Raw genomic sequence first — 55,921 nt, forward strand, 5'->3', positions numbered from 1 at the left:
AGGGTCTGAATCGCTGTACTGCTCAGGGCTGAACCATAAATTCTGATTTCATCCAGATATCCGTGGAAAGGCCCGTCCCCGTCCTTATTTCCTATACGGAAAAATTCATTGCCGGTATTCAGCACAAGATCGTGGGTGGTTGTAAGCTCTCCATTAATGTGGTGCCGTACGGTATTACCATCATAGCTGGTACAGATATGCTGCCAGTCACCCGAAACGGCAACGCCTGCATCCAGTTCTTCGGGAATATCCTGAGAACCTGCATAGAGGAAGGTGAACCAGTTTTCACTTTCAACCCAGGGCACATTGTTCTGCATAAGTCCATAGGCTCTGGGAATACCCGCTTCATGTCCCCATGAAAAGGCCACACGGGGTGCGGCATGTGAACCTGTGACACTGGACTTTGCCCAAAGGCAAAGGGTGCGGGGTTCTGCGCCGGAAGGAAAATTCATAGCACTACCCTCAAAGTGCGACATATTGCCGTCAAGATAAATGGCATGGCCGTGCCCCGCTGCAACCCGCAGGGGCGTTCCGCTTGATCCGCTGGAATCATTGCCATTGCCTGAACAGTCTCTGCCCGGATTCAGCGCATCTTCAAAGCAGTAATGGGCCAGAGGCTGAATATCTTCTGGCTGAACGAATGCCCCTGCACTGCGCACAAGACGCAGAGGATTGGCAGCACTTTTTGCATCATTTGAAAGCAGGCCCGTATTAAAAAATACCGTCCACGCCAATGGAGTACTTGATGCGACAGGAGAAGCCGTCCAGTAATCAGATTCATCTGAATGCCCCCTGGTATTGGGAAAATGGTTCACATCAATTTGTGGCCCGCTGCTGCTATTAAAATAAACCAGAGAAAGCAGTTCATTTCTGGTGGGCATGCGCCAGTCCGTGAAACCGCACAGACCTTGACTATTCACAGTCTGGACATAGGACAGGGTATCGCAGGAAGACCCTGTGCATGCGCCTCCATTCTGCGTCCCTGCTTCCCCTCCGTTGGAGGTATTGTCCGGGTTGTACCAGCTATAGGTATGTTCCCGGCTCCTCAGACCCTCTTTTGCTTTCACCTCCCAGATCAGCCCCGTGTGGTTATCCTGAACACAGGCCCACTGGGTTCCCTCTGCCTCGGAACCGGTATCTGACCAGCCCCTGTTCTGAATGGCAAGGGGCTGACCATTCTGCCCCAGACGGGTAAAATCAAAACCTGCGGCACCGGAACCTTTCTTGCTCAGCCTTCCGGCCCGTGCTGCTGCATCCCGGCCAAAATCCGCATCCTGCCCCGGATGGTCTGCCACCGGGCTTTCAAGGTTCATGCTGCTGCTGTCTGACCACCTGAGCACGCCCGTGTCATTTAAAAGACCGGTTCCGGCGCTGGCAAGGCCCGAATAAAAAACCAAAATAAAAAATAAAAACAAGTACTTCCGCTGAGAAAACAGTTGCATGCAATCCTCCAGCCTGGTTTCTGAGGCACCGATAAAAATTTATATTCATTTTGTGACAATTATTTTTTTATAAAAAAGTCCCCACGGAATGTCAATAAAAAGGAAGGATATATAGCTGATAACTATAAAAATCCCTTTTCAATTCACCTGCTGGACCGGATCTGTCGTGACATGACTCCCTCAACCCGGCCTAAGGCCGGCAGACTTCGTTCCTGCAACAGATTTACCGTATAGGCTGTACGCCGGAAAGGACCCGGCTATTCCGATGGAAGGTGGTGAAAACGCAAAAAGGCAGACCTTTATATAAAGATCCGCCTTTTTCCATTCTCCCCTTTAAAACCGCTACAGCCCGCTGTCCCTCACCAGCCGCAGGCACTTTTCATTACTTTTATCACCGATCCGACTGCTGCCATAGTGAAAAAATACAAACTCAGCCAATCTCTGATTAGAGGCATCTTCCGATGATGTCCAGAACCAGGTACTGGGTGTATTGGGAAAGGCAGCCTCCAGAATGGCGGGTCTTCTGTAAACCCCCTGGCAGGGGTCACCTGTGGTATTCCAGTGTTCAGGATGCCCCGAACTGCAGAAAACCAGCGTCAGCATCTCCTCTGATGTGGGAATGCGCCAGTCTTCTTTTCCCGCATAACCGCCTTCCATATTAAAGGCACGAACCGTATCCCTGCTCCTGGACCAGGCATAGGCATCTGCCACTCCCCGGCAGTTTTTCCCGTCCCATTCCTGCCCGAGGCTGCAACGCATCCACTGCAGGCCCGTTTCAATATCCGTCAGTGTACCATTTCCGTTATCATAATAGCGATCTGCAAAGGCTTTTTCCATATAGAGAAGGGCCGCATTCTTCATACCGGCCTCGGTGAGGCGCTTTTCCATATGCAGCATCAGATGCTGCTCCGTGTTGGCTCCGACAAAAACATCATCACGACTGGCATAATATTCCATATCCGAATCAATGGGTCTGTAACCTTCCAGGGTATAGAACCCCGTTTCCAGACGAATAGTAAAGGAGCGACTTTGAATTTCAGGGGTGTTCCCCTTGCGCTCGCCATTGATAAAAACGTGGACATCACCGGGCTGGGATGCAATATGCAAAACACCGTACTCCTTCTCTCCGGTACAGGCCGCCATGAGCAAGACACACCCTGTAAAGAAGAGCCTGCGAAAAAAAGACAAGCCAGCCATACCCTTCCTTTCCCCTTTTCCAAAACCCGTCACAGCCTGCCCTCCTCCACCGGTGGTGGAGAATCTTTCGGATGCTCCCAGACAACCACAATTTTCACATCCGGTGCAAGACTCCGTTTGACCGGGCAAAGCCCCATGGCTCTTTCAAGCTTTTTCACCAATACAGCCTCCAGTGATCGGGGGGGGCTGATTCTTACACATAAGCGGCTGATACGGGATGGAGATTCCGCCATTTCCTTTTCCACGTCAAGGCTAAAAGCACAGGGATCACAACCGGAACGCTCCAGAACCGCCTCCATCACCGCCATCAGACAGGAACCCAGGGCTGCGGCCACAAGATCCGTAGGAGAAAAACCGGCATCTTTTCCTGCCGATGCCGAAGACCGTACACACAGGGCCTCTGCCATACCCTCTTTTTCCAGAAGGAATTCCCCCTTCCCGAGTCCCCTGATATGAATCTCAGCCATGGTGTCCTTCTTAACGAATACAACCGAAACGGACTAAAAAGAATAACTGCTATTTTAAGTTTGATGACAATGATCAGGCAATTATCAATCTACCCCGAGCCAGAAATGAACTTTTTATCATACCAACAGAGTCTGGACAGCACAGGCTCCGTGGCCACAGAAAAAACAGACAAAAAAACTTACCTGTTTTTTTTATAAATTTCCAGCCATTCCCTTTTAAAACTTTCAAATCTGTTTTCTTCAATGGCCCTGCGGATATCGCTCATCATATCCTGATAAAAGGTAATATTATGTATGGTTGCAAGGGTTTCCGCCAGAGGATCACCGGAAAAAAACAGATAGCGCAGCACCATGCGGGAAAAGGTTCTGCAAGTATAACAGGAACATTTTGTATCCAGAGGATAGCGGTCTTTCCTGAAATTTTTATTCTTGATCCGGAGTTTGCCCGTGCGGGTGAAAAGGGTTCCCTGCCGGGCATAACGGGTAGGAATCACACAGTCAAACATATCCATCCCCAGATGCACGGCCTCAAGAATATCCTCGGGAAGCCCTACGCCCATGAGATACCTTGGCAGATCTTCGGGAAGACAGGGCGCTGTGACACCCACAACCCTGCGCATGAGATCAAAACCCTCCCCCACACTGACACCGCCGATGGCAAAACCGTCAAAGGGGATGGAAGTGATCTCTTTGGCACTTTTCCTGCGCAGATCATCAAAGACCCCTCCCTGTACAATGCCGAAAAGGAACTGGTGATCCTGCAGTTTCACATCCCTGCACCGTGAGGCCCAGGCCGTGGTAAGCCCCACGGATTTTCCCACATACTTTCGGTCTGCGGTATGGGAAACACATTCATCAAAGGCCATGACAATATCAGCTCCCAGATCCCGCTGTATTTCCATGGATTTTTCAGGACTCAGCATCACCCTTTCCCCGTCTTCCTCATAGGAAAAGGTAACCCCCTCATCATCAATCACCCGGTCCGGCAGGGAAAACACCTGAAACCCGCCGGAGTCCGTGAGTATGGTCCTCTCCCATCCCATGAAGCGATGCAGGCCGCCCATGTAACGCACCGATGCCAGCCTGTCTCCGAGGGAAAGGTGGTAGGTGTTGGCCAGAAGCACCTCAGCACCGGTTTCCGCCACATCCCTTGCCGGGGTGGAATGCACGTAACCCGCCGTTCCCACGGGCATGAAAGCCGGTGTCTGTACGGTCCCGTGATGGGTTGTGAATGCACCCCTCCGGGCACCGCTTCTGTCCTTTGCAAGCAGCCTGAACTGTATATCCCTTTGCGCCATGCGCTTTTCCTTTCAAATGAACCCATAAATATTTTTTTTGGCAGGAGAGCCTTCCGTTTACAACAAAGGGGCTTTCCGTTACCCTGACTGCGGCTCTGTAACCCTGAACCAGGAGACTTCCATGAAATTTCTACTCATATTTTTTTTATTTTTCATATCTTACAGCAAGGCCTCCGCCGGAGAAGAAGTGATTGCGGCCATGGAAAACCGCTACAAAGACCGGTGTTTTTCCGCCAGTTTTCAACAGATTTCCATCCTCGCCGCCATGGACATATCCGAAAGGGCAGACGGCAGAGCTGTCTTTTCCCATCCCGGCCGTATGCGGTGGGAATACGAAACCCCGGAACCAAGACTCATTGTCACGGACGGGACCACCCTCTGGATATACTCTCCCCTGGAACAGGAAGTGCTGGTCGGTGCATCGGAACCCTACTTCGGCAGGGGCAAGGGTGGGCGTTTTCTTTCGGACATGGCATCTCTCAGGGAAGATTTTACCCATACCAGGGTTTCAGAACCCGAAGCCGACCCTGTCCGACTCAGGCTCATCCCCCATCAGCCCGAGCCGGGTCTCACGGAGCTTTTCGTTGAAGCGGAAAGTGAAACCGGCCGCATTATCAGCATTGAAACCCTCAATGCCTACGGGGATGTGACACGCATCCGCCTTTTCGGAGAAGAAAGCCACGACCTGTGCGAAGAAGACCTCTTCCATTTCACCCCGCCGCCCCAGACCCGTGAGTTTGAGCTGGGGGAATAATCAAACCCCCTTAAAAATACAGATTACCCTTGAAAAACTTTTTCTTTTACAGGAAATATCATGACAAAAAAAGGGGAACCTTTACAACAAGGTTCCCTGCCCCGAAGGGTTCAGCGCATCATCAAAATCAGCTCCGGCTTTAACAAACCCTTCTTTTCAATCCGGCCCGGACACACAGCGTCTGGTGCCCTAAAAAAGACCCCATACACGACAGATACAACAGGACAGACAATGAAAGATACCATAAGAAAGCTGGCCAAAGAAAAAAACGCCATCATACTGGCCCACAATTACGTTCCCGCAGAAATTCAGGATGTGGCCCACCTGTGCGGAGACTCCCTGGAACTGAGCATCAGAGCTGCGGAAACCGATGCCGATATCATTGTTTTCTGCGGCGTGCGCTTCATGGCGGAAACCGCAGCCATTCTCTCCCCTGAAAAAACCGTCCTGCTTCCCGTGGAAGATGCGGGCTGCCCCATGGCGGACATGGTGACACCGGAAGCCCTGAAAAAACGTAAAGCCCAGCTTCCCGGCATCCCCGTGGTCACCTACGTGAACTCCACGGCTGCGGTCAAGGCCCTCTCCGATATCTGCTGCACCTCAGCCAACGTGATCCGGGTGGTGGAAAGCCTTGACAGTGAAGAAATTCTCATGACCCCGGACCGCAACCTCGCCCTGTATGCGGCCAGCCACAGCTCAAAAAAAATTCACCTGTGGGAAGGCTTCTGCCCCTTCCATAACACCCTTGACCGCAAAACCGTTTCTGAGGCAAAAAAAGCCCACCCCGATGCCTTTTTCATCGCCCATCCCGAATGCCCGCCAGAGGTTCTTGCCATGGCCGATGCCGTTACCAGCACCTCGGGCATGATCCGCATGGCAAAGGAATCTGAGCACAAAAAATTTATCATTGGCACGGAAACAGGGCTTCTCCACCCCCTTCGACAGGCCTGCCCGGACAAGATTTTCCATCCGGCAAGTCCTGAGATGTACTGCCCGGACATGAAAAAAATCACCCTTGAAATTCTGAAAAATACCCTTGAAAAGGAATCCGGAAGGGTGACGGTCCCCGAAGACATCCGCATCCCCGCCCTGAAGGCCGTCAGAAAAATGATGGCCATAAAAGGCTAGTGAATCCGGGTCTTCACCATCAGCCGGCCTGCGTCATCCATGGCCTGCACATGGCGATACTCCCCATGGGGAATACCTATGAGGATACAGGGCCATGTCAGGGCCTGGGTGACCCGGCTGCCCGGTGAAGGCCTGATCAGACGCAGCCTGACAATGGCCGTATCCCCACTGAACTCCAGATCCGTGGATGCCAGCCGGATACCATAGCCCCCTGTTTTTTGCATACCCATCCCCAGCAGCAGCACACCGCCACGGTTAAAATCCACGTCTTCCAGACGCTGACGGACGGTCTCGCAGAGAAGGCTGCCATCCGCTTCCAGCCGGGAAAAATCTGAAGCACCTCCTATCCACAGGCCAAAGGGAGCATCGCTGCGGAAACCGCAGTCCGAGCCATGGTATAGTATCTCTGCCACAGGCGTCCCCCCCATGCTCTTTTTACCGGAAATACACCCATAAAGAACAAGGCTTACCAGAAAAGCTCCTGCCAGAATCCGCCACAATTTCTGTCCCATGATGCTTTCACCCTTTCCGTGCATACCCCGGATCCATCGCTAATGTTGGCCGGACAGCCCGACAGCCTGTTCTTTTGATTGAGGAGATTTTTTATTCAGCATGAGCTTCCTGACTTTTGCAGGCTTTTAAAATTTTTAGCAAATGCAAATGGCCAAGGTGCTTTTTACAGCTTTCTTCCCTCACCCCTGCCCCCCTCCCAGGGGAAGAGGGAAAACCTGCTGAATAATTACAAGATTTTTCTAAAACACTTCAACCACAAAATCAAGATGTTCAAGGCCGGGTGCCCCCGGAAAGACCCAGACAGGCCTGCCCTCTCCGGATGGATATGCACCCTTCAGCCCCTCTCCCTGAATACGGACACGGTAAAGACCCGGTTCAACATCCTCCATACGCCAGAGCCAGGCTCCCCCGTCCCTGTCCTCTTCATTCAGAGGGTAATACCTCTTTTTTCCTGCCCCTTCCTGCTCAAGGACAACAAAAACATGATCCCGGGATAATCCATAAAGATCCGCAGGGGGCATGTTCACATGCACAGGATAAAGGGAATCGCCGGAATCGCCCGGAATGGCAATAAAAAAACGCCCTCCTGTTTCAGGAAAATCCCCATGTTCCCTGTCCAGAGAAACCGCAAAGGTCCGGGTATTCAACCCATGGGCCGCCTCCCGGATCCCAAGCCAGGGAAGGGAAGATACGGGCATACCTGCCCCCCCATTGCCTTTACCCAGAAAAAAAAGGGCCTGATCCCCGCCCATGCCCATATAAAGGGCCTCAGGTGCTACAGCAAGCGCTACCAGAGATTCCAAGGCCTTTGCCGCATCCACAAGGCCCCAGCCTGTGCCCGCATCCTTTCCCAAGGGCCCCAGATCCCTGGTCATGCCTCCCTTTTCAAGAATCCCCATGGCCTGTTCCGGTGAAAGGAAAGGATCCAGACTGCGCATCAGGGCCAGCACACCGCTGACAAAGGGTGCTGCCATGGAGGTTCCGCGGACATCGGCATAGGATGCCTGGGGCCTGACAAGACTCCATGCCGATGTGGTATGAACGGGACCAAAGGGTGCTGCAAGGGAAATCCAGTCTCCGTAATTGCTGTCGGGATGGCGCATCAGGCCCTGATCCACGCCAGCCACGGCAAAAACCCCCCTGTGGGCCGCAGGATAATTTTTTCTGTCCCTTCCCTCATTGCCCGCGGCAGCCACCACAAAGACCCCTGCTTCCAGGGCCGCTTCCACAGCACTCCTTTCTTCCCTTGAATGAAATGTTCCGCCAAGGCTGAGGTTGATCACATCGGCCCTTCTTTGGGGCAGCCGCCCCGAAGCATTTTCAAGGCCTGCGGCATAGCGTATGGCCTGGGCAATATCCCAGGTACTGGCAGAATCATTTTTTATCACCCTGAGGGGCATCAGCGTAGCTTCACCCGCCACACCGGCAATCCCCAGACCATTGTCCATGGTGGCCAGGGCAATGCCCGCCACCTGTGTTCCATGGAAGGGACTTTCATCGGAAGGTGTTCCTGCCTGCTTGTTCACAAAGTCATGCCCATCGGGACCGATGCGCCCTTTAAGGTCCGGGTGATCTGCCATCACACCTGAATCCAGCACGGCAATGACGGTTCCCGCCCCCCTTGTCTGCTCCCAGGCATCAGGTGCCGCAATGGCCTCCAGGGGCCAGAAACGACGGGGATCCTCTGCATATGCCGCATCATTGACCGGTATCCGGAAAATCCTGCGCCTGTAATTGGGTTCCGCCCAGAGAACGTCCCTGCGCAGATGAAGGGCTTCCACCGCTGCGAGGGTCTCCTCCACCGAAGCCTCCATCGGGTCCGAATGGCCATTCAGGCCCATGGTATTCCGTAGCGGAGATACACGCAGCAGTGCCCTGTCTTTGCTTCTTTCCAGCTCCTGCAAGCCTTCTGCAGCCATGGAGGAACGGAAAGCAGCCTCCTTTTCCCTGAACCGGACAATGACCTCACCGGGGATGATATCCCCGGAAGAAGGGTAAAGGGAGACGGTATCTACGGCTCTCCGTTCCCGTACCGGATACACCCTGCCGGAAAGAAAAAGGACCGGACCTTCAGCCAGATGAATTTCCTCCCTGCGGGTCCGGTAATTTCCGGATGAATCTGAAACCCGCAGTTCAAGAGCGTTGCTGCCCGGAGAAGGTAAGGCCAGCCAGCGGGCTTTTCCTTCACCTGCGGCCTTTCCGTTCACCTCCCAGGCATAATCAAGAAGTTTTCCCTCTTCTGAAAAGAAATCAGGGGCAAAAACAAAAACCCTTGCCGGTGCCGTTGGTATGCCCGCATCATTTTTAAAGGAATCCGGTATTTCAAGGGAAAAGCTTATTGCAGGGATATAAGATTTTTTTTCCTTGCCCCCATCGCATGAAAAAGAAAGGCAGGCCGTCAGAAAACAGAAAACAAGAGGAATAAAAAGGGCGGGGCGTCGCATACAAAACCTCCCGGAAACGGGCGGGGTAAAATGCGGGAGCAGAATGCAGGGAGCAGGCACCAGCCCGCCCCCTCCTGCCATCATACCAAATCTTCAGGTATATCTGCGTTGGTGTGCACCTTCTGCACATCATCGTTGTCTTCCAGCATCTCCATGAGCTTGACCATCTGCTGCGCATCCTTGCCCTCAAGGCGGGTCATGGTCTGGGGAATCATGCTCACCTCTGCCATGGTAAAGGCAAAGCCAGCCGTTTCCAGGGCATCCCGCACACCATCAAAGTCTTGGGGATCGGTGATGATTTCAAAGCACTCTTCTTCCTCACGCACATCCTCGGCACCGGCTTCAAGGGCTGCTTCCATAAGCGCCTCCTCATCCGCACCTGCCTTTTCCACCACCATGAGACCCTTTTTATCAAACATCCAGGCCACACAGCCATTGGCACCAAGGTTGCCGCCGCATTTGCTGAAGGCATGGCGCACCTCACCCACGGTGCGGTTTTTATTGTCCGTCATGACCTCCACAATGACTGCGGCACCACTGGGCCCATAGCCCTCATAGATGATTTCCTCATAATTGGCCCCATCCAGATCTCCGCAGCCCTTCTTGATGGCCCTTTCCATATTGTCCTTGGGCATGTTTTCCGCACGGGCTGCGATCATTGCGGTGCGAAGCCTGGGATTGCTGGAAGGATCCCCGCCACCCATGCGCGCAGCCACCATGATCTCCTTGGCCAGCTTGGTGAAAATCTTACCCCTGCGTATATCTTCCTTGCCCTTTTTATGACGAATGTTCGCCCACTTGCTGTGCCCTGCCATCCATTTCCTCCACCTGGGCTGCCCTTGCCAGCCACTTTATTTCAATTCACGTCCGATCCGTCTACATCCGGCTTTCCGAAAAAACCCATACCCAGCACATAAATTTCCCGGCTCTGTTTCCGGCAGCTTTTGGGCTTGAAGATACGCTGTTTTTCAAAAAGCCTCTTAACCTCAGCCAGAAAGGAATCAAACCCCCGGCCCTGAAAAATCTTACAGACAAAATAACCGCCCGGTTTCAGAACATCTGCTGCCAGAAACAGGGCTGCCTCACAAAGGGCCGCCGACCGCAGGGCATCCACATCGCCCATGCCTGTCGTTGCCGGTGCCATATCACTGAGGACACCGTCCACCCCCGGTGTCAGCCACTCCCGGACCTCAGCGGAAAGATCATAAATATCCCCCACCACGGCCCGGGCATGGGGGGGAAAAGCCAGATCCACAGGTTTCAGGTCCACACCCAGAACGCCGCCCGAAGGCCCTGCCATCTCCGTGGCATACTGCAGCCACGAACCCGGCGCACATCCCAGGTCCAGAATTCTGTGACCCTCTTGCATGGGACCATATTTATCCTGAATTTCCTTGAGCTTATACACAGACCTTGCCACATAGTTTTCCTTGCGGGCCAGCCTCGTATAATGATCCTCCCAGGGGTTTGCCAGATTTTTAGCAGGCATTCTGCCCTTTGCTTTTTTTGCTGCCATGGGACTCCATTTCAGACAACCTTTTAAGCCAAAACCTTCAATGAATACATTTTTTTTACTTTTCCCGTCAATACAACCTTACAAAAAAACAAAGAGAAACCTTTAATGATTCAGCATATTTTCCTGAAAAATTGTTCATCAATTTCAGAACCATGGTTCCAGCAAAAAACAATCGGGCTGTTTGTGAGTGACATTGCAATCGTTTCGGATCAGAGCTTTGCAGACCTGGGCAAAAGAAGCGGCAAACTGTCTGAGCCGCCACAAAGGCAGCGTACCAAGGCCTGCCATGGTAATAAAAAGCTTATCCTGCCTGTGGCGGGGAGTTTTTGCCGCTTCCGCACAGGGCAAGAAGCTTCCGAATAAGATTGCGTCACGAACAAATGGCCCGGTTGTCTATGCACCTGATTGAAGGTGTTCAATTTGTCAAAGGAAAATTGTGCTGAACAGCTACGGAAACTTTTTTTCAAAACAGCCTTTCCATGGCCTCTTCCACCGTTTTCACCCCTTCCAGAACCATGCCCTCGGGTGCCTGCAAACGCCGGGCGGAGGAAACCGGAACCAGACAGCGGGAAAAACCCATTTTCAAAGCTTCCCCCATGCGGGTCTCCAGATGGCTCACGGCCCTCACCTCACCGGTCAGCCCCACCTCCCCCAGCACCACGGTTTTCCCATCCACGGCTCTGTCCAGAAAACTGGATGCCAGTGCCGCCACCACCCCCATATCCACAGCAGGCTCATCCACCTTGACCCCTCCGGCCACATTCATGAAAATATCATGACCTGCAAGGTTCAGCCCCACCTTTTTCTCCAGCACTGCGGCCAGCAGGGCCACCCGGTTGCTGTCAAGGCCTGCTATGGTCCGGCGGGGGGAACCGCCCCCCGTACCCGTCACCAGAGCCTGCAGCTCCACCAGAATGGGCCTTGAACCTTCCATGCTGGTGGTAACCACGGAGCCGGCAGCTGCTTCCGGCCTTTCCGCAAGAAAAACCGCAGAAGGATTGCCCACTTCCCGCAGGCCCACATCCTGCATTTCAAAAACCCCGATTTCATTGGTGGATCCGAAACGGTTTTTTACTGCCCTGAGGATGCGGAACACATGATTGCGGTCTCCTTCAAAATACAGCACCGTATCCACCATATGCTCCAGCAGCCGGGGACCGGCAATGGCACCGTCTTTGGTAACATGCCCCACCAGCAGGGTGGGGATACCGCTTTTTTTGGCAAAAAGCATCAGCCTGAGGGTGGCTTCCCTGACCTGGGAAACACTGCCCGGTGCCGAAGACAGTTCCGGGCTGAACATGGTCTGGATGGAATCAATGACCAGCACATCGGGTTTTCCTGCTTCCGCCAGATGCAGTACCCTTTCCACATCTGTTTCCGCAGCCACAAGGATACCCGGCTTCACGGCCCCCAGACGCTGGGAGCGCAGACGGATCTGCCGGATGGACTCCTCACCGGAAACATAAAGCACCTCCCTTTCCTTTTCCGCAAGCCCCGCAAGGGTCTGCAGCATGAGGGTGGACTTTCCTATACCCGGATCGCCGCCAATAAGCACAAGGCTTCCGGAAACAAGCCCGCCTCCCAGCACCCGGTCCAGCTCGGCAATACCGGTTTCCGTCCTTTTTTCCGCATCCAGCGGAATACTGTCCATGGGATAGACCTTAGGCTCACTGCCTTTGCGCACCGCTGCCGGAGCTTCCCGCTCTTCCATAAAACTGTCCCAGACATCGCATTCGGGGCAGCGTCCCATCCACCTCGGTGCCCTGTGTCCGCAGGACTGGCAGACAAAAATACTCTTCTGTTGCTTCTTCACCATTTGACCCCCGGAGCCAATCAGGATAGTGTTCTCTGCGGATTCGGCCTGATCCGGTCCGCCTGAAACTGTAAATGTATGTGCTCAGCACAATTTTTTAAGTGCCATATCTGTCAAACAGAAACACAGGCTACAGATACCCAGACATTTACCCGTGACGCAATCCGGCACTCAAGCTAAAAAACTCAAGCCCTTTACGGGAGCAAAAATGCCTATGGATCTTGAGTGCCGGATTCGGGAGCTTCTTGTCCTGTGCGGAAGCGGAAAAAACTCACCGCCACAGGCAGGACAAGCTTTTTTATTACCATAGCCGACTCAAGCGCGCTGCCTTTGTGGCGGCTCAGACAGTTTGCCGCTTCTTATTAGCACTCCGGCACTCAAGCCTGAAAAAGCTATATTATTTGCATCATAGGCTTTGGGTTTATGGCTTGAGTGCCGGAATCCGAAACGATTGCAACGTCACTGGCAAATAGCCCGGGTGCCTTGCAATGGAGCTGAATCCATGAAATTACAACGTTAAAGTTTCGTAATAAAATGTGCTTAAAAATATCTGGAAATAAGGATAAGCCCATGCTTGACTACCATGTCCATACCCCCCTGTGCAAGCACGCCACGGGCAGGCCTGCTGCCATGGTTCAGGCCGCCTTTGATGCAGGACTCAAGGAAATCGCCTTTCTCGATCACCTGACCCTGCCCCCCCTGCCCACGGATCACAGCATGGCTGCCAAAGATGTCCCCTTTTACCTGAACTGCATCCGGGAACTGGCTGTGGCATGGGAGGGAAAAATCCGGGTACTGGCCGGGCTTGAAATTGATTTTCACCCGGAAAGCCTTGAAGCAATCCGCCACATCATCCAAAGCTATGATCTGGATATGGTGGCCGGTTCCGTGCATTTTGTTCAGGGCCACAACATTGCCAGCCGGAGCCGGAGAAACACATGGTCCCATCTGCCCCCCCTGCCCCTCTTCCATGCCTATATAGACGCCATGGAAACCCTGGTGGCGGCAGACTTCTGCGACATTCTCTGTCATCTGGATCTCATGGATAAATTCGCTCCGGACCTGAGCCCTGAGGAAAGAAAACAAACAGACAGGCGGATGGAAAAACTGCTGGATGCCGTATCCCAAAAAAAACTTGTGGTGGAAATCAACGGATCTGGTCTGGATCAGCCCATGGGAAGGCCCTATCCTTCGGATTTTCTTCTGAAGGCCTGTAAAAAAAGAAATATCCCCGTCACCCTGGCCTCGGATGCCCACAGGCCGGAATCCGTGGGAAAATATACGGAAACACTTTTAGGCCATATCCGTGCTGCGGGATACGACAGCATCGCAGGATTTGACAGGCGCAGACAAAGGATACTGCCCCTTGCATCCCTTCTGCAGAAAGCGGATTACCCCCCAAAGGAGACACCATGCGCATAGGACACATTCTTTTTCTTGTGATGGCCCTGACCCTGCCCGTCCAGGGGCTTTACGCAGAAAAAACGCCTCCCCTTCCTGCTCCGCAGGATACTGAATTTATCCCGGTTCTGGACAGCCTCCTCAAAGAAGGCCTGGATGCTGCCCGGCTTGAGCGGCTCTTCTCCCATCCGGACATGCGCTTTAACCCCAATATACCTGCCCTTTTTTTCACGGTTCAGGACAGCCAGCTGGATTATGGGCAGTTTTCGCGGCCGGAACCGGTACAGCGGGCAAAAAAATATATGATAGAACATGAAACAACCCTTAAAAGGGCAGAAAAGGAATCCGGCGTTCCTCCGGAAATTCTCACAGCCCTGCTGCTGGTGGAAACCAGACTCGGCACCTTCATGGGAAGAAATGCGGCCATCGCAAACCTTGCCAGCATCGCAGCCATGGCCGATCCGGATGTGCAGGAAAAAATCCGTAAGCATGTGGGGGACAAAAGCCGTTACCCGGACAAAGAAGCCTTCAGGAGAAGGGCAGAGAACCGGGCGGCATGGGCCCGGAAGGAGCTGGCTCCCCTGCTGCGCTACGCAGAGGCCAAGGGCGTGCATCCCGCTGAGATCAAAGGCTCCTATGCGGGAGCCGTAGGCATATGCCAGTTTATGCCCTCCAATATCGAAGCCTACGCCGCCGACGGAGACGGGGACGGAATCATCCGGCTGAGTACCCATGAAGACGCCATATTCAGTGCCGCCCGCTATCTGAAGGAGCATGGGTGGAAACGGGGAATGAACATTCAGGAACAGGAAAGAATACTCCTCACCTATAACCGCAGCAGACCCTATGCCCGGGCCATTCTGGATGTGGCTGACAAACTCCGGGAATAAAGAAAGGATGAAAAAATTGGAAACCGTTCTTGTCTGGGCAGGCCTTGGCTTTCTCTTTCTCCTGCTCACCAATCTGGCTTTTTTTGATGTTCTCCGCAGGGATTTCGGCTCAAGGGGGAAAAAAATATTCTGGGGATTTGTGGCCCTCATTCCCTTTATCGGCTGTCTTATCTACGCCATCATTGGTATACATCTGGGCAGACGCATCCCCAGAGAACCCGAGGCATGAGAAGGGAAAAAACATGAACCGCGTACCGGTTATTCTTACGGCCTTCGGCACCCGTGAAAACACCCGCAGGGTGCGGGACTTCCTGGAAGCGCATTTCAGAAAAAACTTCCCTGACTGCGATTTCCACTGGGCCTTTGCCGCCAGAAGTGTGCAGAAAAATAAAAATCCGGACACCCCACCTTCGCCGGAAGAGATACTGCAGCGCCTTGCGGATCAGGGGCAGCAGAAGGCCGTTCTGCAATCTTTGCATGTGGTATGCGCCGCAGAGTTTCACAAACTGATTCCCCTGTGCAGAAAGGCTCCCCTTGACACCCGCCTGAGCCTGCCCCTGCTTGCATCCATGGAAGACTGCAGGGCTGCGGCCCTTGCCATGGACGGGCCTGCAGGGCTTGATCATGACACCGCCGCCGTTCTGGCCCTGCACGGCTCTTCTCACCCCGGCGGTGCGCTCTTCCATCTCATGGGTAAAACGTTCAGGGAAGTATGGGGCAATCAGGCCTTTTACGGCATGATTGAAGGGGAACCCGGAGCCATGGGAACAGCGGCGGCCATAAAAAAGGCCGGTTTTTCCAAAGCCGTGGTATTTCCCTTTACTCTGGTTACGGGAAGACATTTCAGTGAAGATCTTGCAGGAAAAACCAATTCCTGGCGCAGTACTTTCAGGGAAGCCGGCATCCCAGCGGAGTTCCACCCCGAGGGTATCGGCATGAACCCCGCCATTGGGGATATTTTCTGTGCCCACCTGCGCAATGCCCTGTAAAATTTCGTACACACCCAACTCAGATATATTCAATTCTGATTACCACCCTTACGCTGCCACAGTCTGTCGGCCTGGTTATTGTCAGGCCCATGGTGCGAGAGCTTTAATACGGACAGGCTTGAAGGCCTGCGCCTGTGTATGGTTTTTACGATCCTTTTTATGTAGGGGTACCCTTTACAGGTGCTAAGCGAACATGCGTAAAACTTCTGAGTAACTTGAATTTAGTTCTTTTAATTCAAAAGCTTAAAAAATGGCCAATTATCCATCACTGATCGAAATTAGTTTGAATCCTGCACAAGTTACTCTATGACAAGACGCCCTAGCAGGGCGTGAGCTGCTTCTGAGTAACTTCAAAAGTTACTCATGACAAGACGCCGTAACACGGCGTGGGTTGCTTCTGAGTAACTTCAAAAGTTACTTTATGACAAAACACCGTAACAGGGCGTGAATTGCCGCTCATATAGCTTGACCAAGGTTCGCGTGGCTTAAAGACAGTAACAACCAGAAACACAATTGACAAAAAGAAGCATATGAGGGATTATTTCAGTCTATTCTACAGGTGAATTCATATAATCAGGATCAACAAGCCTGAGCAAATTCAGCAGACACGGGGTCTTGACAGCATATTTTTCCAATGTTCAAAGGACTGAATTCCAGCTTCACAATTTACTAAAATGTTCAAAACGCACTAGATAAAATAACATCTCGTTTTTAATTCTCATCAAAAGAGCATGGGGCTTATCCATGCCGAGTGGGAGATGAGACATTAGTAATTTTTAAAAGAAACATAAAATCACCATACCTATAAAAAACAGCATATTTACGCCTTTTCTGCCTACAGCATACACGAAAATCCGCCTTTGATTTAAGTATCCAAACAAAGAAAAAAGGAGTCAAAAATGAAAAAAAAACGAATATCCCTTGCCATCGGAATCTTTTTGTTTTTTTCTGCATCTTCGATATTGCTCTCAGGATGCAATGCGACCGAAGGGCTATCCGATGATAACTCAAAAGAGGCAAGAATTGAAAAGGGCTTGATGGCACTGGACAGGGGAAACTATGCAGAAGCCGAAAAGGTTTTTGAAAATCTTGTTCAGTCTCACCCGACAGACCAACAGATACGCTCCTATCACGCCAGCGCCATTGCAGGCGGTGCAGGTATGGATGTTTTTAACTTTATGGAAACCCTTGACTATCTTGACAAAAAAGGCACAGACAACAACGACACCATTGAGCTCATCGGACGGACCCTGACAAGATCATCAGGCCAGCCGAAAATTACAAAAAACGAAATCGGCAGAAAAATCCTTTCCTTTGAAAAAGCGATGAACACTCTACTTGAGCTCACCGGAAATAATTACCTGACCTGGATTAATGCAGGTACAAACATAAAAGCAATGCAGTCTAAAACTTACGCTTCCAATACGCAAAAAAATCCGGCCAGTCCCACCCTATTGCTTGCAGATGCCTTCATCAAACTCAATGATGACCAGAAAATACAGATCGGACTCATCGCCTTGAACCATGCGGTTCTTGTTATCGGAGACATCATAATGGAAGACCTGACCCTTGACAGCCTTATTCTTACTGAAAAAGAAATCCGGGATCTCTATGCCCACCAGAGTTATCAGGTCAACTTTTCCCATATAGTAGACTTTCTGAAAGAGGATAAAATCCTTGAAAAACTGTCCTTTGACATTGCCATTGCAAACCAGACAGTGGAAGCTATTTTACGCATGATGAATATTGGGGAACAGCAGAACCACCAAATCAAAGATGCCTTTAATACATTTATGGAAGCTTTGGATAACGGACGGGGGGGAGGAACAAAGGGGGATGGCTTTATTGAGCGCGGAGAGCTGGAATACTACCTGAGCAATCTATAAAAGGAGAGAATACGAATGTATACTTACAGAAAAAACGGCTTTTTTTTTATCTCCTTGATACTCCTTTTATTCTTTTTTTCCGCCTCAGCCTTTGCAGCCCCCTACAGCCGGTTCTATACGGGGGTCCGTCCCCTCGGCATGGGTGGCGCTTTCACTGCCGTTGCCGATGATCAGAATACGATTTTCTATAACCCTGCAGGGCTTTCAAGAATAAACGGCCTTACCATTGGGCTGCTCAATCCCGCTGTGGGTATCGGAGAAAATGGCCTGGACATGATACAGGACATAGATGACACCAACATGGATGACACGGGCGAGGTGACAGAACTCCTTAGAAAATATACGGGAAAACATATTCACCTCCATGGCTCATTAACTCCTCACATCGGATTTCGTATTAAAAATTTTGGTGCCATGGTCAGTGCCTTTGCCATAGCCAATATGGACTCACAGGTCAGAAACCCTGTATATCCGGAATTTCACATGGATGCCCATGTGGATATTGGAGGTATTGGCGGTGTGGGGGTCATGGTGCCCGGGGGGAATAATCTCCGTGCCGGCCTTTCATACAAAGCCATCAGCAGAGAAAGTCTCCGGGAAGTTTATACACCGGCTCAGATTGCAGCAGATAATTTTGATGACATACTGGAAGACGACAGAAAAAGCGGTTCAGGAAGCTCCTTTGATCTGGGGCTGATTTATACCCTTCCATGGGAAAAATATTTTCAGACAGACATCGCCCTTGTGGCACAAAATCTGCCGTCCATTGAATTCGATGAGGGTGAAAAGCTTGAAACCGAATGGATTGCCGGTGTCGCCATCCAGAAAAAGCTTGGTCCCTTTGCACTGCTTGCGGCCCTGGACTACAGAGATTTTACCAAAAACATCAAAACCGATAATGACATAGGAAAACGTCTTCATATGGGGGCAGAAATAAAATTCAAAGAACTTGTTTCCCTCAGGGGAGGTTTCAATCAGGGCTATCCCACCCTTGGTGCCGGTCTTGATTTATGGATCCTTAAATTTGACGCTGTCATGTATTCCGAAGAAGTCGGGGCCTATGCAGGCCAGAGAGAAGATAAAAGGTACATGGGCCAGCTGACCATAGGGTGGTGATGGGATTTCCAATAAACACAATCTGCTGAAACAAATCTTGCATCTGCCAGAGCTTCCCTTCGTGGGGATCCAGCACAAAGCAGGACCGCAAAAATCATTAACAGGGGCAGGCCTTACGTCTGCCCCTGTGAATGCCCACACCATGGGCCTGACAACAAGCGGACCAAATAATAAATAATAATAAAGACATCAGGCCAGCTATCAAAAAACGATTGATAAAAAAATCAGACTTCCAGAATTTCCATAATGCGGTTTAACAGTTTTTCCTCGTGAGGGTCCACCACAAGGTCAGAAAGGGCCAGACACTGGGCCATTTCCACCACGCTGAACCGGTCTGCGTAATCTCCCAGAAGAATGGGCAGGGCTTCCATGGCAGCGGCAGGATCCAGCTCCAGAATCCGGGACTGTTCCCGCACAAGCTGACGTATACGGGCATCCGGAAGATTGCCGGTCTTGGGGTGATTCCGGATCAGCTCCAGCAGCACGGTAATCTCTTCCTGATGCACGACGCCATCGGCACCGGCCACGGCCACCAGCACACGCACCACTGCTTCGGCAAAGCCTCCCTTTGTAATCTTTTCCCGCCAGAAAACATCCTCTGCGGAACGCCATGCCGCCTCATGGGGCTTGCCCTCCGTCACGGAGGAGGGGAGATTCAGCTGGGATTCTGAAACCATCCGCACAAAGGGATTGCTGTAAACCATGGTAAAAAGCTGTTCTTCTGCCGCATCCTTCATGCGGGTTCCCATCTCCATGAAAGAGGCCATGAGATCCATGCTTCCTTTTTCCATCTGACGGAAGATATTATCCGGAGGGGCAGGACTCCTGTGACTCCGGACCATGCGGGCAGCCAGCTTGACGGGCAGCATGGAAGGGTTGATATCCGCCAGCACCATGCGCAAAAACCGCTGGGGATGATGCATGCGCATGAAAGCCGCAGACTGGGGCGTCACCATGCTTCGTATCCATGGCTGAAAAAAACTCCGGTAACAAAGATCATTGATCTTGGATATCTCGGCCACAGGATAAAAATCCAGCTCGTCCTCCACGCCATCATCCAGCTTTTCAATATCTTCAAAGGCCCTTGCCTCAAAACGTACTTTATAGGCCTTGTCCGAATACCGGGGATCCCCCTTTTCAATGATCATCTCATAAAGACCGGGAGCCAGATAATCCACCATGTCTATGCTGCCGATAATCTCTGCATGCTCTTTCTTCGCCACCCTGTCCGACACAAAAAGGCCGATATGCCCCACATTCTCGTGCACCATATAAATGATCACCTGCTGCTGCCTTTTCACCTCTTCCAGCGTTCCCCAGACCTTCAGAATCCAGTTTAAGGCCTGCTGGGGCGGGGTGACATTATCTCCGTCCGAGGAAAAAAGAACGATCGGGTCCTCAAGCTCCCTCAGATCTATGCGCTTGCCCTCCTGAAAACTTACCTCTCCCATCTCAAGCTTGTTTTCAATGAAAAGGTGCTGGATCATAAAGCGGATTTCTTCTGCGGTCATGAGATAATAACTGCTCCACCAGCGGGAAAAATCCCGGAACCGGTCCGCTTCCGTATCCACATTGGCGTAAAGATTGTAAGGACTCCTGCAATAGGCTTCCGCAGGATCCAGTGCCTCATGACCCGAAGCCAGATTGGCACCATCAAAGAATCCAGCACCCAGATCACTGGCCAGTTCCACACCCCAGACGCCGCCTGTGAGACCGGCCTTGTAGCGTACCACATGCCGGCCCCGGACTCCGGCCCAGTAGGAAATGGGAGAACCGTTCAGCACCAGAGGACCGGCAAGGCTGGGCCTGTCCGCACTCATCAGGGCAACGGCCCAGCCAGCCTGACTGTTGCCGATAATGCTGGGTCTGCCGCTGTCCGGATGCAGCCTTGCCACCTCCTCAATGAACCGGATCTCCGCATCCTTCACATCCTCAAGGGTCTGTCCGGGTACAGGCTCCGGAAAAAACAGGATGTAATAAACGGGATGCCCCTTTTCCAGGGCAATGCCGATTTCAGAAGCCCGCTTGGAACCACCGATACCCGGCGCATTGCCGGAACGGGGATCAATCACCACCACGGGCCTCCGGTCATGGCCAAAGGTGCTGACCTCTTTCTTTTTCCTCTCTCCCCTGCGCCGCCTGTCCTTCATACGGACCAGGGCATAATTCACAGGTCTTTCAAAGGTTCTGCCATCCAGAACAATTTCATAGGGAAAATAGAGCACAGGAGGCTGGCCATCGGCAAGGTACTGGAAAAAATCATTACCGTGGCTGCGCAGAACATCCCAGTAAAGGATCTGGCGCTGGGATGTGTCCACAAGGTAGTCCACCCAGTCCAGGCCGCTGCCCCCAAGGGGAAGCATGTCCGCAATTCTTGAAAGATCCGATGTCATGGCATCCTCAGGTTCAGGTAAAAGGTTATACGGAACAAGGCAAAAAAGCCTGTGACGTTCATCCTGAAATAAAAAAATACCGCCTAAATCCTTTCCCCGCTCCAGCGCAGCTTGGCCTTGAGCACATCAAAGTAACGCTGACCCGGCAGGGTGATCAGGCGAAGGGGCGTTTTTGCACGCACAACGGAAAGACTGTCACCATGCTGCAGGTCATGGCCCGACTGGCCGTCACAGGTCAGCATGATATCCCCTGAAGACCGGGGGTCCAGACGAATGGTGATCCGCACATCTTCGGGCAGAATCAGGGGCCGGTTGGTCAGGGTAAAGGGACAGATGGGCGTCATGAGGATGGCCTCCAGAAAAGGATGCACCACAGGCCCTCCTGCGGCCATGGAATAGGCCGTTGATCCCGTGGGCGTGGCAACAATAAGACCATCGCCGGTATAGGTGGTGAGATAGCGGCCGTCAATTTCCGTTCTTACCCTTGCCAGCCGCGCCATGGCACTTTTTGCAATGACCACGTCATTGAGCACCCTTTCCTCCAGAAGAGTTTCATCCCCCCGGTGCAGGCTCACCTTGAGGCACATTCTCTCCTCTGCGGTATAAAAACCCTGCAGCACCGCATCGGCAATTTCATAGAGCCGGTCCTCGGGAACCTCCGCAAGAAAGCCCACTTCACCAAACTTCACGCCCAGCAGGGGAACTCCGAGACTGCCAATCCAACGGGCTGCGGAGAGAAAGGTGCCATCCCCTCCCAGAACAAAAACCACCTCCACATCCTCTGGTGCCCTGCAGCATGAAACAGGCCCGGATCCGGATGCCAGGGCACGCACAACCTCAAGCCCCCGGTTGACCAACCATACACTGAAAGCATCGGCCGTTCGCTGGGCCTGCTCATCATCTTTGACCATCAAACCAACGGTACGCACCATCCACAATCCTTCTTTCTGTAAGCTTTTGCAGCATAACGGGTTCCGGGAGCTGCGTAAAGGGAATTCCCCCGGGATCTGACAACAAAACGCCTTTCTTCTTGACGCCCCAGCTCCACTTAACTATTTATATCCCTTATTCGTTTTTTTATTATTCACCCCAATTCCAAGTTCGAGGTAAAAACATGAAATCTTTTTTCAGATTTTCCCTTATCATGGCCCTGATTCTCCTGACCACCTCCTTTCTTGTTTCCTGCGGTAAAAAATCCGAGGACGAGGTCATCAAAATCGGTTATGCCGGCGCCCTTTCCGGGGATCTTGCCTCCTATGGCATCCCCAGCAGAAGGGCTGCGGAAATGGTAATCAACCAAAAAAATGCCGAGGGCGGACTCCTTGGAAAACAGATTGTCCTTCTGGCCGAAGATGATGTCTGCCGCCCTGAGGTTGCCACAAACACGGCAACCAAACTTGCCACAGAAGGCGTTGTTGCCGTTATCGGACACATCTGCTCCGGTGCCACCATCTCTGCCTTAGGCATCTACAACAGCACCAATACGGTGTGTATCTCCCCCTCCGCCACCAGCCCTTCCATCACCCAGAGCGGTGACTATCCCGTCTTCTTCAGAACCATTGCCCCGGATGATGCCCAGGCCAAACTTCAGGTGGATTTTGCCCTGGAACAACTGAACCTCAAAAGAATCGCCATCCTCCACGACCGCGGGGATTATGGCCGCGGTCTTGCCGAGTTTGCAAGACAATACATCAACGAAGCCGAAGAGGCCGAAGTGGTTCTCTATGAAGGAGTTACCGTAGGTGCCGTGGATTATACGGCTGTGGTGCAGAACATCCGCAGATCCCAGGCCGATGCCGTCATCTTCGGTGGTTATCATCCTGAAGCTTCCAAAATCCTGATGCAGATGCGCAACAACGACATGGATACCATTTTCATTTCCGCAGACGGCATCAAGGCGGATACCTTCATCCGCATTGCCGGTGAATACGCAGAAGGTGTTTATGCCACAGGCCCCGTGGATGTTTCTACCAACCCCCTTGCCGTGGCAGCCCACAAGCAGCATGTGGAACTCTACGGGGATGAACCGGGCAACTTCTTCCTCAATGCCTATGCCGCCACCATGGCCCTGATCAATGCCATTGAAAAGGCCGGGTCCACGGACTCCGCAGCCATCATGAATGCCCTGCGTACGGAATACATTGATACCCCCCTTGGCAGCATCAGCTTCGACAAAAAAGGGGATGCCATTGGCGTGGGCTTCTCCATGTATCAGGTGCAGGATGGTGTTTTTGTAGAACTGCCATAGATTTCCTTAAAACATCCATTCTTTGAGGCCGGCTGCTTCGGCAGTCGGCCCTGTTTTACGGATCGGATCAGCTAAAAAAAAGCCCGTCCTGCCCTAAGCCCGAAACTTAAGCAATTTTTTTAATTTTTTCTCCCCCCTTCCTCCGGACGCAGGGGAAGGGGGGATGGAAAAAAGCTTGAAAACCCTTCCTGCCCATATGATATTTTATAATGATTTTAAAAAGCTGCCAAAGTCAGGGGACACTGCTGAGCTGTCAGGAAATTATTTGCATACGGACTTGCTCCTGAGTAAAAAATGTTATAATACAGCCCTCTGTCAAAAGGTCTGACCATACAGACAAAAAACGCTGCTCCATACATTAAAAAAAACCGGAAGCCCATACCATGGAACAATTTCTTGAATATTTTCTCAGCGGACTCACCCGGGGCAGCATCTATGCCCTGATTGCTCTGGGATACACGATGGTTTACGGTATCATCGGGCTGATCAACTTTGCCCATGGTGAAATCTACATGATCGGTGCCTTTACCGCCCTGATTGTGGCAACGGCCCTCACTTTTCTGGGGTTTCCCCCCCTGGCCATCCTGCTTCTGGCCGCCCTTGCCGCCGTGATCTGGGCATCGGCCTATGGTTTCACCATTGAAAAAGTGGCATACAAACCCCTGCGGGGTGCCCAGCGGCTCTCACCCCTCATCAGTGCCATCGGCATGTCCATCTTCCTGCAGAACTATGTGATGCTGGCCCAGACTTCGGACTTCCTGCGTTTTCCAGCCCTGATCCCGGACTTCAAATGGCTGGCTCCCTGGTCCCATATCATGAGCACCTCCCGCTTCACCATTCTGGTCACAGCGGCTGCCGCCATGATTTTCCTTACCCTGCTCATCAAATACACACGGACAGGAAAGGCCATGCGGGCAACTTCCCAGGACAGGGAAATGGCCCTTCTTGTGGGCGTGAACGTGGATCGTGTCATTTCCAGCACCTTTATCATCGGCTCAGCCCTTGCTGCCATAGGCGGACTTCTCATTGCATCCCATGTGGGTCAGATCAATTATTATGTGGGGTTCATTGCGGGACTTAAGGCCTTTACCGCAGCGGTGCTCGGCGGCATCGGCTCCATTCCCGGCGCCGTACTCGGCGGCCTGATTCTGGGATGGACGGAAAGCTTTGCCACGGGCTATGTTTCATCCGAATACGAGGACGTCTTTGCCTTCGGCCTTCTGGTTCTCATTCTGATTCTCCGGCCTTCGGGGATTCTTGGCAAAAACACTGCCCAGAAGGTATGACCCCCTTCGTATGACAGAACAATACCACAGACAGGGGTAAGCTGAGTTTTTTTTTACCGCTGCCCGGCATTCAGACAGAAGCGGACGGATACCACCGGACACCATTTTTCCGTCTGCTTTAATTGCAAAGATAAAAAAATCCAAGATCCTGAACCTTAAGGGGTTGTCATGTTCAGTCTTCAGGAAATAAAAAAATCGGGTATCGCAGCCATATGGTTCATGTTCCTCACCTTTCCCATCATGGTTATCCGTGTCAATCCGCTGGAAAGGACCATACAATGGCGCTGGGAAAATATGCTCTATGTGGGCATCGGCGTCTTTGCCTTCTCCTTTCTGTGGAGGGAAATGCTCCGCAGAAAGGAAATGGGCTTAAAGAAAAAAATGCAGGAAGACGGCAGTGAAAAACCGGGCTTCCTGCAGAAAGCCGCAGAAAACCCCAGACTCATCCTCCCTGCCCTGGGACTTGTCATGGGCATTGCCCTGCTTTTTCCCCATCTGGTGAATCCCTACCAGATCAGCATCATGACCCTTGCCCTCATCTATGTGGTTTTAGGTCTGGGACTCAATATTGTTGTGGGGCAGGCGGGTCTTCTTAACCTCGGATATGTGGCCTTCTTTGCCGTGGGTGCCTACACCTATGCCCTGCTGAACAAACATTTCGGCCTCGGCTTCTGGGCCTGCCTGCCCATCGGCGCAGGCATGGCCGCCCTCTTCGGCATTCTTCTGGCCCTTCCCATCCTTCGTCTCCGGGGGGATTATCTGGCCATTGTCACCCTTGGTTTCGGTGAAATCACCCGCATTGTTCTGGAAAACTGGGGAAAATTTTCCGGAGGCCCCATCGGTATCCGGGGCATTCCAAGGCCGGATTTCTTTGGCATGAGCTTTTCCCTCAGTGAAGCCATCATGTATATTTATTACCTGATGATTGCTGCGGTCATCCTCACTATCTTTGTCATCAACCGCCTGCAGAACTCCCGTCTGGGCAGGGCCTGGGTTGCCCTCCGGGAAGATGAAATTGCCTGTCAGGCCATGGGCATAGACAAGGCAAAAGTCAAGCTTTCCGCCTTTGCCTTAGGTGCCACCTGGGCAGGCATGGCTGGCGTTATCTTTGCCGGATACAATACCTACATCAACCCCAAGAGTTTTACCTTCATGGAGTCTGTCATCATCCTCTCCATCGTGGTGCTGGGGGGCATGGGCTCCATCCTCGGGGTGGTTCTCGGCGGCCTGATCATGATTCTTCTGCCGGAATACCTAAGGGAAGTCGGCCATTACCGTATGCTGATCTTTGGTGCCGCCATGATCATCATGATGGTCTTCCGGCCCCAGGGCCTGATCCAGAGCAAGCGCAAAGCCTATGAATTTCAAGAAGACAAAGGGGCGGCCTAAACCATGGAACCCATTCTCAAAGTTCAAAATCTCACCATGGATTTCGGTGGTCTCCGTGCCCTGAACCGGGTGAATCTGGATATCCGGGAAGGTGAAATTGTGGCCCTCATCGGTCCCAACGGAGCCGGAAAAACCACCTTCTTCAACTGCATCACAGGAATTTACAAACCCACGGGCGGCGATGTCAGCATCCACCCGCCGGGCAGAGACGGCCTGCGCATCAACGGCATGAAACCCAACCGCGTTACAGGCCACGGACTGGCCCGGACCTTCCAGAACATCCGCCTTTTTCCCAATATGACGGTGCTGGAAAACGTCATGATCGGCCGCCATGTCCGGACAAAAGCCGGTGTACTGGGTGCGGTCTTCCGGCCGCCTTCCGTTAAAAAGGAAGAAAGGGATACCGTTGAATACTGCTACGGGCTCCTCAAAAAGGTCAATCTGGCCCGTGAGGTCAATGAGCTGGCCAAAAACCTGTCCTACGGTGCCCAGAGACGCCTTGAAATTGCAAGGGCCATGGCCACGGACCCCTTCCTTCTCCTTCTGGATGAGCCTGCTGCGGGCATGAATGCCTATGAAACCATTGAGCTGGACCAGCTCATAAGGAAAATCCGGGATGAGGATAAAATCAGCATCCTTCTGATAGAGCATGACATGAAACTGGTCATGAATATTTCAGAGCGCATTTTTGTCATGGACTACGGATCAAAAATCGCCCAGGGAACCCCGCTGGAAATCAAGCAGAACCCCCTTGTCATCAAAGCCTATCTCGGAGAGGATGCCGATGCTGACCATTGAATCCATCAATACCTATTATGGCAACATCCGGGCCTTAAAAAATATCTCCATTGACATTGCCCAAGGGGAGATTGTGGCCCTCATCGGCGCCAACGGCGCCGGTAAAACCACCACCCTGAAATCCATATCCGGCATCACCCCGCCCAGAACCGGCCGCATCCGCTTCATGGGCAAGGAAATCCAGAATGCTGCACCGGAAAAAATCGTGGCCATGGGCCTCTGCCATGTTCCCGAGGGCCGCCACATTTTTCCCCAGCTTTCTGTCATGGAAAACCTTGAGATGGGTGCTTTTCTCAGGAGGGACAAGGCAGAGATCAAAAAAGATCTGGACTATATCATGTCCCTTTTTCCCATACTGGCCCAGCGCCGCAAACAGGCGGGCGGCACCCTTTCCGGTGGCGAGCAGCAGATGCTGGCCATTTCCCGCGCCCTCATGGGGCGACCGAAGCTTCTGCTGCTGGACGAACCTTCCCTCGGCCTTGCTCCCCTCATCATCCGGCAGATTTTTGAAATCATTGAACAGATCAACCGCAGCGGCACCACCATCTTCCTGATCGAGCAGAATGCCAACCTCGCCCTGAAAAGCTCCCACAGGGGCTATGTCATGGAAAACGGTGAAATCACCCTGACGGATACGGCAGACAAGCTCCTCAGCAATGAGGACGTCAAAAAGGCCTATCTGGGGATATGAAGGGAGGATTGCACGTCATGAAAAAGAAAACCCCTTTCGATGATATACGTACCGAATATGAGCTGGATTATTCCAAAGCCCGAAAAAACCGGTTTGCCTCAGAACAGCAGACTGTTTCCATCATTCTTGACCCGGATATTGCCTCTGTTTTTAAAGCATCAGAATCCGTCAACAAGGCACTCCGCGCCCTTCTGGAAGCCGTTCCTCACACAAAACACTGCGCTGAAGACCCCAAAAAAGACCATCTTCATCCATAGCAAAGGGGCAGCCAGAAGGCCGCCCCTTTTTCATTCTTCAATAACAGACTTCATTAAACCATCAGATACCGGCGACCGCCTTCAGGGCGTCCACCTTATCGGTTTCCTCCCAGGTAAAGCCCGGACGTTCGTTCCGGCCAAAGTGGCCATAGGCTGAGGTCTGACGGTAAATGGGCTGCAGCAGATTCAGCTGACGCACGATGGCAGCAGGCCGCAGATTGAATACGGAACGCACAATCTCTCCCAGACGCATATCAGACACCTTGCCCGTACCGTAGGAGTTCACCAGAACGGAAACCGGGTCTGCCACACCAATGGCATAGGCCACCTGAATCTCACACTTATCCGCAAGGCCCGCAGCCACAATATTTTTAGCAATGTAGCGGCCCATGTAGGAAGCACTGCGGTCCACCTTGGAAGGATCCTTGCCGGAAAAACATCCTCCCCCGTGGCTGCCCTGCCCCCCATAGGTATCTACAATGATCTTGCGACCCGTAAGACCGCAGTCTCCCATGGGACCACCGATGACAAACTTACCCGTGGGATTGATGAAATACTTGGTTTTTTCATCCAGCATATGGGCAGGAATCACGGAGCGGATCACCTCTTCCATCACCGCTTCCTTCAGCACGGCATAGGGCACCTCCGGCGCATGCTGGGTGGAAACCACCACCGCATCCACACGCACAGGCCGGCATCCCTCATATTCCACAGTAACCTGGGCCTTGCCATCGGGCCGCAGGAAATCAATGGTGCTTTCCTTACGTACGGCAGCCAGCCTGCGGGTCAGCTGGTGGGCCATCATGATGGGGGCAGGCATCAGCTCGGGCGTATCATTGCAGGCAAAGCCAAACATAAGGCCCTGATCCCCGGCACCCTGCTCCTCTTCACTTTCCCGGTCCACGCCCTGGGCAATGTCCGGAGACTGCTGGTCAATGCTTGTCATAACGGCACAGGTCTGCCAGTCAAAACCCATATCCGAAGAATTGTAACCGATTTCCCGGATGGTATTGCGTACAATCTGGGGCATATCCACATAGCAGGATGTGGTAATTTCACCGGCAATAATGGCCATACCCGTTGTGACAAGGGCTTCACAGGCCACACGGCAGCGGGTGTCCTGGGCCATGATGGCATCGAGAATGGCATCGGAGATGGCATCGGCCACCTTGTCCGGATGACCTTCGGTCACGGACTCCGATGTAAACAGCATACGTTCCTTACTCATAATCCAACTCCTTTATATACGGTCCCATAGGACCGGATGAAAAAAACAAATTTTTATGCATGTTAGCGGGCACCCGTAAAGGGTGCCCCTACACAAAACAGGGGTTGTAAAAACCATTCGTAGGGGCAGGCCTTGCGCCTGCCCGTATTAAAGCCCGCACCATAGGCCTGACAACAACCTGACCAGCAAGCTATGGCTGAGACAGGGGAGTAATCAGAAAACCTGATTGTCAATCAGCCGGGTACTGCCCACCTTCACGGCAAGCGCCATGAGCACAGGCCCCCCAATGCTGTCCACGGCCTCCAGGGTTTGGGGATCACAGAAGGCAATATAATCAATCTCCGTATGGGGCCGGGAAAGAATGATTTTTTCCGTTGAAGCCTTCAGCAGGGCCACGTCCCTTTCTCCTTTTTCCACCTCTGACGCCACATGCTTCAGGGCCATGGAAAGGCAGAGGGCCGAGACCCGTTCTTCGGGAGAAAGGTAGGCGTTCCTTGAACTCATGGCCAGCCCGTCGGCCTCACGGACAATGGGGCCACCCATGATGCGTACGGGAAAATTCAGATCCGCTGTCAGTCGCCGGATCACGGCCAGCTGCTGAAAATCCTTTTCCCCGAAAACCGCAAGATCCGGAAGAACAATATTAAAAAGCTTGCTCACCACCGTTGCCACCCCCCGGAAATGCACAGGCCGGGACAGACCGCAGAGGTGGTTGGGAAGTTTTTCAAGGCTCACATAACTCTGGTATTCCGGACCATAAACATCGGAAGGCTCCGGCGTGAAAACGGCGGCCACACCCCGCTCCCTGCAAAGGGCCAGATCCCTCTCAAGATTTCTGGGATAGGCTTCCAGATCTTCCGAAGGACCAAACTGGGTGGGATTCACAAAGATACTCACCACCACAAGGTCCGCATGGGCTGCGGCAATGTCCATCAAGGAAAGATGGCCCTCATGCAGAAAACCCATGGTGGGTACAAGGCCAATGCGCTTGCCCTGCCTTTTCCAGTTTAACGACTGTGCCTGCATGCCTGTTGGGGTCGTATAAATTTCCAAGGTTTTCTCCTGAAGGGCTAAAGATTAATACATCAAGATTTATTGATTAAGACAGAAAGCATCAAAAGTCAACGGCCAAAGGATGGTAAGCCCATCCTTAATATATTGCAGCCAAAGGATTTTTTTGCTATCTGTCACGACTGTATTTTCTATGCAAAATAAATTGCGTGTCAAACATAAAAAAAACAGCTTTGTTCAACCCTTATACAGCCGGGTTGCCCGGATTGCAAAAAGGAAAAAAATGGAAGTCAAAACCGCAAAACAGAGTCTTCCCCTGTCTCTGGACACGGAAAAGGTTGGTGCCAGCATCCTTGCCACCCAGAGGGAATCCGGAGAAATCCCCTGGTGCGGGGGAGATAAAACAGATCCCTGGGACATGGTGGAATCCATCATGGGACTTTCCATTGCAGGCCATCACGCTGCGGCACGCAGGGGCTTTGCATGGCTTAAGGAGCAGCAACTGGAAAATGGTGCCTGGTACGCATCCTATAAAGACGGTCTTCCCGATGACCGGACCCAGGATACCAACATGACGGCCTACATTGCCACAGGCCTTTTCCACGACTGGCTCCTCACAAAGGACAGGGAGTTTCTGGAAGCATACTGGCCTGTGCTGGAAAAAGCCATGGCTTTCATTCTGGACATGCAGGCCCCGGACGGAGAAATCTGGTGGGCCAGAAGCCCGGAAGGCAAACTGGATCCCATGTGCCTTCTCACCGGATCCAGCTCCATCTTCATGAGCCTCAAGTGCGCCTGCGCCATTGCCTTCATCCTTGGAAAACCGTCAGAAACATGGCAGAATGCCCTGACAAAACTGGGCCATGCCATCCGTCACCGCCGCCATGTTTTCAACGTATCCAAGTCCCGCTACTCCATGGACTGGTTCTACCCCGTTCTCTGCGGTGCCCTGACCGGGCAGGAAGCCCAGAGGCGCATGGATAAATACTGGAAAAAATTCATTGTGGAAGGCATGGGCGTACGCTGCGTCTCGGACAACCCCTGGGTAACCATGGCAGAAACCTCGGAGCTGGTTCTGGCCCTGGCCGCCATGGGCAATACCGGACAGGCACGCATTGTTTTCAACTGGATTCTGGACCGCAGATACGAAGACGGCTCTTTCTGGTGCGGCTTCACCTTCCCGGACATGGTTATCTGGCCCGAAGACAGATTGACCTGGACCAATGCGGTGGTACTCATGGCCGCAGATGCCCTGTACGGCATCACACCCGCAGCGGGTCTTTTTGATCACGCTTTCTGGGCAGACAATCCCTATGGCGTTGTTACGGACGCTTTTTAAATAAAGAGGTTTTCCTTTGCGTAAAGATCATCGCCCCTACTTCATAAAAAAGGCCTACAACCGGTTTCAGAAATTTTACCTTAAAAAATTTCTGAAACCGGAATTTGAAACCTTGGGCCACGGCATCCATGCCATCAAACCCTGGCATGTGGAAGTTTTCGGCGGCCCTGTCCGGGTCGGCAGCTTCACCACCATCATCGCCAGCCCGGACGCAAGGGTAAGGCTCTGTGTCTGGAGCGACAAAAAAGACATCCATGGCATTGAAATCGGTGACTACTGTCTCATCTGTCCCGGCACACGGATCAGTGCCGCAGAAAAAATCGTCATCGGAGCCAACACCATGATGGCCAACGGGGTCTACATCACGGATTCGGACTGGCATGACCTCTATGACAGATCCATGCCCATCGGCATCACAAAACCCGTGATCATCGGAGACAATGTCTGGCTGGGCGACAGCGCCATCATCGGCAAAGGGGTAACGATAGGCAACAACAGCATCATCGGTGCCGGCAGTGTGGTGGTCAAGGACATTCCGGAAAACTGCATTGCCGCAGGCAACCCTGCACGTGTCGTCCGGCAGCTGGACCCTGAAAGAAAAATCGTCACACGGGGCGACTGGCTTTCGGACCCAAAGGAAGTGGGCCGACAGTTTGACCTGCTGGACAGGGATCTTTTACGGGGCAATACGGTCTTCGGCTGGCTGCGCTCCCTGGTGGCTCCCCGCCACCGGGACTGAAAAAATATGCTAGACGATACCGGAAGACAGGGACACAGGCTTATGGGGAACCCATCTTTTCCACAGCCAGAAAAACAGAAGAACCGGAGGCGCCATGGTCTGATGCTTCTTTTCTTCCTCCTGCTCCAGCCCCTGATATTCAACCGGATGGCGGAGGCGGGGGAAGCGGCCATCACCAATCTTATTCTGGCCAGAAATGATCAGTCCCTCGAAATTCATCTGCGCACGGAAGGTGCTTTCACGCCCAAAATTGAAGCCGCCGTCCAGAGCGGAGTTCCTGTTACCTTTTCCTACTACCTTATTCTGGAAAGCCCCCGCCGGTTCTGGCGCTTCTCCGAAATAAAAAACATTACGGTTACCCACACCATCCGCTACAATGCCATACGGGAAAGTTATACGGTCACCCGGTCCTGGGAAGGTTTCGCCCCCCATGAAACAAAAGACTTTGAAGAAGCCAAAAGAAAAATGAGTTCCCTTTCCAGCCTTGTCATTGCCCAGGTGGATGAACTGGAAAGAACAAAACCATACAGACTGAGGGCCAAAGCCAAGCTCAGCGAGTTCACCCTGCCCCTCTATCTGCATCACATTCTTTTTTTTCTTTCATTCTGGGATTTTGAAACGGACTGGTACAGTATTGACTTTATTTTCTGACTTCCCGGAGGCCCCATGCCCCAAAACCGTCCACCCAGCGAAGAAAGAAAACGCCGTAAACGGGAACTGATTCTCATCCTCTGCCTTCTGCCCCTGGTGGCCCTTCTCACCTTTGCGGAAACCCACTTTCTGAACTTTGGCGCAGACTTTCCCCTGTCCCATACCCTGCTGATGTTTGCCATCATCAACATCAATCTTCTCCTTCTGCTGCTGCTTATCTTTCTGGTTTTTAGGAATCTGGTCAAACTCTACTATGACAGAAAACAAGGACAGCCCGGTGCAAAGCTGCGTACCCGGCTGCTCATTGCCTTTGTCACCCTGACCCTGCTGCCCACCACCGTGCTGTTCATTTTTTCCATCAACTTCATCTCCACCAGTATTGCCTTCTGGTTCAACGTGCCCGTGGAACAGGCCCTTGAGAACTCCATTTCCGTAGGGCGGCACATCTACACGCAGACAACGGATAACAATCGGTTTTTCATTGAAAAAACAGCAGATGAAATTCAGAAGAAAAAGCTCTTGCATACGCAGACTGCAAAAGCTCTTCAGCAATACGCCGCTGGCAGACTGGCTGCCCTTCCCATGGACACGCTGGATATCCATGATCCCAAGGGCAAGATACTTTTTTCAGCTAAATCAGAAAAACTGGATGCCAGCCTCACCCCCCTCTCTCCCGAAGAAATCTTCAGGCTGAATATTAACGACACAGGCACAAAAAATATCACGGAAACTTTCCTTTCGGGAGAACTCATCCGTACCATTGCCGCCATTCCCTTCCGTGCGGAAAACGAAGCCATTGAAGGCTATCTTGTTATGGGCAGCCTGATACCCACAACCCTCATCCGCAACCTTGAGGCCATCTCCCAGGGCAGCAGTGAATATCAACAGGTCAAGCTGCTCCGCCAGCCAGTGCAACAGGTTTATTATCTGGCCCTTACCATCGTAGCTCTGCTGGTTCTGTTCTGCGCCATCTGGTTTGCCTTTTATCTGGCCCGTACCATTACGACACCCCTTATGGAGCTGGCCCATGCCACCCGTCGCATCGGCGAGGGGGATCTTGGGTTTCAAATTGCACCGGCAGGCGATGATGAAATTGGAATTCTGGTGAATGCCTTCAACCGCATGACCAGAGACCTCCAGATGGGCCAGGAACAGCTGGCCCTTTCGGCCCGCATGCTGCGCCAGCAGAATGCAGAAATTGAAGAACGCAGGCGCTACATTGAAACCATCTTAAAAAATGTTTCTGCCGGGGTGATTTCCTTTAATTCTTCGGGCATTGTAACAACCATCAATCCTTCTGCGGAAAAAATGCTGGGGCTTTCCGCAGGCAGCATGCTCAAACGCCCCTACAAAAAAAGTATTCCGGAAACATACAGAAAACTGGCTGAAAATTACGAAAAAACAATCCGGGAGAGCAAGAGCGACCTGGAATTTCCCATCTCCCTTACCGTGGACAACCAGCCACGAAATTTCCACATGCACTTTTCCGCCCTCATGGATGATACGGGCAGACGCATGGGAACGGTCATGGTTTTTGACGACGTAACGGAGCTGGAAAAGGCCCAGCGCATGGCCGCATGGCGGGAGGTGGCAAGGCGCATTGCCCATGAGGTGAAAAACCCCCTCACCCCCCTTTCCCTTTCTGCCCAGCGCCTGCGCAGAAAATACAAAAACATGCTGGAAGATCCGGTTTTCAATGAATGCACCCGCACCATCATGGATCATGTGGATGTCATCCGCAATCTGGTAAACGAATTTGCCGAATATGCCCGCTTCCCGGCAGCCCGGCTCCGGCCCGGGAATCTTAAACCCCTTGTATCGGATACAGTGGCCGCCTTCCGGGAAGCCCACCCCGGCATCCGCTTTTCCTTTCATGCAGAAAACCATATTCCCCGCATCCCCATGGATGCCCAGCAGACCCATCAGCTCCTCCTGAATCTTCTGGGCAATGCCGCTGGCGCTCTGGGAGAAAAAGGAGAAATTCAGGTTGCCCTTTTCAGACCATCGGGTAAAAACATCCTGCGCCTTGAAATCCGGGACAATGGCCCCGGCATCTCGCCGGAGGAAAAGGGAAGGCTTTTTGAACCCTACTACTCCACCAAAAGCAGTGGCACCGGCCTGGGACTGGCCATTGTCAACTCCATTGTCACAGAACACAAGGCCAGCATTGAGGTGCTGGATAACAGCCCTTCGGGTGCCTGCTTCCGCATTGACTACCCCCTGCATGAGGAAGAATAAAGCATCCTTCTGCCTGCAGCCCGAACAAAATACCAGGCCTAATGCCTTAAAAAAATAAGGAGAAAACCCATGTTTCCCACACTCCTCATTGTGGATGATGAACCGGGCATCCTCAAAACCCTTGGTGATCTTCTGCAGGACGAAGGTTTTGAGATAAAAACCGCAGCCAACGGATATGAAGCCTTAAAACGCATAGAAGAAGAGGTGCCGGATCTTGTACTTCTGGACATCTGGATGCCCGGCATGGACGGTATTGATACCTTAAAAGAAATCCGGAAAACGGAACCCCACCTGCCCGTAGTAATGATCACAGGCCACGGCACCATTGATACGGCAGTCACGGCCACAAAAACGGGGGCCTTTGATTTTATAGAAAAACCCCTGTCCATAGACAAGGTACTCATCACCATTCACAATGCCCTGAATTTCCAGAAACTGGAGGAAGAAAACCGCTATCTCAAGAAAAAAAATCTGGACCGCCACGCCATCACCGGCAACTCAGCCCCTGCGCAGCAGCTGCGGCTTCAGGTTTTTCAGGCGGCGGGCAGCCCCATGCCTGCCCTGATTCTGGGAGAAAACGGTACGGGCAAGGAGCTGGTTGCCCGCAGCCTGCACCAGCTCAGTCAGCGTTCCGAGGAAGCCCTCATCTGTGTCAACTGTGCCGCCTTTTCTCCGGAACACATTGAACAGGAGCTCTTTGGCATGGAAAAGGGCGGGACAGACAGCGCACTTCCCCGCCACAAGGGCAGCATAGAAATGGCCCACAAGGGCAGTCTTTTTCTGGATCAGGTGGCAGATCTTCCCATGTCCGCCCAGGGACACCTTCTGCGCTTTCTGGAGGATGGCCGCTTTCACAGGGCCGGGGGCAGCCGGGAAATACAGGTGGATGTGCGCATCATCGCAGCCACCAACAGAAATCTGGAGCAGGAAATCCGTATGGGTAACTTCCGGGAAGATCTTTATTACAGGCTTGCCGTGCTTCCCATTACCGTTCCCCCCTTAAGGGAAAGAAAGGAAGACATCGCTCCCCTGGCAAAACTCTTCCTTGAAGAAGCCTCCATACGCAGTAAAATACCCGTAAAAACCCTCCGCCCGGAAGCCCTTGATCTTCTCTGTGACCACGACTGGCCGGGAAACGTCCGGGAGCTGAAAAACATCATGGAGAGACTGGCCATCTCCGCACAGGAAACCACCATCTCCCCCTCATCTCTGGAAGATCTCGGATTCGGCATGCCTGCACTGCCCGACCCCATGGCCGCAAGGGATTACAGGAGTGCCATGGATCTTTTCAGCGCCATGTATCTGCGCAGGCAGCTTGCCATACACAACCACAACATTCCGGAAGCAGCAGCGGCCTGCGGCCTGGACCCGGAAACCTTCCAAAAACACATGGAAGCCCTGGCAGGATGAGGATTATCGCAGGCAGCCTCAAAAGGCGCAGCATCAAAGCCCCCTCCGGCACCGATACCCGCCCCACCAGCGACCGCCTCAGGGAAAGCCTTTTCTCCATACTGGGTGCAGACCGTGTGCAAGGGGCAAGGGTACTGGATCTTTTTGCAGGAACCGGCGCCCTTGGCATGGAAGCCCTCAGCCGCGGCGCCCTGTCTGCGGTCTTTGTGGAACAGCATCCCCAGGCCCTGAAAGTGCTGTATCAGAATATTGAAAACTTAGGCCTTGAAGACAGAAGCCGCATCATTAAATGGAATATCAGAAAAGATCTCCGCTGCCTGCGCAATGAAGAACCCTTTGACCTTATTTTCATGGACCCGCCCTATGGCAGGGGCCTTACGGCCATTGCCCTTGGACATCTGAAAAAAGGCGGACTGCTGACACCCGCATCCTGCATCATCTGCGAGCATACGGCAGAAGATCCCCTGCCCCCGGAAGAGGAAGGCTTCGTAAGGGAAGACCTGCGGACCTACGGTAAAACCCTTCTGGCAAGGCTTTCCTTTCAAAACAGCAAAGAAGAGAAACATTGATTTTTTCTATATCTTAACATAAAGAAACTTCCGGACAGCACAATGGAGCAACTTCGGACCTTTCACTGTGTGTCGGATATTAAAATTTCTAATTACTACCCGGAATCAGGTGAACTCCCATGGAAGCCACAAAAAGCATTGCCATTTATCCCGGCTCCTTTGATCCCTTAACCAACGGTCACACGGACATCATCGAGCGGGCACTGGGTATTTTTGATAAAGTGATTGTCGCCATCCTCCACAACCCGAAAAAAACCGGTCTTTTTACGGTGGAGGAGCGCAAGGAACTGATCCGGGAAAGCCTTGCCGAACACAGAGACCGCATCGAGGTGGACAGCTTTGATGGTCTGCTGGTGGATTATGCGGAGCAAAAGGGTGCCAGGGCCATTGTCCGGGGCATGCGGGCCATGGGCGATTTTGAAAGCGAATTTCAGATGGCCATGATGAACCGTCGCCTGAACCGGGATGTTCAGACGGTATTTCTTATCACAGGGCTGCGCTGGATTTTCACAAGCTCTTCCGTCATCAAGGAAGCGGCCAGTTTCGGAGCGGATATTTCCGGTATGGTCAGCCCCGTGGTACATCAGCGGCTTAAGGAAAAGCTGGGCAAGGAATAATCCAATGGATTTATGGCAGTTGAATATTTTCTGCAAGGTTGTGGAGCGCAAAAGCTTTTCCAAGGCAGGTCAGTCCGTGCATCTCTCCCAGCCAACCATCAGCAGTCACATCCGGGATCTGGAAAGCCATTTCGGATGCCGCCTCATTGACAGGCTGGGCAAGGAAGCCGTTCCCACCAAAGCAGGCCGTCTTCTGTATCAGCATGCCCGCCGCATGCTGCAGCTGCGGGATGAAACGGAAACGGCCATGGCGGAATTTCAGGGTGCCATCAAAGGGCGCTTTGTGGTGGGGGGGAGCACCATTCCCGGGGCCTATATTCTGCCAAAGCTGGTTGGCGGATTTGCGGAACGCCACCCCGACGTCACCCTTTCCCTTGTCATTGGAGACAGCGATCAGATTCTTACGGAAACACTGGAAGGTACTCTGGAACTGGGAATTATCGGAGCCCTTTCCAAAGACCGCAGGGCGGAACAGATCTGCATACTGGAAGACATCATGGGACTTATGGTCCCTGCCTCCCATCCCCTGACCGACCGGAAAAGCATTGATCTTGAAACGCTGTCCAAAACTCCTTTTATTCTCAGGGAAAAGGGCTCCGGAACCCGTCAGGCCATCAGCAGCCACTTAAAAACCCTTGGCATCTCCATAGAAGATCTCTGTGTGGTGGCAGAAATGGGCAATACCCAGGCCGTGATACAGGGGATCAAAAGCGGTCTCGGAGTCTCCATCCTCTCGCCCGTGGCCGTGGAAGAAGAACTTGCTTCCGGCCGTATCCGCTGCATTCCGGTGGAAGGCCTTCACCTTTCCAGAAATTTCTATCTGACCCGTCACAGGGACAGAACCCCCTCCCCCCTGTGCACGGCCTTTATCCGGTACATGCAGGAAATTTACAGCCTGCCGGAGGGATTGATTTAATGGCTAATAAAGCACCCCTATTTTCCCGTAGTTATTTTTAGTCATTGAATACAAACAGATACAAACCCTTATTTCATAATAAAAGGACTTCCCTAACCTTCCCAACAGTAAAACCGTACAGGTAAAAACTTCAACGGTATAATTCCTGAAGGAAAATCCAATGCCCATCATCACCATTGCCCTGAAAGAAGGCCGCAGCCAGGAACAGAAAAAAAAGGTTGCCGAAGAAATCACCCGTATTGTTGCTGAAAACATGGATGTTGATCCTTCCAGAATCTGGATACGTTTTGATGACTTTTCACCCGCTGATTTTGCAACGGGTGGTAAAATGCACGGATGAGTTCTGATCTTCTGCCTGAGCATACCGGGTGTCTCCTGTAATCCCTGTTTTTTACGGAAGTGGCGATGAACAAAGATGATAAAAGTGAAATTTTCACCCAGACAGGCAGGGTTCCCTATTCCCACGTGGGAATGGACGGGCACCTGAAACCCGCAGCCGTGCTGAATATCTGCCAGGACATTGCCAGCCGACACGCTTTTGCTCTGGGCGTTTCCGCCCTGCATGTGGCAGCCCTGAACAAAATATGGGTGGTAAACAGATATCACTTTGAGTTTTATCGATTCCCGGCATGGGATGAACTTTTTACCCTGCGGTCATGGCGGGCCCCCCTTCGCAGGCTCTATGAGATCCGTCGCTTTGAGCTTTCCGATGAAATGGGCCAGCCTCTCATGGAAAGTACCTGTGCCTGGGTCCTGGTGGATAAAAATACGGGGAAACCGGTCCGGCTGTCCAGGGCCATGCCTCCTGAGTTATGTGAGAATGATGGCAGCATTCCCTTTGAAACGGAAGAAATCCCTCTGCCTCCGGATACGGCGCAGACCATGGATTTTTCCGTACTTCAGGATGATATGGATTACAACCGCCACGCCAACAATACAGCCTACCTCAAGTGGTCGCTGGAAGCCCTCTCCCCATCGGAGCTTTTTCCCTGCCGCATCAGAAAGCTTGATATCCACTATCACCATGATATCGGCCCTCCCCGCAGTGTCCGGGTATACACGGCAAGGGAAGAAGCAGGCGACGGGCTGTGCTGTGTGCAGGCCATCCGTGCGGCAGATACGGGGGAGGTGCTGACGGGTATCCGGATGGACCTCAGCCTCTGACAGCATGCCATTCTGCTTACTTCGGCGGCAGCATTTCAGATAAAAAACTCCGGCCCCTTTCCTTAAAAAAAGATGGCCGGAGTTTTTTTGGCAGAAAATCAGAACCTGTTCAGGCTCTGTTGATGCTTCAACACTGCCATCCCATGAAAATAAGCGGGGCATTCACAAGGCGCAGGACAAAAAGCTCCCGAATCCGACACTCAAGATCCATAGGCATTTTACACTGCCCTTCCGGCAGCATACCCCTGATGCACGGCGTCAAAGGCAAGGCCGATTTTTGCCGCATCACCAATGACCTGACAGGAAATACCCAGAGCTTCCACAACCTCCTTCAGTGCGGAAACGGGCTTTGAGCCTGCCGCCAGTACCACGGAATCCGCAGGAATCAGCTCCAGGCCATCATTGCCTTCCACCTTCACACCTTCCTTCGTTATTTCAAGGGCTTTGGTGGTAACATCCGTACGGATGCCAATGCGCTTCATTTCCTGCATCATGGTCCAGCGGGTGGACTTACCGATATCTTTGCCCAGAGACTGGGTCATTTCGATGAGGGTCACATTCTTGGTACCCTTTGTGGCCAGTTCGTAGAGTTTTTCCACGTCATCGGCCCTGTTCACAAAGAGAAACTTCAGCTCCTCCCCGGAAAGGGTGCCCTTTTCCCCAAGGAAGATGGACGTTTCCACACCCACGGCACCACCGCCGATGACCACAACATTTTTACCCGTATGGGCACGGTCTTCCAGCACATCCCAGGCCTGCACCACATGGGGAAGGTCTGCGCCGGGGATGGGCGGGGAAAGGGGTTCCGCGCCAGTGGCAAGGATAACGGCATCGGGCTTTTCCTTTTCCAGCAGGGCCTTGTCTACAGTGGTTTTCAACATAACCCGGATATTGTTCACCTGTACCTGAGTGGCAAGATCCTTTGCAAGCTCTGCAAATTCCTCCCGTCCCGGAGGTGCGGCTGCCAGATAAAGCTGGCCTCCCAGACGGCTGGACGCCTCAAAAAGGGTAACATCGTGGCCCTTTTCATTGGCAGCCAGGGCGGCACTCATGCCTGCGGCACCCCCGCCGATGACAAAGACCTTTTTCACCCTGTCGGCCTTAACCGCAGCCATTTTGAATTCATAGCCCGCCCTCGGGTTACAGAGACATTCCACATGCTTGAATTTAAAGAGGTTGTCAAAACATCCCTGGGCACAGGCAATGCAGTGAATCACTTCATTTTCCCGGCCCTCTTCCGTTTTTTTCGGCAGAAAAGCATCGGCAATGAGGCTGCGGCCCATGGCCACCATGTCGCACATGTCATCGGCAATGAGCCTGCGGGCGTCTTTGGAATCGTTGATGCGGTGGCTGGCAATGACAGGAATGGAAACCACTTCCTTAATGCCCCTTGCCAGATAGGCATACACCCCTCTGGGAACGCTGGTGACAATCTGGGGAATACGGGCCTCGTGCCAGCCCACGTTGATGCACACCGCATCCACAAGACCGGAATCGGAAAGCTTTCGTGCATATTCCCGCAGTTCCACCCGGCCCATGCCTTCGGGCATGAGGTCGTTGCCGTTCATGCGGACCACAACGGGATAATCCGGCCCTACGGTTTTTCTGATGGCCGAGAAAATTTCCAGGGCAAAGCGGCAGCGGTTTTCAAAGGGGCCACCGTATTCATCTTCCCGCTTGTTGGTCAAGGGAGAGAGGAATTCACTGATGAGATAGCCCGTGCCACTCAGGATTTCCACGCCGTCAAAACCGGCAGCCTTGACACGACCTGCGGCAGCAGCAAAATCCGCCACGGTCTGATCAATGTCTTCCTTGGTCATTGCCCTTGGAACTTCACGGGTGAGATTGGAAGCAATGGCAGACGGCGCAACGGGCTGTTTACCGTTCAGGAGCATGGAATGGTTGTAACGGCCTGCATGGTTGAGCTGTACCAGCGCACGGCAGTCATGCTGCCTGATGGCATCGGCCATCTTTTTAAGGCCGGGAATGTGGGCATCCTCGTGGGCACCGATGTGGGTGACGTTGGCGGAAAGCTCATTAACGGAGGCGTAGCCCACGCAGATGGCACCGGCACCGCCTCTGGCCCTTTCTTCATAAAAGGCCGTAACCTGATCGGATACTTCATAATTTTCACACATACCAAGGTGCATGGCAGGCATATAGATACGGTTTTTTACCGTCATGCTGCCAATCTGGATGGGCTGGAACAGGGGATCGATTCCCCGGATCTGGGTGGTCATACTGCCTCCTTTAATCTGGTTGCATACGAACATTTTTTATATTTTGATGTTTTTGCAAAGAACCTGCAAATAAAAGATTTTTCTATCCAGTCAGCCACAAAGCCTCATGAACAATAACTTGTGTACTAACTAAATCCTATTTCAGAATCTTCGTCAAGTTTTTCCTTATAAAAAAAGCAGACTCCCGGCTTTATTGCATGGGCAGCACCAGAAAATACATTTCCCCCGCATGCTGCAGATGGCCTGCGGCAATTTCCGCATACCTGTCATTGCCAAAGAAAATATCTGCCCTGCCGCTGCCCCGTATGGCCCCTCCCGTATCCTGGGCGGCCATGAAACGGGAAAAGGGCTGCCAGTTTGCAATGCTGCCATCGGCATAGATGACGGGTTTTTCCGCTTCTATGAAAACCGGAGCGCCATCCGGGAAGATTCTGCGGTCCACAGCCACAGACCGCCCCGGTGTCAGGGGAAAGCCTAAGGCACCGATGGGACCGTCCGGCACCGTATGGAAAAACACGTAGGAGGGATTATAGCTTAAAATTTCCCTCTGTTCTTCGGGATTTTCCAGAAGATACTGGCGGATGCGCTGCATGGACATCTCTTCTCTGGGAACCCTGCCCGTGCGGATAAGATGGGTGCCAACGGAGCGGTAGGCCCTGCCGTTCTGCCCCCTGTAATGCACACGGATAAACCCGCCCTCTTCCAGATAGACAATACCCGAGCCCTGTACCTGCAGGAAAAACTTGTCTATGGGACAGGCAAGGTAGGCAACCACAGGGGCTTTTCCATCCAGTGCCCCGCCATGGACAATGGCATCCCTGTCCGGATAGGGTGCAAAGGTGCTTCCCGTCCACCGCCCCCGGATGCGCTTGCCCTGATATTCCTGACCAAAGGGGGAAAGATCCACCTCAACAAGATCTTCGGGCATGCCATGCAAAGGAACACGGAAGCCTTCCCTTTGGGAAAGGCTGCCCCTCAGAAGGGGTTCATAATACCCCGTAAAAAGAACTTTTCCTTCGGGTCGTGAATCACTGCCCGGAGGCGGTGTGCCTGCGGCCCGGTACACAAGGAAATTCTCCCGTATGGCACGGTTCAGGGTTTCCGGATCGGGTCGGGTGTGGACAAGGGCCATGAGTTCACGGGTTGTGGCAATCATGTGACTGGCCGGATATACATCCTCACCAAAGCGGACGGGTCTGTCCGGGGAAATCCGCCTGTAGAATTCAAGGCTTTTATAAAGGACAGCCAGCAGTCCTTCATACTGGAGATCATCACTGAAAACCGGGTAAGCTTCCGGACTCAGGCGGATCAGGGGACGATGGGTTTCGGGATGCACGGGTTCCGGGTCCGGTGCGGGGGGCGTTTTGCCGGAGCATGCGCTTAAGGTAAGAAGCAAAATCAGAAAAAAAACAAATGACAATCCGGAATTCAGCCCCTCCCTTTTTTCTTTAAGGTTACTGCCGAGATTAAAAGTACCCGAAAATTGAACCCTCACCCCTACCCTCTCCCAGAGGGAGAGGGGGGCAAAAGGTATTTTCATTCCAGAAATTGGCCTAATGGAAAGGTCTGATCTGCGGGCATCTCTGTCTGCGGGAAAAAACGGGGTGTTCATCGCTGCTTTACTCCTGATGGATGATATGGAAAAACCTGAAAGCCTGCTCTCTTCCGACAGGCTTTCAGGTTTTCAGTTTAAGGGTATTTTCCACATGTCCGGGCTCGGGAATACGGGCATCCCCTGCTATGCCCAGTTCTTCAAACTGACGGAGACAGGGCATGACACGGCGGTCAAAGGAGCCCGTCATTCCGTTATAGGTGGCAAGGCTTTTTTCAAGATCCTGACCCATTTTGTTCATGTGGGAAGTAAAACGCAGAAGCCGCTGGTGCAGCTCCTTTCCCATGGAAACAATTTTTCTGCTGTTTTCAAAGGACTCCTGCTCCCGCCATACAAGGGCAATGGTTTTCAGCATGGCAATGAGGGTTCCCGGTGTGGCCAGAAGCACATTTTTGGACGCTGCCTGTTCCAGAAGTCCGGGATCTTCATTCAGTGCGGCGGAAAAGAAGTTTTCTCCGGGTATGAAAAGAATGACAAACTCCGGAGATGGCTGAAACTGCTGCCAGTAGTTTTTTTTCGAAAGCAGACGCACATGCCCGGCCACCTGACGGCTGTGGGCAGTCAGGGCCTCTTTTCTCTTTGCATCGTTTTCCGCTTCCATGGCATCCAGATAGGCGGCAAGGGGAACCTTGGCATCAATCACCACCTGCCTGCCACCGGGCAGGGTAATGAGCATGTCCGGCCGAAAGATGCCCCCTTCGTTTTCCGTATGCACCTGCTCGGCAAAGTCACAATGGGCGGAAAGACCGCTGATTTCCACCACCCTTCTCAGGGTGCTTTCACCCCACCGGCCACGGGTCTGGGGCTGGCGGAGTGCGGAGACAAGCCGTCTGGTTTCACTTTTCAGATCTTCCTGTGCGCTTCCCAGCATGGAAAGCTGGCGGTTCAGTTCTCCAAGGGTGCGTTCCCTGTCCTTTGCAAAGGTATGTACCTCCTTTTCATAGGCCGAAAGCATTTCCCGCACAGGATCCAGAAGGTTGCGGAAATTCAGCTCCCTTTTTTCCATGGCATGCCCCGCACTTTCCAGATGATGGCGGAAATTTCTGTCTGCCATTTCCAGAAAATGACGCTGATTTTCTTCCGATATTTTCGCACAGAGGTTTTCTAAGGAACGCTCCAGACCTTCCTGCCCCTTTTCGATAAAAAGACGCTTTTCCTCACTGATGGCAAGGGCATATTCCGCATTCCTGAGCTTTTGTTTAAGTATCTGACCGGAATACAAAAGCAGAAGACAGATCAGAAAAGCGATAAAAAGCAGTACGCCAAGGATATGGGGGACTTCAAAGGTAAAGGGCATGGCATTTCCGGGTGATGAACTTTTTTCCTGCAAAGATTCTTCCAAGAGAACATTTTCCTGCAACCTGTCTTATACCATTGCCTGTTCTGCTGCAATGCCCATGTCCTGAAGCCTTTTCAGCAGCGCCAATTGAAGGTATTTTTAAGGGATCTCATCAGGAAGGCAGGACAGGGATGATGGCGACCGGAAGATTGGCCCAAAGAAAAGCTTGCCCTGGTGGGCCGTGTGACCTATGAAAATTAAATTGATTCCAGACTGTTTGATGCTGGAATTTGAATCAATCCTGCAAAGCGCAGGGGTTTTACCTGGAAGAGGCTCCCCATGAAAAAATCCACCTACCAGCCCCCCTACTCCCTCACCCCCGAAATCCTGAACCGGGTTGCCCTGATCTGTGAAACCACAGGTCGGCTGACCGTGCTCACCGACCAGGCGAGAGCCTTGCGGCTTCGGCGCATCAACCGCATCCGCACCATTCACGGCTCGCTCGCCATCGAAGGCAACACCCTGAGTGAAGCCCAGATAACGGCCATTCTCGACGGCAGGCGGGTAATCGCCCCGCCCCGCGAGGTTCAGGAGGTGAAAAATGCCCTGGCCACCTACGAACGCTTTGATAGCTGGAAGCCGGAGTCCGAAAAGGGTCTGTTGGAAGCCCATCGGATTTTGATGTCCGGCCTGATCAACGAGGCGGGGCTGTATCGGCATGGTGGCGTGGGGGTGATGGCGGGAAGCCAAGTGATTCACATGGCCCCGCCCGCAGACCGGGTGCCGCATCTGATGGCCGATCTGTTCCGCTGGCTGGCCGCCACAGATGCCCACCCACTCATCGCCAGTTCGGTCTTTCACTACGAGTTCGAATTCATCCACCCCTTTACCGACGGTAACGGCCGCATTGGAAGGCTCTGGCAAAGTCTGATTCTGGCCCGCTGGAACCCCCTGTTTGCTGATCTTCCCGTGGAAAGTCTCGTGTACGCCCACCAGGCCGCCTATTATGAAGCCCTTCAGGAAAGCACCCGACAGACCGATTCCGCCCCCTTCATCACCTTCATGCTGACCATGATTCAGGAGGCCCTGACCAGTGCCACCCCCCAGGTCAACCCCCAGGTCAGCCCCCAAGTCGCGGACCTTCTCCGGGCACTCGGTCACGAGATGGGCAGGGAAGCCCTTCAGAAAAGCCTTGGCCTTCAGGACCGGAAATCCTTCAGGGAACGCTACCTGAAACCGGCCCTTAGGGACGGGCTGATTGAAATGACCCTTCCCCACAAGCCCAGCAGCCGCATGCAACAGTACAGACTGACGGAAAAGGGCCAACAGTGGCGAAGGGAAGATGGCAGGCCATGAAACCACACTCACCAGAGAAAAGGGGGCACAAATGGTAAGAATAAAAAAAGTAGAAGGAGTACGCTGTGAAAAATGAATTTAAAATTCTTGCGGTTAACATTTCTGAAAAAAAAGGGATTCAGAAAAAGCCCTTAGCCACGGCCATGCTGATAGCAGATTACGGAATAAAAGGAGATGCGCACGCAGGTAAGTGGCACAGGCAGGTCTCGCTTCTGGCGGATGAAGATATTCAGACCATGCGTGGCAAAGGCATGGAGCTTGATTTTGGTGATTTTGCCGAGAACATTACGACAGGCGGCATTGATCTCAGCAGCCTTCCCCTTGGAACACGGCTTTTCCTTGGAGAAGCAGAGCTTGAGGTTTCACAGATCGGTAAAGAATGCCATCACCATTGTGCCATATATCACAAGGTCGGAGACTGTGTCATGCCGAGGAAGGGCATTTTCGCCCGGGTCCTCAAAGGCGGGGAAATAAGCAGTGATACCCGCTGTTATTACATTTCCTGAATACAATCAGGCAACAGCCTGCTGGCCAACGGGGCAGTGCGAAGCCCCTTGCCATGGAAAAAAAACCTTTACTTCCCGCTTCATCCTGTCCTATAGAAGGGCCTGAAAATTGATGTTGACAGCTGGGGGAGCCTTAAAGAGGCTGAGAGGGATCATAAAAAAGATCCGACCCTTGGAACCTGAAGCAGTTCGTACTGCCGTAGGGAAGCGAAAAAGAGCAAGGGTGCAACAGATACATGCATCCGGTAAAAGGTCTCTTCAGGGCTTGCCTTTGGCAGGCCCTTTTTGTTTTCTTTGATGCAAAAAACAAAACAGGCCTGTCAGAAGACAGCCCCGGCCCCATACCCTCCCCAAAAAAAGCTTCCACTATCTTCCTCCCCCGGCCCATGAAAAAGTCCTCTTTATGCAGTTTTTAAAGGAGGCACACCCACGGAGGAAGCACCATGCAGATCATCGTTAACGGCAAAGAAGAGGTGCTGGAAAAAAGCACGGATATCCTTGCCTTTCTCCAGTCGAAAAAGCTTGAACCGGATACGGTGGTGGTGGAGCTGAACGGCCTCATCATCGAAAAAAACCGTTTTCCAGAGACCCTTCTTAAGAGCAGAGATCAGGTGGAAATTCTGCGCTTTGTGGGAGGTGGATGAGATGAACCTTTCTGCCCCTGATTTGTTTTCACCTGAAAAGGATGCCCTGATCATCGGAGGCCACAGCCTTTCCTCCCGTCTTTTTGTGGGTACGGGAAAGTATCCCTCAGACACCCTGATTCCCGGTGTTCTGGCCGCCTCAGGGAGTGAAGTGATCACCGTTGCCCTGCGCCGGGTGGATATGAATGCCACAACGGACAATGTCATGCAGCACATCCCTTCCAATATAAGGCTTCTGCCCAATACCTCCGGAGCAAGAACGGCGGAGGAAGCCGTACGCATCGCCCGTCTGGCCAACGCCATGGGCTGCGGCAACTGGATCAAGATAGAAGTGATATCAGACAACCGCTATCTGCTGCCCGATGGCTATGAAACGGTAAAAGCCACGGAAATTCTCGCAAAAGAGGGTTTTGTGGTTCTGCCCTATGTGAATGCGGACCTGATGATTGCAAGGAGCCTTGTTTCTGCCGGTGCTGCGGCTGTGATGCCCCTTGGTGCGCCCATCGGCAGCAACCGTGGGCTTCAGACCAAAGAAATGCTGCGGATTCTCATTGAGGAAATTTCCCTGCCCATCATTGTGGATGCGGGAATCGGCAAACCTTCCCAGGCCTGCGAAGCCATGGAAATGGGGGCTGCGGCCTGTCTTGTGAACACGGCCATTGCCGGAGCGGGCGATCCCGTGGCCATGGCGCAAGCCTTTGGTCAGGCAGTGGCTGCCGGAAGAAAGGCCTTTCTTGCCGGAGAAGCTGCTGTTTCACCGGGCAGGGCCTATGCTTCTTCTCCGCTGACAGGCTTTCTTTCTTAAAAAAACAAAAGGAGAAAACCATGGGTTTTTATGACCTGCTGGCATCCTGTAAAAATGAAGACATTCAAGAGCTCACAGCATCCATCAGTCAAAGGGATGTCTGGCGTGCCCTTTCAAAGGAAAGCTGCGACAGCAGGGATTTTCTTGCCCTTTTATCCCCTGCGGCAAGGCCTTTTCTGGAAGAAATGGCTGTGAAGGCAAGGGAGCTCAGCATCCGGCACTTCGGCAGAACCATACAGCTGTTCACGCCCATGTATCTTTCCAATTTCTGTACCAACGGCTGTGTTTACTGCGGTTTCGGATGCGCCAACGCCATTTTCAGAAAACAGCTCTCCTTAGAAGAGGTGGCCAAAGAAGCCCGCCTCATTGCCGCAGACGGCTTAAAGCATATTCTCATCCTTACGGGCGATGCCCCAAAAATGGCCACACCCGCCTACATAGAAGCCTCCTGCAGAGAGCTGCGCAAACATTTCAGCTCCATCGCCATGGAAATCTACGCCATGGACACAGATACCTACCGCCGCATGGTGGCCGCAGGTGTGGACGGCCTCACCCTGTATCAGGAAACCTACAACGAAACCCTCTATGAAACCCTTCATCCCTATGGACCCAAAAAAGATTACCACTTCAGGCTGGATGCACCGGAACGGGGCTGCATGGCGGGTATGCGCATGGTGAATGTGGGCGCTCTGCTGGGCCTTGATGACTGGCGAAGGGATGCCTTTTTCACGGGCCTTCATGCGGACTGGCTGCAAAAACACTACCCGGAAGTTGAAATCAGCATTTCCCTGCCCAGAATGAGGCCCCATGCAGGAAGCTATTCACCAGCCTGTGAGGTGAGTGATGCGGATTTTGTGCAGATTCTTCTGGCCCAGCGGATTTTCATGCCCAGATGCGGCATATCCATATCCACAAGGGAGAGAAAAGAATTCAGGGACAACATCATGGGCCTTGGTGTCACAAGGATGTCTGCGGGTGTAAGCACGGCCGTGGGCGGACACAGTGACAAAGATTCCGGTACGGGCCAGTTTGATATTTCCGATGAACGATCCGTGGAAGAAATGGCTGCCGCCATCAAAGCTAAAGGATACCAGCCCCTTTATCAGGACTGGCAACCCATGGACCCATGGGAGAAAAGCGCATGAGCCATGACACGCTTTTCAGACAGGGCCTTTCCACCCACCTGCCCGCCCACTGCCGGGAACGGCTGCAGAAGACCTGCATTGGCATCGCCGGTGCAGGAGGCCTCGGCTCCAATGTGGCCTGTCATCTGGTTCGTTCTGGCATAGGCTCTCTGGTGGTGGCGGATTGCGACCGGGTAGCCCCCTCCAACCTCAACCGTCAGTTTTATTTTGAAGATCAGGTGGGCCGGCCCAAGGTGGAAGCCCTGAAGGAGAACCTGTTACGCATCGACCCCGCACTGGACATAAAAACCCACTTCATCCGCCTTGGCCCGGAAAATATGAAGGTCATTTTTCAAGATTGTGAACGGGTGGTGGAAGCCCTGGACGATGCCACAGCCAAAGCCCTGCTGGTGCAAACCCTTGCCCCTGAAAAAAAGCTCATTGTGGCGGCTTCTGGCATTGGCGGCTACGGCGATCCCGAAGGCATCAGGGTTTCTACCTTCGGAAAGAATATTCTTGTGGTGGGGGACGGACGCACACCTTCGGAGACAGAAATCCCCCCCATGTCGCCCAGGGTGGGCATTGCCGCTGCCATGCAGGCGGATCTTATTCTGAAACACCTCATAGGAACCCTGACATCCAAGGAGATAAGCCCATGACCCCCTCTCCCCTTTACCGCATCATGGATGCCAATTTAAACCGCTGCTGCGAAGGGCTGCGGGTGCTGGAGGATATGCTGCGTTTTGTTTGCGAAGATGCCGCCCTTTCCATGGCCCTGAGGAACCTCAGGCACAGTATCCGCAAAGAAACAGCCGCCCTTGCTTCAAGGGCTGTGAAAGCAAGAGACAGTGAAAGGGATCCGGGCCTGGTGATTTCCCAGAACGGCCCGCCAGGAAAAAGATCCGGCATGGCTGATGTGGCCGTGGCCAACTGCAAACGGGTACAGGAAGCACTGCGAAGCCTTGAAGAGCAGGCCGCTGGCCTTTCCATGCCGGAGTTGTGCGGTTTTTTTGAAAGCTGCCGCTTTCGGACCTACACGCTGGAAAAGCGTATTCTGGAGGCCCTGATTCCAGAAAACCGCAGAAATATTCTGAATACGGATATCTATGCCATTACCGCATCGGAGCATTCTAAAGGAAGATCCAATATCGATGTGGTGCGGCAGATGATGGATGCGGACATCCGCCTTGTGCAGTACAGGGAAAAGGATAAAAGCCTTCGTGAAAAATACGAAGAGTGCAGGGAAATCAGAAAAATCACAAAGGATTACGGAGTAAAATTTGTGGTGAACGATGATGTGGACCTTGCCCTTATGGTGGGTGCGGATGGGGTGCACATCGGTCAGGATGACTGGCCCCTTTCTGCCGTAAGGGAGCTTGTGGGCGAAACCATGGCCATCGGACTTTCCACCCACAGTCCGGAACAGGCCGCCGCCGCCCTTGCATCCGGAGCCGATTACATCGGCGTCGGTCCCATTTTTGAAACCCGTACCAAAAAGGATGTCTGCGATCCCGTGGGCTTCACCTACCTTGAGCATGTGGTGAGCAACATTCCCCTGCCCTTTGTGGCCATCGGCGGCATCAAGGCCCACAACATCCATGAAGTGGCAAAGCGGGGTGCTTCATGCATCTGCCTTGTCACGGAAATTACGGGTGCTGAAGATATTGGCGGAAAAATAAAAGAAATCAGAAACATTCTGTCTAAAAAAGGAAAATAAGCATGACTTACACCACACAGATGGACGCAGCGAGAAAGGGTATTCTCACCCCGGAAATACGTACGGTTTCCGAAAAAGAGGGCATGACCCCGGAACGCCTCATGGCGCTGATGGCAAAGGGCCGGATCATCATTCCTGCCAATAAAAACCACAAGAATTTAAGTGCCGAAGGTGTGGGCGAAGGCCTTCGCACCAAGATCAACGTGAATCTGGGTATTTCCAAGGACTGCTCCGATGTGGAAATGGAGATGGAAAAGGTTCACCTTGCCCTCAGGCTCAAAGCCGAAGCCATCATGGATCTGTCCTGTTTCGGAAAAACACAGGAATTCAGAAAACGCCTTGTGGAAATCTCCCCCGCCATGATCGGCACCGTGCCCATCTATGATGCCGTGGGCTTTTACGATAAGAATATCAAAGACATCAGCGTGGATGAATTTTTCCGTGTGGTGGAAACCCATGTAAAAGACGGTGTGGATTTTCTCACCATCCATGCGGGTCTCAACCGGGAAACCGCAGAAAAAATCAAAAGAAATGAGCGCATCACCAGCATTGTGTCCCGGGGCGGATCCCTTCTTTATACATGGATGCAGCTCAATGATGCGGAAAATCCCTTTTACGAGCATTATGACAGGCTCCTTGAGATCTGCGAAGCCCATGACGTGACCCTGAGCCTTGGGGATGCCTGTCGTCCCGGTTGTCTTCACGACTCCACGGATGCCTGTCAGGTGCAGGAGCTGATCACCTTAGGGGAACTGACCCGCAGGGCCTGGGAGCGCAATGTGCAGGTCATGATCGAAGGCCCCGGCCACATGGCCATGGATGAAATTGCCGGTAACATGATGATGGAAAAACGCCTCTGCCATGGTGCGCCCTTTTATGTTCTGGGACCACTGGTCACGGATGTGGCTCCGGGCTATGATCACATCACCAGCGCCATCGGCGGAGCCATTGCCGCTGCCAGCGGTGCGGATTTCCTCTGCTATGTCACCCCTGCGGAGCACCTGCGCCTTCCCGATCTGGAAGATATGAAAGAAGGCATTATCGCCTCCCGCATTGCTGCCCATGCGGCAGACATAGCCAAGAAAATTCCCGGTGCAAGGAAATGGGATGATGCCATGAGCCGGGCCAGGGCGGCCCTTGACTGGGAAACCATGTTCAGCCTTGCCATGGACCCCGACAAGCCAAGGGCCTACCGGGCCTCCTCCATGCCGGAACATGAGGATTCCTGCAGCATGTGCGGCCGCATGTGTGCCGTGCGGAACATGAACCGCATCCGGGAAGGGAAGGATATTCAGCTTCAGGACTGATGGCCGGGCTTTAATGAGTAAAAGCCCTTCCTTCGGGAGGGGCTTTTATCCATGCTCTGGGGGAGATGAAAGTGCTCCTGTCATAATCAGGGTGGCAAGGCTTTGCATGATGCATTTCATGGCGGCATCTTTTCTTTGTTTCTCTCATATAACGGCAGGCTGACCGGCCATAAAATCAAAAAACAACACCCTGTAACCATTCTGTTTTTTATAAAACCCCGCTTTGTTTCTTGACTTGATTTCCGTCTCTCTGTAAAGGAAATCCGGATGGTCCTGATCCTGAGACAAAATCCCCTTTTGTCCATACCATCCCTCTTCCCCGAACCCCCATGAAGGAATTTCCTGCCCATGCTGCATCCCCATACGGAAGTGCGTTTTATCAGTGAAGAAATCGGCAGAGGCGTTTTTGCCACCCGGCCCATTCCCAAAGGCACCGTTGTCTGGGTACAGGACCATTTTGACAGGGTTTTTACGGAAGCGGAAGTCCGCAGCCTTGAGCCCGTTTATCAGGAAATACTTGAAACCTACTGTTTCCGGGACCGCTGTGGCCGATGGATTTTCTGCTGGGACAATACCCGCTATGTCAACCACAGCTTTTCCCCCACCTGTATTCTCACGCCCTATGGTTTTGAACTGGCTGTACAGGATATTGAAGTGGGGCAGCAGATCACCAATGATTACGGATTTTTTAATATTATTGAGCCCTTTGACTGTATCCCGGAAGAAGGGTGCCAGCGCAGCCGGGTTCTGCCCGATGATATCCTTCGCTATGCGGATATCTGGGATGCCCGGCTGGCAGAAGCCTTTACTTTTTTCAATAGCGTAGCCCAGCCCCTTTCAGGTCTGATTTCAAAGGAGAGCCATGATATCGCCCTTGCCATTGCAAAGGGGGAGCGGAACGCCGACTCCATCCGCTGCTGTTATTTTGCCGGAGAGAATGCCTGTAGCCATGCTTGATTTCACAGCCCTTACAGCGGATAATTTTTATGATTTTGAAAAGGAGATTCTGTCTTCCGAAGAAGTTTTTCCTGAAAACATAAGGGAATCTTCGGAAAGCTGTCTCGCAACACTGCAAAGTGCCGGGGGCATGGGGCTGGTGGCCTTTTTTCAGGGACGCTATGTGGGCAATGTGCTTGGGTTTCAACCCCTTGGAGAGGTATTTACGGATCTTAAACTCCATGATGTGTATGGAGAAAACAGCGTGAACCTCATCTACCTTAGCAATATTGTTACCCTGCCAGAATTCCAGCATCAGGGCTTTGGCAGGCAGCTCCTTAAGGCCTTTGTGAATGCTGCTGAAAATGCAGGGTTCCAGAAGGTTGGCGGACATTTCCGGTGCAATGGCTCCCTGAAAAATTTTAAGGCACTGGGAGGGCAGGAGCTGGCAAGTTTTGACAACTGGTATGATACGGGTGAGACCTACACCTATTGTGACCTTGCTCTGGGTGACTGCAGGCCTGCCTGACAGATTTTACCTCATCAGGCGAAAATGGCACTGAATTTTAGTCATTAATCCTGATAATTTAAATGGCAAGATACCTTTCCACGGCCTCTGCACTGGCCATGCCGTCCATGGCTGCCGATGCGATTCCCCCGGCATAGCCTGCCCCCTCTCCGCAGGGGAAAAGTCCGGACACTTCCGGATGCATGCGGGTCTGCAAATCCCTTGGGATTCGGACGGGTGAGCTGGTGCGGGATTCCACCGCAAGGAGGGTGGCTTCTTCACTCAGATATCCCCGGTGGCGGTGGTCCAGGAGGCGAAGTCCCTCGGAAAGCCCTTTTGCCACCACGGGCGGCAGCCACTGATGGAGGGGGGCGCTGTATATGCCGGGAATATAGGATGTCTTTGGAAGATCCGCAGACAGACGGGCAGCCACAAAGTCAGAAGCCCGCTGGGCAGGGGCTTTCTGGCTGCCGTCTCCTTTATTAAAAAGGGACTGCTCCACCCCCTGCTGAAAATGAAGCCCTGCAAAGGGATTTCCCACAGGATCATCCAGATCCCTAAGCCGGATTTCCGTTACAAGGCCTGCATTGGCAAAGGGGCCGCTGCGTTCGGCAAAGCTCATGCCATTTAAAACCAGCTCCCCCGGTGCTGTGGATGCGGGAACCACGGAGCCTCCCGGACACATGCAGAAGGAAAAAACTCCCCTGCCCGAAGTCTGACAGCTGATCCTGTAGGAAGCGGGCGGCAGGGCGGGGTGGCGTGGGGAGGCGCCATAGAAAATCCGGTCAATGCTTTCCTGGGGATGCTCAATGCGTACCCCCATGGCAAAGGGCTTGGCTTCCAAAAGGATACCCTTTTCATGGAGAAGGGTATAGATATCCCGGGCCGAGTGGCCCGTGGCAAGGATCAGGGCATCGCCTTCCACCCTTTCCCCATCTTCCAGCACCGCAGCCCTAAAACGTCCGTCTTCAAAGAGAAAATCCTTCACAAAGGCATTGAAATGCACCTCTCCACCTGCGGCTATAATGGCTTCCCGCATGGATTTTACAATGGCCGGAAGCCGGTTGGAGCCGATGTGGGGATGGGCTTGCCTACGGATGGCCCCACTGGCACCAAAGGTACAGAAAAGGTCCAGTACCCGGCGGATATCTCCCCTTTTTGTGGCACGGGTATAAAGCTTGCCGTCGGAATAGGTGCCAGCACCCCCTTCGCCGAAGCAATAATTGGAATGGGGGTTCACCTCTCCCTTGTACAGGGTCTTGATGTCAAAGCGCCGGGAACGCACATCCTTTCCCCGCTCCAGCACAAGGGGTTTGATGCCCCTTTCCAGAAGGCTCAAGGCCGCAAAATATCCTGCCGGTCCGGCACCCGTAATCACAACCCTTCTGCCGGAAAGGGCCTTCGGTTCAAAGCCCCGGATCTTTTCCAAAGGTGGGGCCTCGCCCTCCCAGCATTCGATCTGAAGAACAAAAAGGGGCTTTCTGCCCCTTGCATCCAAAGACTGTTTCCGGATACGCCAGTCGAAATGCTCAGGATCTCCGGGGGCTGCCTTGGCAAGAATCCTGTGGTGGAGCTTTTCTTTGTCTTCCATTTCTTCCGGAGAAACCCGTATGTCAAAACGTTGCATGGTCGCTTCTTTGTTGGAGGGTACATATTTTTGCACCGGCTAAGGCCGGAATTTTATGATTTCAAGATTTTTAAGTATTTTATAGTGTTTATCATTGGCGGTCAGAACAGGCAGCCACATCCTGGATTGTATCCTTGTCTTTCCAGATTCCAAACAATTCGTTTTCAGCAGACGCTTCTTTTTTTTCACTGTAGGGGATGAGCTTTGCGCAGGGTTTGCTGCGATAGGTTATGATCACTTCTTCCCCCCTGCTTATCGCATCCAAAAGTCTTTTTGAATTAAACCCAAGCTCTTTTGCCGTTGCTTTCATGGCTTGGCCCTCCATTGCTCTAAGTTTATACCTTGAGTAACTGTTCAGCACCGTTTTCCAAAGACCATACCTGCAAGACAGATGCACAGGCCCCAGGCTATTTGCCCGTGACGCAATCTTATTCGGGAGCTTCTTGCCCTGTGCGGAAGCGG

53 protein-coding genes and 1 riboswitch (1 of these 54 running past the window's edge) are annotated in these 55,921 nt (G+C 52.7%); of the genes, 35 read left to right on the plus strand and 18 right to left on the minus strand.

All coding sequences use genetic code 11. The features are described 5' to 3' along the window. The 4 genes from LZ24_RS04100 to tgt all read right to left on the minus strand — a co-directional run. Positions 1-1,313, minus strand: the 5' portion of a protein-coding gene (locus LZ24_RS04100) for an Lcl domain-containing protein (RefSeq protein WP_186442918.1). 1,051 nt of this gene lie to the left of the window's left edge; only the first 1,313 of its 2,364 coding nucleotides appear in the window; it begins with the start codon at positions 1,311-1,313; its stop codon lies beyond the left edge, outside the window. Positions 1,314-1,784: 471 nt separating this feature from the next. Beyond that, positions 1,785-2,639 carry an Lcl domain-containing protein gene (locus LZ24_RS04105; RefSeq protein WP_186442919.1) on the minus strand — a complete coding sequence of 285 codons (855 nt, stop codon included), beginning with the start codon at positions 2,637-2,639 and terminating at the stop codon, positions 1,785-1,787. A gap of 29 nt (positions 2,640-2,668) precedes the next feature. Next, on the minus strand, positions 2,669-3,106 hold the full coding sequence (locus LZ24_RS04110) for an OsmC family protein (protein ID WP_144682622.1): 438 nt from the start codon (positions 3,104-3,106) through the stop codon (positions 2,669-2,671). A gap of 179 nt (positions 3,107-3,285) precedes the next feature. Beyond that, entirely contained in the window at positions 3,286-4,404 is a 1,119-nt protein-coding gene (gene tgt, locus LZ24_RS04115; RefSeq protein ID WP_222427523.1) for a tRNA guanosine(34) transglycosylase Tgt, read from the minus strand. A gap of 121 nt (positions 4,405-4,525) precedes the next feature. Here tgt and LZ24_RS04120 point away from each other — a divergent pair, with 121 nt between their 5' ends. After that, complete coding sequence (locus LZ24_RS04120) at positions 4,526-5,158, plus strand: outer membrane lipoprotein carrier protein LolA (protein ID WP_144682624.1); 633 nt, start codon at positions 4,526-4,528, stop codon at positions 5,156-5,158. Between the two features lie 231 nt (positions 5,159-5,389). After that, on the plus strand, positions 5,390-6,286 hold the full coding sequence (gene nadA, locus LZ24_RS04125) for a quinolinate synthase NadA (RefSeq protein WP_144682626.1): 897 nt from the start codon (positions 5,390-5,392) through the stop codon (positions 6,284-6,286). On the opposite strand, the gene LZ24_RS04130 is transcribed toward nadA, so the two are convergent. The 4 genes from LZ24_RS04130 to LZ24_RS04145 form a co-directional block, all read right to left on the minus strand. Then, positions 6,283-6,822, minus strand: coding sequence for a protease complex subunit PrcB family protein (locus LZ24_RS04130; RefSeq protein ID WP_144682628.1), 540 nt, complete (start codon positions 6,820-6,822; stop codon positions 6,283-6,285). The genes nadA and LZ24_RS04130 overlap by 4 nt on opposite strands. A gap of 216 nt (positions 6,823-7,038) precedes the next feature. Beyond that, entirely contained in the window at positions 7,039-9,243 is a 2,205-nt protein-coding gene (locus LZ24_RS04135; protein WP_186442920.1) for a S8 family serine peptidase, read from the minus strand. A gap of 80 nt (positions 9,244-9,323) precedes the next feature. Further along, positions 9,324-10,058: a YebC/PmpR family DNA-binding transcriptional regulator gene (locus tag LZ24_RS04140; protein ID WP_144682632.1), complete on the minus strand. Its 735-nt coding sequence runs from the start codon at positions 10,056-10,058 to the stop codon at positions 9,324-9,326. Positions 10,059-10,099: 41 nt separating this feature from the next. Beyond that, complete coding sequence (locus LZ24_RS04145; protein WP_246118515.1) at positions 10,100-10,759, minus strand: RlmE family RNA methyltransferase; 660 nt, start codon at positions 10,757-10,759, stop codon at positions 10,100-10,102. Positions 10,760-10,864: 105 nt separating this feature from the next. Between LZ24_RS04145 and LZ24_RS04150 the strand changes: the two genes are divergently transcribed. After that, positions 10,865-11,122 (plus strand): hypothetical protein, encoded by a 258-nt coding sequence (locus LZ24_RS04150; RefSeq protein WP_144682634.1) that lies wholly within the window; start codon positions 10,865-10,867, stop codon positions 11,120-11,122. Positions 11,123-11,222: 100 nt separating this feature from the next. On the opposite strand, the gene radA is transcribed toward LZ24_RS04150, so the two are convergent. Further along, complete coding sequence (gene radA, locus LZ24_RS04155; protein WP_144682635.1) at positions 11,223-12,575, minus strand: DNA repair protein RadA; 1,353 nt, start codon at positions 12,573-12,575, stop codon at positions 11,223-11,225. 567 nt (positions 12,576-13,142) lie between these two features. Between radA and LZ24_RS04160 the strand changes: the two genes are divergently transcribed. The 6 genes from LZ24_RS04160 to LZ24_RS04185 all read left to right on the plus strand — a co-directional run bounded on the left by LZ24_RS04160 (position 13,143) and on the right by LZ24_RS04185 (position 18,854). Beyond that, the gene (locus LZ24_RS04160) at positions 13,143-13,994 is read left to right on the plus strand and encodes a histidinol-phosphatase (RefSeq protein ID WP_186442921.1); all 852 of its coding nucleotides are present in this window, start codon (positions 13,143-13,145) and stop codon (positions 13,992-13,994) included. Further along, on the plus strand, positions 13,985-14,863 hold the full coding sequence (locus LZ24_RS04165) for a lytic murein transglycosylase (protein ID WP_144682639.1): 879 nt from the start codon (positions 13,985-13,987) through the stop codon (positions 14,861-14,863). The genes LZ24_RS04160 and LZ24_RS04165 overlap by 10 nt, the downstream gene beginning before the upstream one ends. Positions 14,864-14,870: 7 nt before the next feature. After that, positions 14,871-15,092, plus strand: a complete 222-nt coding sequence (locus LZ24_RS04170) for a PLDc N-terminal domain-containing protein (protein WP_144682641.1) — start codon at positions 14,871-14,873, stop codon at positions 15,090-15,092. A 13-nt stretch (positions 15,093-15,105) separates the two neighbouring features. Next, positions 15,106-15,852, plus strand: coding sequence for a sirohydrochlorin cobaltochelatase (locus LZ24_RS04175; RefSeq protein ID WP_186442922.1), 747 nt, complete (start codon positions 15,106-15,108; stop codon positions 15,850-15,852). A gap of 899 nt (positions 15,853-16,751) precedes the next feature. After that, complete coding sequence (locus LZ24_RS04180; protein ID WP_144682645.1) at positions 16,752-17,738, plus strand: outer membrane protein assembly factor BamD; 987 nt, start codon at positions 16,752-16,754, stop codon at positions 17,736-17,738. Positions 17,739-17,753: 15 nt separating this feature from the next. Then, a complete protein-coding gene (locus LZ24_RS04185) occupies positions 17,754-18,854 on the plus strand; it encodes a PorV/PorQ family protein (RefSeq protein ID WP_144682647.1) in 1,101 nt (366 codons plus the stop codon). A gap of 224 nt (positions 18,855-19,078) precedes the next feature. Here LZ24_RS04185 and LZ24_RS04190 read toward each other — a convergent pair whose 3' ends face one another. Together LZ24_RS04190 and LZ24_RS04195 are read right to left on the minus strand one after the other, a co-directional pair. Continuing rightward, positions 19,079-21,247, minus strand: a complete 2,169-nt coding sequence (locus tag LZ24_RS04190; RefSeq protein ID WP_144682649.1) for a DUF3141 domain-containing protein — start codon at positions 21,245-21,247, stop codon at positions 19,079-19,081. A gap of 83 nt (positions 21,248-21,330) precedes the next feature. After that, a complete protein-coding gene (locus tag LZ24_RS04195; protein ID WP_186442923.1) occupies positions 21,331-22,179 on the minus strand; it encodes an NAD(+)/NADH kinase in 849 nt (282 codons plus the stop codon). A 182-nt stretch (positions 22,180-22,361) separates the two neighbouring features. Between LZ24_RS04195 and LZ24_RS04200 the strand changes: the two genes are divergently transcribed. The 6 genes from LZ24_RS04200 to LZ24_RS04225 all read left to right on the plus strand — a co-directional run bounded on the left by LZ24_RS04200 (position 22,362) and on the right by LZ24_RS04225 (position 27,916). After that, positions 22,362-23,495: a branched-chain amino acid ABC transporter substrate-binding protein gene (locus LZ24_RS04200; protein WP_144682651.1), complete on the plus strand. Its 1,134-nt coding sequence runs from the start codon at positions 22,362-22,364 to the stop codon at positions 23,493-23,495. Positions 23,496-23,878: 383 nt separating this feature from the next. Continuing rightward, positions 23,879-24,781, plus strand: a complete 903-nt coding sequence (locus LZ24_RS04205; protein ID WP_144682653.1) for a branched-chain amino acid ABC transporter permease — start codon at positions 23,879-23,881, stop codon at positions 24,779-24,781. Between the two features lie 168 nt (positions 24,782-24,949). Next, on the plus strand, positions 24,950-26,170 hold the full coding sequence (locus LZ24_RS04210; protein ID WP_144682655.1) for an ABC transporter permease subunit: 1,221 nt from the start codon (positions 24,950-24,952) through the stop codon (positions 26,168-26,170). 3 nt (positions 26,171-26,173) lie between these two features. Continuing rightward, positions 26,174-26,968 carry an ABC transporter ATP-binding protein gene (locus tag LZ24_RS04215; protein WP_144682657.1) on the plus strand — a complete coding sequence of 265 codons (795 nt, stop codon included), beginning with the start codon at positions 26,174-26,176 and terminating at the stop codon, positions 26,966-26,968. Further along, a complete protein-coding gene (locus LZ24_RS04220) occupies positions 26,955-27,659 on the plus strand; it encodes an ABC transporter ATP-binding protein (protein WP_144682659.1) in 705 nt (234 codons plus the stop codon). Before LZ24_RS04215 ends, LZ24_RS04220 begins: the two co-directional genes overlap by 14 nt. 17 nt (positions 27,660-27,676) lie before the next feature. Further along, the gene (locus LZ24_RS04225) at positions 27,677-27,916 is read left to right on the plus strand and encodes a hypothetical protein (RefSeq protein ID WP_222427524.1); all 240 of its coding nucleotides are present in this window, start codon (positions 27,677-27,679) and stop codon (positions 27,914-27,916) included. A gap of 61 nt (positions 27,917-27,977) precedes the next feature. On the opposite strand, the gene metK is transcribed toward LZ24_RS04225, so the two are convergent. Further along, positions 27,978-29,144, minus strand: a complete 1,167-nt coding sequence (metK, locus tag LZ24_RS04230) for a methionine adenosyltransferase (protein WP_144682663.1) — start codon at positions 29,142-29,144, stop codon at positions 27,978-27,980. 213 nt (positions 29,145-29,357) lie between these two features. After that, positions 29,358-30,197, minus strand: a complete 840-nt coding sequence (gene panC / locus LZ24_RS04235; RefSeq protein ID WP_144682665.1) for a pantoate--beta-alanine ligase — start codon at positions 30,195-30,197, stop codon at positions 29,358-29,360. A 241-nt stretch (positions 30,198-30,438) separates the two neighbouring features. On the opposite strand from panC, the gene LZ24_RS04240 reads away from it, so the two are divergent. The 10 genes from LZ24_RS04240 (at position 30,439) to LZ24_RS04285 (ending at position 39,798) form a co-directional block, all read left to right on the plus strand. Continuing rightward, complete coding sequence (locus LZ24_RS04240) at positions 30,439-31,494, plus strand: prenyltransferase/squalene oxidase repeat-containing protein (RefSeq protein ID WP_144682667.1); 1,056 nt, start codon at positions 30,439-30,441, stop codon at positions 31,492-31,494. A 16-nt stretch (positions 31,495-31,510) separates the two neighbouring features. Beyond that, positions 31,511-32,233 (plus strand): acyltransferase, encoded by a 723-nt coding sequence (locus LZ24_RS04245; RefSeq protein ID WP_144682669.1) that lies wholly within the window; start codon positions 31,511-31,513, stop codon positions 32,231-32,233. 42 nt (positions 32,234-32,275) lie between these two features. Beyond that, positions 32,276-32,884, plus strand: a complete 609-nt coding sequence (locus LZ24_RS04250; RefSeq protein WP_222427525.1) for a DUF4390 domain-containing protein — start codon at positions 32,276-32,278, stop codon at positions 32,882-32,884. Positions 32,885-32,899: 15 nt separating this feature from the next. Then, on the plus strand, positions 32,900-35,122 hold the full coding sequence (locus tag LZ24_RS04255; protein WP_144682673.1) for a sensor histidine kinase: 2,223 nt from the start codon (positions 32,900-32,902) through the stop codon (positions 35,120-35,122). A 69-nt stretch (positions 35,123-35,191) separates the two neighbouring features. After that, a complete protein-coding gene (locus tag LZ24_RS04260; RefSeq protein ID WP_144682675.1) occupies positions 35,192-36,532 on the plus strand; it encodes a sigma-54-dependent transcriptional regulator in 1,341 nt (446 codons plus the stop codon). Next, entirely contained in the window at positions 36,529-37,101 is a 573-nt protein-coding gene (gene rsmD / locus LZ24_RS04265; protein ID WP_144682677.1) for a 16S rRNA (guanine(966)-N(2))-methyltransferase RsmD, read from the plus strand. The genes LZ24_RS04260 and rsmD overlap by 4 nt, the downstream gene beginning before the upstream one ends. A gap of 119 nt (positions 37,102-37,220) precedes the next feature. Continuing rightward, a complete protein-coding gene (gene coaD, locus LZ24_RS04270) occupies positions 37,221-37,718 on the plus strand; it encodes a pantetheine-phosphate adenylyltransferase (protein WP_144682679.1) in 498 nt (165 codons plus the stop codon). A 4-nt stretch (positions 37,719-37,722) separates the two neighbouring features. Then, positions 37,723-38,634, plus strand: coding sequence for a selenium metabolism-associated LysR family transcriptional regulator (locus tag LZ24_RS04275; protein WP_144682681.1), 912 nt, complete (start codon positions 37,723-37,725; stop codon positions 38,632-38,634). A 160-nt stretch (positions 38,635-38,794) separates the two neighbouring features. Beyond that, positions 38,795-38,974, plus strand: coding sequence for a tautomerase family protein (locus LZ24_RS04280; protein WP_144682683.1), 180 nt, complete (start codon positions 38,795-38,797; stop codon positions 38,972-38,974). Between the two features lie 65 nt (positions 38,975-39,039). Next, positions 39,040-39,798, plus strand: coding sequence for an acyl-[acyl-carrier-protein] thioesterase (locus LZ24_RS04285; RefSeq protein ID WP_144682684.1), 759 nt, complete (start codon positions 39,040-39,042; stop codon positions 39,796-39,798). Positions 39,799-40,016: 218 nt separating this feature from the next. Here LZ24_RS04285 and LZ24_RS04290 read toward each other — a convergent pair whose 3' ends face one another. The 3 genes from LZ24_RS04290 to LZ24_RS04300 form a co-directional block, all read right to left on the minus strand. After that, positions 40,017-42,038, minus strand: coding sequence for an FAD-dependent oxidoreductase (locus tag LZ24_RS04290; protein WP_144682687.1), 2,022 nt, complete (start codon positions 42,036-42,038; stop codon positions 40,017-40,019). Between the two features lie 190 nt (positions 42,039-42,228). After that, positions 42,229-43,650, minus strand: a complete 1,422-nt coding sequence (gene mltA, locus LZ24_RS04295; RefSeq protein WP_144682689.1) for a murein transglycosylase A — start codon at positions 43,648-43,650, stop codon at positions 42,229-42,231. Between the two features lie 64 nt (positions 43,651-43,714). After that, complete coding sequence (locus tag LZ24_RS04300; RefSeq protein ID WP_144682691.1) at positions 43,715-44,992, minus strand: DNA recombination protein RmuC; 1,278 nt, start codon at positions 44,990-44,992, stop codon at positions 43,715-43,717. A gap of 276 nt (positions 44,993-45,268) precedes the next feature. Between LZ24_RS04300 and LZ24_RS04305 the strand changes: the two genes are divergently transcribed. From LZ24_RS04305 to LZ24_RS04350, 10 genes are all read left to right on the plus strand, one after another. Beyond that, positions 45,269-46,285 (plus strand): Fic family protein, encoded by a 1,017-nt coding sequence (locus LZ24_RS04305; protein WP_144682693.1) that lies wholly within the window; start codon positions 45,269-45,271, stop codon positions 46,283-46,285. A 65-nt stretch (positions 46,286-46,350) separates the two neighbouring features. Then, on the plus strand, positions 46,351-46,791 hold the full coding sequence (locus LZ24_RS04310; protein WP_144682695.1) for an MOSC domain-containing protein: 441 nt from the start codon (positions 46,351-46,353) through the stop codon (positions 46,789-46,791). Positions 46,792-46,905: 114 nt separating this feature from the next. Continuing rightward, positions 46,906-47,014, plus strand: a riboswitch (TPP riboswitch). Positions 47,015-47,234: 220 nt separating this feature from the next. Continuing rightward, positions 47,235-47,435 (plus strand): sulfur carrier protein ThiS, encoded by a 201-nt coding sequence (gene thiS, locus LZ24_RS04315; protein ID WP_144682697.1) that lies wholly within the window; start codon positions 47,235-47,237, stop codon positions 47,433-47,435. Between the two features lies 1 nt (position 47,436). Beyond that, entirely contained in the window at positions 47,437-48,240 is an 804-nt protein-coding gene (locus LZ24_RS04320; RefSeq protein ID WP_144682699.1) for a thiazole synthase, read from the plus strand. A gap of 20 nt (positions 48,241-48,260) precedes the next feature. Further along, positions 48,261-49,385, plus strand: coding sequence for a 2-iminoacetate synthase ThiH (thiH, locus tag LZ24_RS04325; RefSeq protein ID WP_144682701.1), 1,125 nt, complete (start codon positions 48,261-48,263; stop codon positions 49,383-49,385). Beyond that, a complete protein-coding gene (thiF, locus tag LZ24_RS04330; protein ID WP_144682703.1) occupies positions 49,382-50,023 on the plus strand; it encodes a sulfur carrier protein ThiS adenylyltransferase ThiF in 642 nt (213 codons plus the stop codon). The genes thiH and thiF overlap by 4 nt, the downstream gene beginning before the upstream one ends. Then, positions 50,020-51,081 carry a thiamine phosphate synthase gene (thiE, locus tag LZ24_RS04335; RefSeq protein WP_144682705.1) on the plus strand — a complete coding sequence of 354 codons (1,062 nt, stop codon included), beginning with the start codon at positions 50,020-50,022 and terminating at the stop codon, positions 51,079-51,081. Before thiF ends, thiE begins: the two co-directional genes overlap by 4 nt. A gap of 2 nt (positions 51,082-51,083) precedes the next feature. After that, positions 51,084-52,388: a phosphomethylpyrimidine synthase ThiC gene (gene thiC, locus LZ24_RS04340; protein WP_144682707.1), complete on the plus strand. Its 1,305-nt coding sequence runs from the start codon at positions 51,084-51,086 to the stop codon at positions 52,386-52,388. Positions 52,389-52,736: 348 nt separating this feature from the next. Continuing rightward, complete coding sequence (locus tag LZ24_RS04345; protein WP_144682709.1) at positions 52,737-53,345, plus strand: SET domain-containing protein; 609 nt, start codon at positions 52,737-52,739, stop codon at positions 53,343-53,345. Continuing rightward, the gene (locus LZ24_RS04350; RefSeq protein ID WP_186442926.1) at positions 53,326-53,853 is read left to right on the plus strand and encodes a GNAT family N-acetyltransferase; all 528 of its coding nucleotides are present in this window, start codon (positions 53,326-53,328) and stop codon (positions 53,851-53,853) included. The genes LZ24_RS04345 and LZ24_RS04350 overlap by 20 nt, the downstream gene beginning before the upstream one ends. Before the next feature lie 58 nt (positions 53,854-53,911). Here the strand turns inward: LZ24_RS04350 and LZ24_RS04355 are convergent, their stop codons facing one another. Both LZ24_RS04355 and LZ24_RS17515 read right to left on the minus strand, forming a co-directional pair. Then, entirely contained in the window at positions 53,912-55,459 is a 1,548-nt protein-coding gene (locus LZ24_RS04355) for an NAD(P)/FAD-dependent oxidoreductase (RefSeq protein ID WP_144682713.1), read from the minus strand. 91 nt (positions 55,460-55,550) lie between these two features. After that, positions 55,551-55,921: type II toxin-antitoxin system Phd/YefM family antitoxin (locus LZ24_RS17515; protein WP_222427526.1), on the minus strand; the 371-nt coding region annotated here is incomplete at its 5' end.

Source organism: Desulfobotulus alkaliphilus (assembly GCF_007830435.1).
Taxonomy (GTDB): domain Bacteria; phylum Desulfobacterota; class Desulfobacteria; order Desulfobacterales; family ASO4-4; genus Desulfobotulus; species Desulfobotulus alkaliphilus.

Bases quoted from the DNA above. Each gene is read 5' to 3' on its own strand.
- LZ24_RS04170 (WP_144682641.1), top strand. From the start codon at position 14,871: ATGAAAAAATTGGAAACCGTTCTTGTCTGGGCAGGCCTTGGCTTTCTC.
- mltA (WP_144682689.1), bottom strand. From the start codon at position 43,650: ATGAACACCCCGTTTTTTCCCGCAGACAGAGATGCCCGCAGATCAGAC.
- thiS (WP_144682697.1), top strand. From the start codon at position 47,235: ATGCAGATCATCGTTAACGGCAAAGAAGAGGTGCTGGAAAAAAGCACG.
- LZ24_RS04195 (WP_186442923.1), bottom strand. From the start codon at position 22,179: ATGGTGCGTACCGTTGGTTTGATGGTCAAAGATGATGAGCAGGCCCAG.
- LZ24_RS04175 (WP_186442922.1), top strand. From the start codon at position 15,106: ATGAACCGCGTACCGGTTATTCTTACGGCCTTCGGCACCCGTGAAAAC.
- LZ24_RS04225 (WP_222427524.1), top strand. From the start codon at position 27,677: ATGAAAAAGAAAACCCCTTTCGATGATATACGTACCGAATATGAGCTG.
- LZ24_RS04110 (WP_144682622.1), bottom strand. From the start codon at position 3,106: ATGGCTGAGATTCATATCAGGGGACTCGGGAAGGGGGAATTCCTTCTG.
- LZ24_RS04280 (WP_144682683.1), top strand. From the start codon at position 38,795: ATGCCCATCATCACCATTGCCCTGAAAGAAGGCCGCAGCCAGGAACAG.
- LZ24_RS04350 (WP_186442926.1), top strand. From the start codon at position 53,326: ATGCCTGTAGCCATGCTTGATTTCACAGCCCTTACAGCGGATAATTTT.
- LZ24_RS04200 (WP_144682651.1), top strand. From the start codon at position 22,362: ATGAAATCTTTTTTCAGATTTTCCCTTATCATGGCCCTGATTCTCCTG.
- LZ24_RS04165 (WP_144682639.1), top strand. From the start codon at position 13,985: ATGCGCATAGGACACATTCTTTTTCTTGTGATGGCCCTGACCCTGCCC.
- LZ24_RS04240 (WP_144682667.1), top strand. From the start codon at position 30,439: ATGGAAGTCAAAACCGCAAAACAGAGTCTTCCCCTGTCTCTGGACACG.
- LZ24_RS04105 (WP_186442919.1), bottom strand. From the start codon at position 2,639: ATGGCTGGCTTGTCTTTTTTTCGCAGGCTCTTCTTTACAGGGTGTGTC.
- LZ24_RS04275 (WP_144682681.1), top strand. From the start codon at position 37,723: ATGGATTTATGGCAGTTGAATATTTTCTGCAAGGTTGTGGAGCGCAAA.
- LZ24_RS04255 (WP_144682673.1), top strand. From the start codon at position 32,900: ATGCCCCAAAACCGTCCACCCAGCGAAGAAAGAAAACGCCGTAAACGG.
- thiE (WP_144682705.1), top strand. From the start codon at position 50,020: ATGACCCCCTCTCCCCTTTACCGCATCATGGATGCCAATTTAAACCGC.
- LZ24_RS04305 (WP_144682693.1), top strand. From the start codon at position 45,269: ATGAAAAAATCCACCTACCAGCCCCCCTACTCCCTCACCCCCGAAATC.
- metK (WP_144682663.1), bottom strand. From the start codon at position 29,144: ATGAGTAAGGAACGTATGCTGTTTACATCGGAGTCCGTGACCGAAGGT.
- LZ24_RS04150 (WP_144682634.1), top strand. From the start codon at position 10,865: ATGATTCAGCATATTTTCCTGAAAAATTGTTCATCAATTTCAGAACCA.
- nadA (WP_144682626.1), top strand. From the start codon at position 5,390: ATGAAAGATACCATAAGAAAGCTGGCCAAAGAAAAAAACGCCATCATA.
- LZ24_RS04345 (WP_144682709.1), top strand. From the start codon at position 52,737: ATGCTGCATCCCCATACGGAAGTGCGTTTTATCAGTGAAGAAATCGGC.
- LZ24_RS04140 (WP_144682632.1), bottom strand. From the start codon at position 10,058: ATGGCAGGGCACAGCAAGTGGGCGAACATTCGTCATAAAAAGGGCAAG.
- radA (WP_144682635.1), bottom strand. From the start codon at position 12,575: ATGGTGAAGAAGCAACAGAAGAGTATTTTTGTCTGCCAGTCCTGCGGA.
- LZ24_RS04290 (WP_144682687.1), bottom strand. From the start codon at position 42,038: ATGACCACCCAGATCCGGGGAATCGATCCCCTGTTCCAGCCCATCCAG.
- LZ24_RS04145 (WP_246118515.1), bottom strand. From the start codon at position 10,759: ATGGCAGCAAAAAAAGCAAAGGGCAGAATGCCTGCTAAAAATCTGGCA.
- coaD (WP_144682679.1), top strand. From the start codon at position 37,221: ATGGAAGCCACAAAAAGCATTGCCATTTATCCCGGCTCCTTTGATCCC.
- LZ24_RS04205 (WP_144682653.1), top strand. From the start codon at position 23,879: ATGGAACAATTTCTTGAATATTTTCTCAGCGGACTCACCCGGGGCAGC.
- LZ24_RS04220 (WP_144682659.1), top strand. From the start codon at position 26,955: ATGCTGACCATTGAATCCATCAATACCTATTATGGCAACATCCGGGCC.
- tgt (WP_222427523.1), bottom strand. From the start codon at position 4,404: ATGGCGCAAAGGGATATACAGTTCAGGCTGCTTGCAAAGGACAGAAGC.
- thiH (WP_144682701.1), top strand. From the start codon at position 48,261: ATGGGTTTTTATGACCTGCTGGCATCCTGTAAAAATGAAGACATTCAA.
- LZ24_RS04160 (WP_186442921.1), top strand. From the start codon at position 13,143: ATGCTTGACTACCATGTCCATACCCCCCTGTGCAAGCACGCCACGGGC.
- LZ24_RS04190 (WP_144682649.1), bottom strand. From the start codon at position 21,247: ATGACATCGGATCTTTCAAGAATTGCGGACATGCTTCCCCTTGGGGGC.
- LZ24_RS04130 (WP_144682628.1), bottom strand. From the start codon at position 6,822: ATGCACGGAAAGGGTGAAAGCATCATGGGACAGAAATTGTGGCGGATT.
- LZ24_RS04320 (WP_144682699.1), top strand. From the start codon at position 47,437: ATGAACCTTTCTGCCCCTGATTTGTTTTCACCTGAAAAGGATGCCCTG.
- LZ24_RS04135 (WP_186442920.1), bottom strand. From the start codon at position 9,243: ATGCGACGCCCCGCCCTTTTTATTCCTCTTGTTTTCTGTTTTCTGACG.
- LZ24_RS04355 (WP_144682713.1), bottom strand. From the start codon at position 55,459: ATGCAACGTTTTGACATACGGGTTTCTCCGGAAGAAATGGAAGACAAA.
- LZ24_RS04215 (WP_144682657.1), top strand. From the start codon at position 26,174: ATGGAACCCATTCTCAAAGTTCAAAATCTCACCATGGATTTCGGTGGT.
- LZ24_RS04180 (WP_144682645.1), top strand. From the start codon at position 16,752: ATGAAAAAAAAACGAATATCCCTTGCCATCGGAATCTTTTTGTTTTTT.
- LZ24_RS04285 (WP_144682684.1), top strand. From the start codon at position 39,040: ATGAACAAAGATGATAAAAGTGAAATTTTCACCCAGACAGGCAGGGTT.
- LZ24_RS04210 (WP_144682655.1), top strand. From the start codon at position 24,950: ATGTTCAGTCTTCAGGAAATAAAAAAATCGGGTATCGCAGCCATATGG.
- rsmD (WP_144682677.1), top strand. From the start codon at position 36,529: ATGAGGATTATCGCAGGCAGCCTCAAAAGGCGCAGCATCAAAGCCCCC.
- LZ24_RS04250 (WP_222427525.1), top strand. From the start codon at position 32,276: ATGGGGAACCCATCTTTTCCACAGCCAGAAAAACAGAAGAACCGGAGG.
- thiC (WP_144682707.1), top strand. From the start codon at position 51,084: ATGACTTACACCACACAGATGGACGCAGCGAGAAAGGGTATTCTCACC.
- LZ24_RS04185 (WP_144682647.1), top strand. From the start codon at position 17,754: ATGTATACTTACAGAAAAAACGGCTTTTTTTTTATCTCCTTGATACTC.
- thiF (WP_144682703.1), top strand. From the start codon at position 49,382: ATGAGCCATGACACGCTTTTCAGACAGGGCCTTTCCACCCACCTGCCC.
- LZ24_RS04260 (WP_144682675.1), top strand. From the start codon at position 35,192: ATGTTTCCCACACTCCTCATTGTGGATGATGAACCGGGCATCCTCAAA.
- LZ24_RS04120 (WP_144682624.1), top strand. From the start codon at position 4,526: ATGAAATTTCTACTCATATTTTTTTTATTTTTCATATCTTACAGCAAG.